This window comes from Lentzea sp. NPDC037011, assembly GCF_055607425.1.
In genome coordinates this window covers 166,661-221,188 of sequence record NZ_JBVJRT010000013.1, presented here as the reverse complement: position 1 = coordinate 221,188, position 54,528 = coordinate 166,661, and the positions used below count along the sequence as shown (strand labels likewise).

The window sequence follows — 54,528 nt, the reverse complement described above, 5'->3', positions numbered from 1 at the left end:
CTGCGGGCTCGGTGACCTCGCCCGGTCGGTCGACGCGCGGAGCGTCACGGCGATCGACGCGAACGAGCGCATGGTCGAGCGCGCCAGTGCGACGAGCACGCGCGTGCGGTGGGTCCACGGCGACGTCCTCACGCACGACCTGGGGCGGTTCGACGTCGTCACGGCCGAGGCGAGCCTGCACCACCTGCCGTTGCGCGAGGGGCTCGCGCGGCTGGCCGGGCTGACCGCGCCGGGCGGGCGGCTGGTCGTCGTGGGGCTGTACTCGCTCGCCACGAAGGCCGAGCTGGTGGTGGAGGCCGTCGCGCTGCCCGCGAACGCGCTCGTCGGGATCGCGAAGTGGGCCACCGGTCAGCGCACCGGTGCGCACGACTCGGAGATGCCGGTCGTGTGGACCGCTCCGACGTTGGCCGAGATCCGCGCGGCGGCGCGGGAGAGCACGCCCGGTGCGCGCGTGCGCAGGCGGTTGTTCTGGCGGTACACGCTGGTCTGGGACGCTCCCGAAGTTCATTAGCAAGCCGAAGGAACTCGGACTAAGCTCCGATGTATGAAGTTCCGTCGTCTTGGCCGCAGCGGCCTGAGCGTCAGCGAGATCACCTACGGCAACTGGCTCACGCACGGTTCGCAGATCGAGGAGGACCAAGCGCACGCCTGCGTGAAGGCCGCGCTGGAGTCCGGCATCACGACCTTCGACACCGCCGACGTCTACGCGAACACCGCGGCGGAGTCGGTGCTCGGCCGGGCGCTCAAGGGCGAACGGCGCGAGTCCCTGGAGCTGCTCACGAAGGTCTACTGGCCGACCGGCCCCGGCGGTCCCAACGACCGCGGCCTGGGCCGCAAGCACGTCATGGAGTCGGCCAACGCCTCCCTGAAGCGCCTGCAGACCGACTACGTCGACCTCTACCAGGCCCACCGGTACGACCACTCGGTGCCGCTGGAGGAGACGATGCTGGCGTTCGCCGACCTCGTCCGCCAGGGCAAGGTCCTCTACGTCGGTGTCTCCGAGTGGACCGCCGAGCAGATCACCCGCGGTGCCGCGCTGGCCCGTGAGCTCAAGGTGCCGTTCGTGTCGCACCAGCCGCAGTACTCGATGCTGTGGCGCGTCATCGAACCGCAGGTCGTGCCGGTGTGCGAGCGCGAGGGCATCAGCCAGATCGTGTTCTCCCCGATCGCGCAGGGCGTCCTGACCGGCAAGTACCTGCCGGGTGCCGAGGCGCCGGCGGGCTCGCGGCTGGCCGACGAGCGCGGGTCGCAGATGATCGCCCGCTGGGTGCGCGACGACGTGCTGACCGCGGTGCAGCAGCTCAAGCCGATCGCCGACGAGGTGGGCGTCACGATGGCGCAGCTCGCGGTGGCGTGGGTGCTCAAGAACCCGAACGTCGCGTCCGCGATCATCGGCGCCTCGCGGCCGGAGCAGGTCGTCGAGAACGTCAAGGCGGTCGACGTCGAGCTCGACGACGAGGTGCTGAAGAAGATCGACGGCGTGCTCGAGGGCGTCGTCACGGACGACCCGAGGCTCACCGCCGCCGGCTGATCCTCAGCCCGCGGGGTGCAGGCTCATCGGGCCGTACACCTCGGACTCCGCGCGCAGGAGCGTGACCTGCTCGACCCCGGCGTCGAGCAGGTCACGCCACCCGGCGCTGAACCACTCCTCCGCCTCCGCCTGGTCGGCGAACACCACGTCCGGGCCGGCCACGTCCCGGCCCTGTGCATCCTGGTAGCGCCAGCGGAACTCCATGGACGAAGGCTAACCCTTGACCACCAGAACGCTCGTGCTCGGCGGCGCCCGTTCGGGCAAGTCCGCGCACGCGGAAGGCCTGCTCACGGACGCGACCGTGACATATGTCGCAACGGCGCGCCGCTACCCCGACGACCCGGACTGGGACGCGCGCATCGCCAAGCACGTCGCCCGCCGCCCGTCCACCTGGCACACCGTGGAGGCGCCCGCGTCCGGTGACCTGTCGGCGTTGCTCACCGCGACGTCGTACGACGACCCGCCGATCCTGGTCGACGACCTGTCGACGTGGCTGGTGGGCGCGCTCGACGACGCCGGCGCGTGGGAGGGCCACGGCATCGGCGCGGTCGAACGCGCCGTCGACGAGCTCGTCGGCTCCATCGCCACCTGCCGGGCGCGGCTCGTGCTGGTGAGCGCGGAGGTCGGCCTCGGCGTCGTTCCGTCGACGCGCTCTGGCAGGCTCTTCCGCGACCACCTCGGTGCGCTCAACGCGCGCGTCGCCGGGGTGTGCGACGAGGTGCTGCTGCTCGTCGCCGGCATCCCGCTGAGACTGCGATGAGGAGTGACCAGGTGAGCACCGAGTTCCCGCCGGTGGAGGCGCCGGACGAGACCGCTCTGCGCGAGGCGCGGGCCAGGCACGCGGTGCTGACCAAGCCGGTCGGCTCGCTCGGCCGCCTGGAGGACCTCGGCATGTGGGTCGCGGCGTGCCAGGGCGTCGTGCCGCCCAAGCCGTTCGTGCGGCCGCGGGTCGTGGTGTTCGCGGGCGACCACGGCATCACCGCGCAGGGCGTGTCGGCGTACCCGAGCGAGGTGACCGGGCAGATGGTCGCCAACTTCCTGACCGGCGGCGCCGCGGTGAACGTGCTCGCGCAGGTCGCGGGAGCCACCGTGCGCGTGGTCGACATGGCCGTCGACTCCGACACCCCCGCCGCGGTCAGCGCGCACAAGGTGCGGCGCTCGTCCGGGTCGATCGACCGCGAGGACGCGCTCACCCGCGAGCAGTGCGAGGCGGCCATCACGGCCGGTCGCGCCGTCGCCGACGAGGAGGTCGACTCGGGCGCCGACGTGCTCGTCGCGGGCGACATGGGCATCGGCAACACGACGCCGGCGGCGGTGCTGATCGCGTCGCTGACCGGGTCGGAGCCGGTCGCGGTCGTCGGCCGCGGCACCGGCATCGACGACCAGGCGTGGATGCGCAAGACGGCGGCGATCCGCGACGCGCTGCGCCGGGCGCGGCTGGTGATCAGCGACCCGGTGGCGTTGCTGGCCACGGCCGGTGGCGCGGACATCGCGGCGATGGCCGGGTTCCTGGCCCAGGCGGCGGTGCGCAAGACCCCGGTGGTGCTCGACGGCGTCGTCGTCGGTGCGGCCGCGGTGGTGGCCGAGGAGCTGGCGCCGGGTGCGCGCGAGTGGTGGGTCGCCGGGCACGAGTCGGCCGAGCCCGCGCACGCGATCGCGCTGGGGCACCTGAACCTGAAGCCGCTGCTGGAGTTCGGCATGCGACTGGGCGAGGGCTCCGGTGCGGTGGCGGCGCTGCCGTTGCTCAGCGCCGCGGTGAAGGTGCTCGCGGAGATGGCGACGTTCGAGAGCGCCGGTGTCACGGCCCGCGAGGACCAGCACGTGCTGGAGAAGCAGCTCGACGGTGTCGACGATGACGACGACGCAGAGCTGAGCCGCCGGGAACCGAGCCGCGAAGAACCGGCTGAGTGAAGCTCGCCCTCTCCTGGCTGACGGTCCTGCCGATCCGCGTCGACGCCGTCGACGGCGTCGCGGCTCGGCGGGCCATCAGCTGGGCACCGGTCGTCGGCCTGCTGCTCGGCGCGTTCGCGGCTGGTGTGCTGGAGCTGCTCGCGATATCCGATATATCAGCGCTGGTGGCTGGGTTCCTGGTCGTCGGCGTCGTAGCTCTGGTGTCGCGCGGCATGCACGTCGACGGGCTCGCCGACGTCGCCGACGGCCTCGGTTGCTACGGGCCGCCCGAGCGGGCGCTGAAGGTCATGAAGGACGGCGGCGCCGGGCCGTTCGGCGTCGTCACGTTGATCGTGGTGCTCGGAGCTCAGGCAGCGGCGCTGCCCCAGGCCCACTGGGGAACGGTGCTGCTGGCGTTCGCGGTGAGCCGGGCCGCGTTCGGGATCTGCTGCCTGCGCGGCGTGCCCGCGGCTCGGCCGGAGGGGCTCGGCGCGCTCGTCGCGGGCACGCAGCACCCGGCGGTCGTCGCCGGCACGTGGGTGGTGCTCGCCGTCGCGGCGGTTCCGCTCGGGGTGCGCGCCGTCGTCGCCGTCGTCGTCGCGGCCCTGCTGGTGTGGTTGCTCGTGCGGCACACCGTGCGGCGGTTCGGCGGCATCACCGGTGATGTGCTCGGTGCTGCCGCCGAACTCGCACTGCTCGTCGTGCTGGTCGTCTCCGGGTAGGGGACCTGACCAGGACGGGGACCTAGCCGAGCACCGTCATCCAGCCGTGGGTGTCGGCGACGTGGCCGTGCTGCAGGCCGGTCAGGCGCTCGCGCAGCTTCATGGTCACCGAGCCGGTGCCGCCGTCGGCGATGGAGAACTCGCCACCGGCGTGCTTGACGTGGCCGACGGGGGTGATGACGGCGGCCGTGCCGCACGCGAAGACCTCGGTGAGCTCACCGGAGGCGTTCGCCTTCTCCCACTCGTCGGTCGAGATGCGCCGTTCCTCGACGGTCAGGCCGAGGTCGGACGCCAGCCGCAGCAGCGAGCTCCGGGTGATGCCGGGCAGCAGCGTGCCGGTCAGCTCGGGGGTGACGACCTTGTCGCCGTAGACGAAGAACAGGTTCATGCCGCCCATCTCCTCGACCCAGCGGCGTTCCACCGCGTCGAGCCAGACGACCTGGTCGCACCCCTTCTCCGCGGCCTGCGCCTGCGCCACGAGGGACGCGGCGTAGTTGCCGGCGAACTTGGCCGCGCCGGTGCCACCGGGGGCCGCGCGGACGTACTCGGTCGAGAGCCACACGCTCACCGGGCGGACGCCGCTCGCGAAGTAGGAGCCGGCGGGGGAGGCGATCAGCACGTAGAGGTACTCGGACGAGGGTCGCACGCCGAGTCCCTTCTCCGTCGAGATCATGAAGGGCCGCAGGTAGAGCGACTCCTCGGGCGCCGAGGGCACCCAGTGGCCGTCGACGGCGAGGATCTGCCGCACCGACTCGAGGAACAGCTCGTCGGGGAGCTCGGGCATGGCCATGCGGCGGGCCGACGCGCGGAAGCGCTCGGCGTTCGCCTCAGGGCGGAAGGACGCGATCGAACCGTCGGGCTGCCGGTAGGCCTTGAGCCCTTCGAAGATCGCCTGGCCGTAGTGCAGCACCATTGCCGCGGGGTCCAGTGCGAGGGTGGAGTACGGGCCGACCTCTGCGTCGTGCCAGCCCTGCTCGCGGTTCCAGCGGATCGTCACCATGTGGTCGGTGAAGTGCTGCCCGAAGCCCGGCTTGGCAAGCACCTCCGCTACGCGTTCCGGGGTCGCCGGCTGCGGGTGGGAGGTCCGGGTGAAAGGCAACGCGCTCGTCATGTGAGCACGGTAATACGCAGGTCGGGATACGGAAAATCGTCTTCCCAAAACTCGGACGTCCTACTAAGTCACACCGGTTAGAGTCCCCGACCATGACCGAGCAGGAACGATCTTCGAAGGGTGCTGACGTCCGCACCGTGCTGCAGGCCGCGCTGCTCGTGCTGGGCACCGGGCTGACGCTGCTCGACGGCTACGTGCTCGGCGGGGCCGGCGGTGTCGTGGGCGCCGTGTTCCTGGCCGTCTTCTTCCTCGCCGGGTACTACGGCATCAGCAAGGACAAGCCCTCTACGAACGGCCGGGTGTACGGGCTGGTGGCGTGTGTCGCCGTGACGCTGCTCGTCTTCCTCTCAGCGACGCTGTAGCGCCGATCAGCCCCGTGCCGGCGCCCACTCCCGCGAACGAGATGAGCAGCGCGGGCACCGGCGTGCTCATGGCGAGCAGCACGGAGAGCCCGAGCCCGAGGCAGGCGGTGCGCATGGGCCACGTGCGGTCGTTCTGCAGCAACACGCGCGCCGACGCGTTCGTGAACGCGTAGTAGAAGAGCGTCGCGCACGCCGCCACGCCCAGCGCGATCGACAACGGCATGACGACCACCGCGAGCGCGCACGCGGCCACGACCACGACCGACAGCACCGCGGGCTTGAGGCGGCCCGGCAGGTCGCCGTCCTCCACCAGCCCGGTCAGCGTCCGGTGCGCCGACGCGAGCACGAAGTGCAACGCGGTCACCCCGGCCACCGCGGCGGCGATCTGCACGAGCGGCACCAGCGCCGCCGCGTCCGCCGCGACGAGCGCGTCCCGCAGCGGCGCGGGCGACAGGGCGAGGCGCGCGCTGCCGAGCTGGCGCAGCACACCGGCGCCCACGGCCAGGTACACCGCGAACGGCAGTCCGACCAGGACGGGGATGGCGATCCGCAGCACACCCGGCGGGTGCGGCCGCTCACCGCGGTGCGGGGCGGTGACGCGCTCGAAGCCGGTGAACGCCACGAACATCAGGCCGGCGGCACCGACGAGCTCGTTGGCGCTGCCCGTCTCCCCCGCCGACGGCACCGGCGGGATGGCGAAGCTCGCCACGGCCACGAGCACCAGCACGCCGAGCACGACCACCGCGGCCGCCGTGCTGACGCCGACGTCCCAGCGGAACCCGGCCGCGCCCAGCAGCGCCGTGGCCGCCACGAGGACGAGCGCACCGGCCAGCGGCTGGTCCGGCACCACGTACGCGCCGAACATCACCGCCAACGCCGCCGCCATCGCGCACCGGCCGAGCAGGTGCGCGCTCGCTGTCATCCGTGCGGGCCACACACCGAGCTGAGCACGTACGTATCCGTAACCGCCGCCGACGTCGGGGTAGGCACGGGACTGGTCCGCTGTCGAGAAGGCCGAGCACAGGGCGGCTGCCGCGGAGATGGCCAGCGCCGGGAGCAGCCACCAGCCCGCAAGACCTGCGGCGGGAGCGAATCCGGCGAAGACCCCCGCACCGAGCACCGCGGGCAGACCGAGCGCGATCGTCGCTGCGATCTCGCGAGGCGTGTGGGTCACGGGGTACACATTCGCAGATGGGGCATCAGGCCGTAACCACCCGGTCGAATGACGCACGGATCGGGCGAACACGCCCGGTTCGGACACTCTTAGCAACTGTCAACGTCACGGATTGCCGCCGAACGAGGCGGGGCTCGGCATTGGCGGCGCACTCCGACCTTTAGCATAGGTCACGATTCCGAGCACACATACCACGCACAACCCCATGGAGCAGCACGTGACAGCCCCGAAGCTGGCCCTCACCGAAGGTGACCTGAGCACCACCGCCGCGGACGCAGTCGTCGTGGGCACCCTGCAGGGTGCGGACGGTCTGGAGCTCGCGCCCGGTGCCGAAGCGGTCGACGCCGCGTTCGACGGCGCGCTGCTCGAGGTGCTCGGCACCCTGCGCGCGACGGGCAAGGCCGACGAGCTCGTCAAGGTGCCGACGTTCGGCAAGATCTCCGCCCCGCTCGTCCTGGCCGTCGGCCTGGGCAAGACCGCGGGCGAGGAGCAGGTGCGCCGCGCGTCCGGTGTCGCCGCCCGCGCGCTCGCCGGCAAGAAGCGCGCCGTGAACACCCTGGGCGCGCTGCACGTCGGTGCCGCCGCCGAGGGCACCCTGCTCGGCGCGTACTCGTTCACCGAGTACAAGTCGGACAAGGGCGAGGCCGCGGTCGTGAAGGTCGACCTGCACGCCGCCGGTTCCAAGGAGAACAAGGCCGCGCTGAAGGCCGCCGTCGCGATCGCCGAGTCGGTCGCCATCGCACGCGACTTCATCAACACCCCGCCGAACGACCTCTACCCCGGTTCGTTCGCCGACCGCGCCGCGAAGCTCGCGACCGCCGCCGGTCTCGACGTCGAGGTGCTGGACGAGAAGGCGCTGAAGAAGCAGGGCTTCGGCGGCATCCTGGGCGTCGGCGGCGGCTCGACCCGCCAGCCGCGCCTCGTGCGCATCTCCTACAAGGGTGCCAAGGCCACCAAGAAGGTCGCCCTGGTCGGCAAGGGCATCACGTTCGACACCGGCGGCATCTCGATCAAGCCGGCCGCGGGCATGGACGAGATGACCTCGGACATGTCCGGTGCCGCCGCGATCGTCGCCTCGATGGTGCTCGCCGCGAAGCTCAAGTACCCGCTGGAGATCATCGCCTCGATCCCGATGGCGGAGAACATGCCCTCCGGCGACGCCTACCGCCCCGGTGACGTGCTCACCATGTACGGCGGCAAGACCGTCGAGGTGCTCAACACCGACGCCGAGGGCCGGCTGATCCTGTCCGACGCGATCGTGCGCGCCTGCGAGGACGGCCCCGACTACCTGATCGAGACCGCGACGCTGACCGGCGCGCAGGTCGTGGCGCTGGGCAAGCGCACGTCCGGTGTCATGGGCTCGGAGGAGTTCCGCGACCGCGTCGCCCGCATCGGCACCGCCGTCGGCGAGTCGGCGTGGGCCATGCCGCTGCCGGAGGAGCTGCGCGCCGACCTCGACTCGCGCCTCGCGGACCTCGCGAACGTCACCGGTCACCGGTGGGGCGGCATGCTCGCCGCGGGCCTGTTCCTGCGCGAGTTCGTGGCCGAGGGCGTGCAGTGGGCGCACATCGACATCGCCGGCCCGGCGTTCCACACCGGCGGCCCCTACGGCTACACCTCCAAGGGCGGCACGGGCGTCCCGGTCCGCACGATCGCGGCGGTGCTCGCCGACATCGCGGCCAACGGCTGAGGTGACCGGGTCCCGCGACCGTCCGGCGTGGACGGTCGCGGGACCGCGTGTGGGGACACGCCTCTCGCCGGGTTTGGGCACACCGCCCGAGGAGAGGAGTATTTCCGCATGGGGACGCATCGCTACGAGGTCGAGGTCGTCTGGACGGGCAACACCGGCAGCGGCACCGCCGGCTACAAGGCCTACGAACGCGCGCACGAGGTGCGGGCACCGGGCAAGGAGATGATCCCCGGGTCGTCGGACCCGGCGTTCCGCGGCGACCCGGCGCGCTACAACCCCGAGGAGCTGCTCCTCGCGTCGCTGTCGCAGTGCCACATGCTGTGGTTCCTGCACCTCGCGTCGCTCAACGGGGTGGTCGTGACGGACTACCGCGACCAGGCAGGCGGCACCATGGCCGAGCACCCGGACGGGTCGGGCCGCTTCACCGAGGTCCTGCTGAAGCCGGTCGTGACCGTGGCCGACCCGGAGATGCGGGCCACCGCGCAGGCGTTGCACGAGAAGGCGCACTCGATGTGCTTCATCGCGGCGAGCGTGAACTTCCCGGTGCGGCATGAGCCGACGGTGCGGTGAAACCGGGCTTCCACCCCATCGGGGACGTCGCGCGCAGGGCCGTGCCGCACGGGCTCGCCCCGATGTCCGATGAGGACCGGGAACGGCTGCTCGGCGAGTTCTGGGCCGAGGTCACCGACGGGCTCACCGGCCACCCCGCGTTCGCCGAGCACCTGCACCGGCTGGTCGAGGTCGAGGCGGCAGGCCGCTGCACGGCGCGGGCGACGGCGAGCGAGGCGTGCTAGCCGTTGCCCAGCTTCTTCTGGCGCGCGGTGTAGTCGCGCATGCGCTTGGGGTAGCCGACGATGCCCGCGTCGTAGATCGGCATGCCGTGCTTGCGGGCGAACGAGCGGGCGGCGTCGGTGCTCGCGACGCGGCGGCGGGTCCACTCGCCGTCGTGCGCGACCAGGACCACAGTGGTTTCGGTCACCGTGGTCTTCGGCTCGACGTAGGCCTCCACCCCCTGGCGGCTCCTCGTCCACTCCTCGAGGTGGCTCGTGTCCTGGTTGGACGCGGTGCGCAGCACTCCAGGACGTGGTTTCCTGCGGAAACGGTCGAACAGCCCCATCGGGCACCTCCTGCGACTCCCTCCACCATGGTGCCAGGAAGGGGTGTCATGAGTAGGTGAATGATCAGAAAGCCAGCCGGGTGGCCCATGCCGGATCACCACGCTCCGGCAACTAGTGACAAGATGGCCGCGTACCTCGCGCGCACCCGCGCGTAGTAAGTAATCCCGAGGAGATCCGAAGTGACTTCGCCGGAACTGGAGTCGGCCACCAACGCCGATCTCGTCATCCTCGGCGGTGGTTCGGGTGGCTACGCCTGCGCGTTCCGCGCGGCCGAGCTCGGCCTGTCCGTCGTCCTGGTCGAGAAGGACAAGCTGGGTGGCACGTGCCTGCACCGCGGCTGCATCCCGACCAAGGCGCTGCTGCACGCGGCCGAGGTCGCGGACAACGCCCGCGAAGGCGACCAGTTCGGTGTGAAGAGCTCGCTCGAGGGCATCGACATCGCCGGCGTGAACTCGTACAAGGACGGTGTGGTCTCGCGGCTCTACAAGGGCCTGCAGGGACTCGCGAAGGCCAACAAGGTCACCTTCGTCGAGGGCGCCGGCACGTTCGTCGGCCCGAACACCGTCGTCGTGGACGGTCAGCGCTACACCGGCAAGAACGTGGTGCTCGCGACCGGTTCGTACGCGCGCAGCCTGCCCGGTCTGGAGATCGGCGGCCGCGTGATCACCAGCGACCAGGCGCTCACCCTGGACTTCATCCCGGAGAAGGTCGTCGTCCTGGGCGGCGGCGTCATCGGCGTGGAGTTCGCGAGCGTGTGGCGGTCGTTCGGCGCCGAGGTCACCATCGTCGAGGCGCTGCCCCGGCTGGTGCCCGCCGAGGACGAGTACGCCTCCAAGCAGCTGGAGCGCGCGTTCCGCAAGCGCGGGATCAAGTTCAAGACCGGCGTGAAGTTCACCGGCGCCACCCAGTCCGACTCGGGCGTGTCCGTCACGCTGGAGAACGGCGACGTCCTCGACGCCGACCTGCTGCTCGTCGCGGTCGGCCGCGGCCCGAACAGCGCGGGTCACGGCTACGAGGAGGCTGGCATCACGATCGACCGCGGGTTCGTCGTCACCGACGAGCGGCTGCGCACGAACCTGCCGGGCGTCTACGCCGTCGGTGACATCGTGCCGGGCCTGCAGCTCGCGCACCGCGGTTTCCAGCAGGGCATCTTCGTGGCCGAGGAGATCGCGGGCCAGAACCCGAAGGTGATCGACGAGGCGGGGATCCCGCGCGTCACCTACTGCAAGCCCGAGGTCGCCTCCGTCGGTCTCACCGAGGCCGCCGCGAAGGAGAAGTACGGCTCCGCCGAGACGTTCGTGTACGACCTCGCGGGCAACGGCAAGAGCCAGATCCTCAAGACCGCCGGCGGCGTGAAGCTCGTCAAGGCGCCCGACGGCCCGGTCGTCGGCATCACCATGGTCGGCGAGCGCGTCGGCGAACTCATCGGTGAGGCCCAGCTGATCTACAGCTGGGAGGCTTACCCGGACGACGTGGCCCCGCTGGTCCACGCCCACCCGACCCAGACTGAAGCCCTCGGCGAGGCGTTCCTCGCCCTGGCCGGCAAGCCGCTGCACGTGCACGGCTGACCGCTTCCCATCCAAGTCAGCCACACGAGAGCACGAGGAGTCAGCGAACAATGGCCTTCTCCGTCCAGATGCCCGCACTCGGTGAGAGTGTCACCGAGGGCACGGTCACCCGGTGGTTGAAGCAGGAAGGCGACCGGGTGGAGGTGGACGAGCCGTTGCTCGAGGTGTCCACCGACAAGGTCGACACCGAGATCCCCTCCCCCGCGGCGGGCGTCCTGCAGAAGATCGTCGCCCAGGAGGACGACACCGTCGAGGTCGGCGGCGAGCTCGCGGTCATCGGCGACGGTGACGGCGGTTCGTCCGACTCGGCCCCGGCTCCCGAGCAGGAGTCCGCTCCCGAGCAGGAGGAGCCGCAGCAGACGCAGCCTTCCGGGCAGCAGCCCTCCGAGGAGGCCCAGGAGGCGCCCGCGGCCCCGGCGCAGTCCGGTGGTTCGGCCGAGGGCACCGACGTCACGATGCCCGCGCTCGGCGAGTCCGTGACCGAGGGCACCGTCACCCGCTGGCTGAAGCAGGTCGGCGACAGCGTCGACGTCGACGAGCCGCTGCTCGAGGTCTCGACCGACAAGGTCGACACCGAGATCCCCTCTCCGGTCGCCGGCACGCTGCTGGAGATCACCGCCGGTGAGGACGAGACCGTCGAGGTCGGCGGCAAGCTCGCCGTCATCGGCTCCGGCAGCCCGGCCCAGTCGGCGCCCGCACCGGAGTCGAAGCCGGAGCCCGAGCAGGAAGCCCCCGCGCCGAAGCAGGAGGCACCCGCTCCCGCCCAGCAGCAGGAGGCGCCGAAGCAGGAAGAGGCACCGAAGCAGCAGGCACCGGCCCCGCAGGCCGCCCCGCAGCAGTCGGCTCCGGCCACCTCCGGCGACGACGCCAACGGCACGCCGTACGTCACGCCGCTGGTGCGCAAGCTCGCGTCGGAGAACGGCATCGACCTGGGCTCGCTGAAGGGCACCGGTGTCGGTGGCCGCATCCGCAAGCAGGACGTGCTGGCCGCGGTCGAGGCCAAGAAGGCCCCGGCTCCCGCGCCCGCCGCCGCTGCTCCGGCCGCCGCCGCTCCCGCCGGCCGCACCGCCACCCCGGCCGCGGCCGACGACTCGGGCAAGCGCGGCACCGTGCAGAAGCTCCCGCGCCTGCGTCAGATCGTCGCGCAGCGCACCCGCGAGTCGCTGCAGATGTCGGCCCAGCTCACCCAGGTGTTCGAGGTCGACGTCACCAAGATCGCCCGCCTGCGCAACCAGGCGAAGAAGGCGTTCGAGGCGCGGGAGGGCGCGAAGCTCACGTTCCTGCCGTTCTTCGCCAAGGCCGCCATCGAGGCGCTCAAGGCCCACCCGGTGCTCAACGCGTCGATCGACGAGGAGCGCAAGGAGGTCACCTACCACGGTGCCGAGCACCTCGGTCTGGCGATCGACACGGAGCGCGGCCTGCTCAACGCCGTGATCCACAACGCCGGTGACCTGAACCTGTCGGGCATCGCCCACAAGATCGGTGACCTGGCCGCGCGGGCGCGGTCGAACAAGCTCACGCCGGACGAGCTGACCGGTGGCACGTTCTCGCTGACCAACCTGGGCAGCAACGGCGCGCTCTTCGACACCCCGATCATCCAGCAGCCGCAGGTCGGCATCCTGGGCGTCGGCGTCGTGAAGAAGCGCCCGGTCGTCCTGACCGACGAGGACGGCAACGACACCATCGCGATCCGCTCGATGATGTACCTCGCGCTCACCTACGACCACCGCCTGGTCGACGGTGCGGACGCGGGCCGCTTCCTCACGACGGTGAAGAACCGCCTGGAGGAAGGCTCGTTCGAGGCCGACCTCGGTCTCTGACATATCGCACATCGCTCGTAGCTGAAGGCCATCCCGGTTTGTCCGGGGTGGCCTTCAGCACATTTGCCGCCACTGTGCAGCGGCTGGTCGTCTGCGGAACGATTCAGGCATGCGAGTTGTCATCGCGGGATCGTCGGGCCTGATCGGAACGAGCCTGGTGGCGTCGATGCGCGCCGCCGGTCACGAGGTGCTGCGGCTGGTGCGCCGCAGGGCCGCCGCGCCGGACGAGCGCGGCTGGGACCCGTACGCCGGCCGCGTCGACGACGGCACGTTCGACGGCGTCGACGCCGTCGTCAACCTCTGCGGTGCGGGCATCGGCGACAAGCGGTGGGACGACGCGCGCAAGCAGGTGCTGCACGACAGCCGGATCGTGCCGGCGGAGGTGCTGTCGGCGGCGGTCGTCGAGCACGGGGTGCCGGTGCTGGTGAGCTCGTCGGGTGCGCACTTCTACGGCGACACCGGGTCGCGGCTCGCCGACGAGGACGCCCCGGCCGGGCACACGTTCATGTCGCGGCTGACCCAGCAGTGGGAGGCGGCGACGGCGGTGGCGCAGGAGGCCGGCGTGCGGGTCGTGCTGATGCGCACGGCGGTCGTCATCTCCCCCACCGGCGGGGTGTTCGGGCGGTTGAAGCCGGTGTTCCAGCTCTTCCTCGGCGGCAAGCTCGGGTCGGGTGAGCAGTACTTCCCGTGGGTGTCGCTGGACGACGTCGTCTCCGCCTACCGGTTCGTGGTCGAGCACGACGACGTCCGCGGGCCGGTCAACGTGGCCGGGCCGGCGCCGGTGACGAACGCCGAGTTCACCAGGGCGGTGGCGGCGGCGCTGGGCCGGCCTGCGCCGTGGTCGGTGCCCGCGTTCGCGCTGAAGGCGCTGCTCGGTGGCGAGATGGCGGAGGAGCTGCTGCTCACCGGGCCGGGGCTGACGCCGAAGGTGCTGGAGAGCCGCGGGTTCACGTTCCTGCACCCGGCGCTGCCGGCGGCGTTGAACGCGGCGGTCGCATGACGCGCGCGCTGGGCGCCGTGCTGGTGATCTCCTGGGTGTTGCTCGGACTGCCCGAGGTCACCGGGCTCGACGTGTGGGTGCACGACGCCCTGCCGCGGCCGGAGTGGCTGCGGGCGGTGGCGTTCGCGGTGAGCCTGGTGCTGGGGCCGACGATCGGGTGGGCGTTCGCGGCGGTGCTCGCCGTGCTGGCGTGGCGGCGGCGCGACACCCGGCTGTGGAAGGCGCTCGCGCTGCACGCGCTCTGCTCGGCGACGGTGCTGACGCGGTGGCTGTTCGACCGCGTCCGGCCGCTGGAGTACCACCTGCCCAGCTACCCGAGCGGGCACACGGTGGCGGTGGCGTCGGTGGCGTTCACGCTGGTGGTGCTGTTCCGCCGGGGTGTGCTGTGGGCGGTGCTCGCGGTGCTGGTGGCGGGCTTCGCGCGGATCGTGCTGGAGATGCACTGGGTGACCGACGTCATCGGCGCGGTGCTGGGTGTGACGGGGGTCGGCATCCTGGTCGGCCTCGCGCTGGGGTTGGTAACGTCGGTACGTGAACTCGTGCCGCACCTCGCCAGACCCCGTCGTCGTCCGTGAGCTGGGCCTCATCGACTACATGGCGGCGTGGGACCTGCAGAAGGAGATCGCGGAGGCGCGTGCCGGCGGTACCGGCCCTGACACGCTCCTGCTGCTCGAACACCCGCCGGTCTACACGTGCGGTCGGCGCACGCTCGACGAGGAACGGCCCGTCGGCGGCGACACCCCGGTCGTCGACGTCGACCGCGGCGGCAAGATCACCTGGCACGGCCCCGGCCAGCTCGTGGGCTACCCGATCGTCCGGCTGGCCGAGCCGATGGACGTCGTCGACTACGTGCGGCGCGTCGAGCAGGGCCTGATCGAGGTGTGCGACCGGCTGGGCGTGCACACCGGCCGGGTCGAGGGCCGCAGCGGCGTGTGGCTGCCCGCCGACGACCGCGGCCCGGAGCGCAAGGTCGCCGCGATCGGCATCCGCGTGCAGCGCGGCGTGACCATGCACGGCTTCGAGATCAACTGCAACGCGAGCCTCGACGCGTTCGGCGACATCATCCCGTGCGGCATCAAGGACGCGGGAGTCGCGTCGCTGTCGCACGAGCTCGGCCGCGACGTCACCGTCGCCGAGGTCCTGCCGCTCGCCCGTGACGCTGTGCTGGCCGCGCTCGACGGCACGCTCCCCCTGACGGACCGCACTTTGGCCCGCTCTGGACCCGTCGCTCCGGGTATCACCTTCGCTAGCATTCCGTAGCCCCGCGCGGGCCGCGGGTTTGCGGAGGAGGGTGCGTCGTGAAGCTTTCCCGACGCCAGTTGTTCACGGCTGCCGGTGTCACGGCATTCGCATCATCGGGACTGTGGGCGAGCACGGGCGCGGCGGCGGTGGCCGCGCCCGTGCGGGCCTGGAGCGGCGAGGTGCGCGTCGGTGACTGGGAGCAGTACTACCTGGGCCTCGACGGCGGAGCTCATCAAAGAGCGCTTGATGTATTGGACATCGCACATCGCGACGGCGTCCGAGCTGACGAGCAGGACCTGATGGTGCCGGTCGAAGCTGTGCGCCGAGCTGCTCTGGAGCTCGGTGACCACGCGGCCGCCGACGTGCTGCGCGACCGGTTCGAGCTCGACTCGCCGTCGATGCTCGGGCGCGGGCTCACGCTCGTGCTCGGTCAGGGCGGCCTGGAGCAGCGCTACCTCGACGACCCCGGCCTGCAGCTGCGATATATCGGATACCGGTGGCGGTTCGCGAGCTACGTGCTGCCGATGCCGGCAGCAGTGCGCGCAGCTCTGAGCTGATGTCCCGTACGCGATATACGGGATATCAGGTGAGCTGTGGAGCTACGTCGGCGGCGATCTCGGTGATGTGGTCGAGGTCGGCCAGGTCCAGCACCTGCAGGTAGACGCGCTGGATCCCGGTCTGCTCACGCCAGCGGCCGATGCGGTCGACGACCTCCGCCGGGCTGCCGGCGAGGCCGTCGGCCTTGAGCTCGTCGAGCTCGCGGTCGATGGCGGCGGCCCGGCGGGCGACCTCGGCGTCGGTGCGGCCGACGCACGCGACGAGCGCGACCGAACGGATGATCTCCGCCGGGTCGCGGTCGATCTCGGCGCAGGCGGCGTCGACGCGGGCGAACTGCTCGACCGCCTTGTCCATGCCGGTGAACGGCAGGTTGAACTCGGTGGCGTACGACGCGGCCAGCGCCGGGGTGCGGCGGGCGCCCGTGCCGCCGACCAGCACCGGGATCTGCTCCTGAGCGGGCTTGGGCAGCGCGGGCGAGTCGGTCAGCGAGTAGTGCCTGCCCTCGAACGAGAACGTGCCGCCGAGCGGTGTCTCCCAGAGGCCGGTGATGATGGCGAGCTGCTCCTCGTACCGCTCGAAGCGCTCCCCCAGCGCCGGGAACGGGATGCCGTAGGCGGTGTGCTCTGCCTCGTACCAGCCGGCGCCGATGCCGAACTCCACGCGGCCGCCGGACATCTGGTCGACCTGGGCGACGCTGATGGCGAGCGGGCCGGGGTAGCGGAACGTCGCGGCGGTCATCAGCGTGCCCAGGCGGATCGTCGACGTGTCCCTGGCCAGGCCCGCGAACGTGATCCACGGGTCCGTGGGACCGGGCAGGCCGTCGGCCGAGCCCATCTTCAGGTAGTGGTCGGAGCGGAAGAAGGCGCCGTAGCCGGCGTCCTCCGCGGTCCGCGCCACCCGGAGCAGGTCGTCGTAGCTCGCCCCCTGCTGGGGCTCGGTGAAGATGCGAAGTTCCACATCCCGAACCTAGTCGGCGGAGAAGCGCGGCGCAGGAACGGCGGCACCGTCCGGGGTGAACACCCCGCGCGCCACCAGGTGCGGGTGCGACGCCGCCTCCTCCAGCGACAGCACCGGTGTCACGCAGGCGTCGGTGCCGGCGAACACGTCGGCCCACTCGTCGCGGGTCCGGCTCAGGAACACCTCCGCGAACGCCTTGCGCAGCAACGGCCACCCGTCCCGGTCGAGCTGCGCGGGCAGGTCCTCGCCCGACAGCCCGAGCCCGGCCAGCAGCAGCGCGTAGAACTGCGGCTCCAGCGACCCCACCGCCACCGAACCGCCGTCCGCGCACTCGTAGAGCGAGTAGAACGGGCAGCCGCCGTCCAGCAGGTTCGCGTCGGGGGCGTCGGTCCACACCGACTGCGCCTTCATCGACCAGATCATCTGCGCGAGCGAGGCCACCCCGTCGACGATCGCCGCGTCGACGACCTGGCCGCGGCCGGTGCGCTGGCGTTCCCACAGCGCCGCCAGCACGCCCAGCACCAGGTACAGCGAGCCGCCGCCGAAGTCACCGACGAGGTTCAGCGGTGGTTTGCCGATGGCGTGCAGCACCCCGGTCACCGACAGGTAGTTGATGTCGTGCCCTGCGCGCTGGGCCAGCGGGCCGTCCTGGCCCCAGCCGGTCATCCGCGCGTAGACCAGCCCGGGGTTGACCGCGAGGCAGTCGGACGGGCCGAGCCCGAGCCGTTCCAGCACACCGGGCCGGAAGCCCTCGACCACCACGTCGGCCGAGGCGATCAGCGACAGCACCTCGGACCTGCCCGAGGCCGACTTCAGGTCCGCGGTCACCGAACGCCTGCCGCGCAACAGGAAGTCGCGGGAGGCGTCCGGCACCACGGACAGGCCGCCGGACGGGCGCTCGACGCGCACGACCTCCGCGCCGAGGTCCGCGAGCAGCATCGCGCCGTGCGGACCGGGCCCGATGCCGCCGAACTCGACGACCCGCAGGCCCTGCAACGGGTTCATCAGGCCGCTTCGGCGACGGGCGCGTCGAAGGACAGCCGCGGGCCGAAGATGGCGCCCTGCGACTCGGCCAGGCCGCGCATCGCCTTGGCGTGGTTGCCGAAGTCCGGGTGCGCGAGCGCCGCGCGCAGGGCGTCCGCGCTCTCCCAGAGGGCGATGTTGATGTAGGAGGTCGGCTCGTCGAGCTGGCGCGACAGCGTGTACTTGACCAGACCGGGCTGGGCGCGCAGGAACTCGGCCGTGGAGTCGAAGGCCTTCTCGAACTCCTCGGGCTCGCCGGTGAGCTTGAAGCGGTTGACGAAGGTGATCATCGCGAGGCACTCCCCAATCGGACCGGACACCTGCGAAGACCATGCACACCGCGTCTTGAGACGTGCTCAAGGAACGCCCGCCAGGCTCGTCGGCATGCGCATCATCGATCTGTCTTCCCCCATTGACGCATCCGCGTACGAAGCGGACCCGGTGACGCACGAGGTGCTCACGGCCGCCCAGGGTGCCGAACACATGGCCGAGCAGCTGAAGGCGCGGCTCGGCATCGAGTTCGACGTCTCCGTGCTGCGGGACTCGGAGTTCCTGACGCTGGACCGGATCAGCCTCACCTCCCACACCGGCACCCACGTCGACGCTCCCAGCCACTACGGCTCGAAGACCACCTACGGCACCGGCGTCCCGCGCCACATCGACGAGATGCCGCTGGAGTGGTTCCACAACCCCGGCGTGAAGCTCGACGTGCGCGGCCACGGCACCGGCGTCATCGGCCCCGAGGTGCTGGAGAAGGAGTTCGCCCGCATCGGCTACACGCCCAAGCCGATGGACGTCGTCATCCTCGACACCGGTGCTGCCGAGCACGCGGGCACCCAGACCTACTTCACCGACTACACCGGGCTCGACGGCCCTGCCACGAACCTGTTGCTGGACCTCGGGGTCAAGGTGATCGCCACCGACGCGTTCAGCCTCGACGCGCCGTTCCCCGACATCGTGAAGCGCTACCTGGCGACCGGGGACGAGGGCGTGCTGTGGCCCGCGCACTTCGCCGGCCGCGACCGCGAGTACTGCCAGATCGAACGCCTCGCGAACCTGGACGCGTTGCCGGACTTCGGTTTCACCGTCGTCGCGTTCCCGGTGAAGATCAAGGGTGCCGGCGCGGGCTGGACGAGGGCCGTCGCCCTTCTCGACGACTAGCTCTCAAGTGAGAGCTGAATCACCATACCTACCGTGAAGGTATGGAAAACAACGAAATATGGCCACCGGAGAACGAAGACCACATCGTCCGCGGGATCGACTGAACGCCGCCAAAGGGCCGCCCTTCCCCCAGGAGTCACTCCGGGAGAGGGCGGCCCTTTTACGTCTTGGGAACCGTTGTCACGCGAGGCGGGCGCGGGCGGTCTCGACGGAGTCCGCGGCGTCCAGCAGCGGCAGTACTGCCGAGGCGCCCGACCGGACGGCCTTCGTGCGCCGCGCGAACGACGTCAGCGTCTGCCCGGGACCGGCCTCCACCAGCAGCACGTCGTGCATCGCCACGAGCTCGTTCAGCGCCGGCCCGAAGTACACGGCGTCGGTCAGTTGCCGCGTCCAGAACCGCGCGGACGACGCGTCGGCCTCGGTCATCAGCTTGCCCGTGTACCCGGAGTAGAGCGGCAGCCGCGGCGCGCGCGGGGACACGGTCCACGCGGCCAGCGCCTCGTCGACGGCGGGCTGCATCGCCGGACTGTGGAACGGGGTCGTGGCCGGCACGGTGACGACGACGTACTCATCGGCCTCCAGCCGCGCCCGCACCCGCGCGAGCGGTTCGTCGGGCCCGGCCAGCATCGTCTGCCGCGCCGAGTTCACCGCGGCGATGGCGACGTCGCCCTCCAGGTACGGCAGCAGGTCGGCCTCGGAGGCGGCGACGGCGAGCATCCCGCCGGACGGGATCGACACCGCCGACACGACCCGGTCGCGCACCAGCGACACGGCCTCGGGCAGCGTGAACACCCCGGCCAGGGTCGCCGCGACGACCTCGCCGGCGGAGTGCCCGATCAGCGCGACCGGTCGCACGCCCCACGACAGGACCAGGCGCCCCAGCGCGTAGTCGACCGCGTACAGCAGCGGCTGCGCGCGCGACACGTGGTCGATGTCGTCGCCGGCGAGCCAGTCCGCGCAGGCCACCGACCCGACCTCGCCGAACAGCTCGACCACCTCGTCGACGGCCGCGGTGAACACCGGTTCGGTGCCGTACAGCGACGCCGCCATCCGCGGGTACTGCGACCCCTGCCCGGGAAACATCAGTGCTACGTCCACAGAAAGCCTCCAGAAAAGCGACAGGGGCCGCGAGGAAGACCTCACGACCCCTGTGCGGGTGACATCACCTGTACTCGCGGACCACCATGGCGGAGTTGAAGCCGCCCTTGCCGCGCCCGAGCACCAGAGCGGCCTTCACCTTGCCGTGCCGCGCCTCGTTCATCACGAGGTCGATCTCGTACTCCGGCACCGGGTTCTCGACGTTGACGGTCGGCGGGATCGCGCTCCAGTAGATGGAGAGGATCGCCGAGGCCACGTCCAGGGACCCGCCACCGGCGAAGAGGCGGCCGGTCATGGTCTTCGGCGCCGTCACCGGCACGCCGTACGGCCCGAAGATGGCCTTGATCGCGTCGGCCTCCGCCTTGTCGAGCTCCGGGATGCCCGCCGCGTCGGCGAACACCACGTCGATCTCCGAGGCGTCCATGCCGGCGTCACGCAGCGCCAGCTCGGCGGCGCGCTTCAGCCCCGGCTCCCGCGACGGCATCTTCGAGTCGAACGTCGAGGCGTACCCGACGATCTCGCCGTAGATGCGCGTCCCCGGCCGTCCCGCCGCCGACTCCGGCGTCTCGACGACCATGATCGCACCGCCCTCACCGGCGACGTACCCGGAGGCGTCGCGGTCGAACGGCAGGTAGGCGCGCTTCGGGTTGTTGTTGCGCGACAGGCAACCCGACGCCTGGTGGGCGACCCACGCCCACGGGCACAGCGAGGAGTCCATGCCGCCGGTCAGCGCGAGCTGCACGCCCTTGCGCAGCTGCCGGCGGGCGTGACCGATGGAGTCGATGCCACCGGCCTGCTCGGACACCACGACCGCGCCGGGACCGCGCGTGCCGTGCCGGATGGAGATCTGCCCCGTGTTGACCGCGTAGAACCACGCGAACGACTGGTACGCCGAGACGTACTCCGGGCCCTGGTGCCACAGCTTCTGCAGTTCGCGCTGCCCGAACTCGTACCCGCCCGCCGTCGCCGCGGTGATCACCGCGATGTCGGTGTCGGGGATGTCGTTCGGCTGCACACCCGCACCACGCAACGCCCAGTCCGTGCCGACCAGTGTCAGCCGCGTCATGTGGTCCGTCTGCGGCAGCAGGCGACCCTGCAGGTGCCGCCCTGCCTCGAAGCCTGGCACCTCGCCGGCGATCTTCGCCCAGTAGTTCGCGCTGTCGAACCGGGTGATCGGCTTGATCGCCGCCTCACCGTGCAGGGTCGCCCGCCAGTACGCGGTCGGCCCCAATCCGTTCGGCGACGCGATGCCGATTCCCGTCACCACCGCCCGAGTCACCGGCCTGCCCCTTCCACCTTCTTGAGCACCATGGCGCTCTGGAACCCACCGAAACCACTGCCCACGGTCAGGAGCGTGTCGACCTTCTTCTCACGCGCCACCAGTGGCGTGTAGTCGAGGTCGCACTCCGGGTCCTGCTCGTGGAGGTTCGCCGTCGGCGGGATGAGGTCCTGCTCGAACGCCAGCAGCGAGCCGACGATCTCCAGGGACCCGATCGCACCCAGCGAGTGCCCGATCATCGACTTGAAGCCGGAGACCGGGGTCTTGTAGGCGTGCGCACCGAGAGAGCGCTTGAACGCCGCTGTCTCGTGCAGGTCGTTCTGCTTGGTGCCCGACCCGTGCGCGTTGATGTAGCCGACGTCCGTGGCGTCCGACCGCGCCTGCTTCAGCGCGATGTTGATGGCGTCGGACATCTCGATGCCCTCGGGGTGCAGGCCCGTCATGTGGTAGGCGTTGCACCGCGAGGCGAAGCCGGCGACCTCACCGTAGATGTGGGCGCCGCGGGCACGGGCGTGCTCCAGCTCCTCCAGCACGATGATCGCGCAACCCTCGCCCAGCACCAGGCCGTCGCGGGTCTTGTCGAACGGCCGGCACGCCGTTGTCGGGTCGTCGTTGCGGGTGCTGGACGCGCGGATCACGTCGAAGCACACCACGGTGATCGGGGAGAGCGGGGCCTCGGTGCCGCCGGTGACGACGACGTCCGCGGAGCCCTCCATGATCAGCTCGGCCGCGTAGCCCACCGAGTCGAGACCGGAGGTGCAGCCCGTGGAGACCACGGACACCGGCCCCTCGGCACCGACCGTCCACGCCAGCTCCGTCGCCATCGAGGACGGCGTGAAGTAGTCGTAGAGGTGCGGGACCGCGTAGGACTGGTCGACCTCCCAGTACTTGCCCCGGTCGGAGCCGACGATGAACTCGCGCTCCAGCGAGGTCGTGCAGCCGACTGCGGTGCCGAGCGAGACACCGATGCGGCCGGGGTCGAGCTGGTCGAACTCGATGCCGGAGTCGGACATCGCCTCACGACCCGCGACGACCGCGAACTGCGCGGCCCGGTCGAGCCGGCGGATCTCCTGCGGCGTCAAGCCTTCGCGCACTGGGTCGAAATCTGCTTCCCCCGCCATGCGGGAGCGGTACGGAGACGCGTCGAAGTGCGTGATGTTGCGAGTCGCCGTACGCCCTTCGGACAGCAGTTTCCAATACGCCTTCGTTCCGATGCCACCAGGTGCGACCACGCCCACCCCGGTGATGACGGCGCGACGACTCATCGGACACCTCCAATCGCCTTCTGTGCGGACACGGTCTGCTCCAATCTCGGACAGGGCACGGGAGCGACACCTGTTTCTGCCGAATGAACCGATGGTGAAACGGCCCGATCGAGGCCACCTCGAACGACGGCGTAGGACCCCTGTACGAGGCCGGCCCCCGCATCGGCCGCGAACAGCTGCTTCGCGGCCGCCGCGCCGTCGTCGTGACAACCAAATCCAAGGGGCACACCGGTTTCCGCGACCGAGGAGATGATCTCGCCGATCTGGTCCGGCCACAGCTTGCCCGCTGTGTCGTGCAGCAACACGGTTTCCGCCCCAGCCTCCGCGGCCGACAGCACGACCTCCAACGCGTGTTCGGGGTCGGTCAGCCAGCCGTCGAAGAAGTCCCGCGCCTCCACGACCACTCGTCGTTCGGCGCGCACGAGCTGACGCACGGCGTCCCGGACCACCGAAATGCCGTGCCCTTGGACAACCACCGCCACCGCGGGTGTTTCCGCGGCCAGCAGTGCGTCGAGGTCCTCCGCACCGCCCGACGCGATGAGGGTGGCGATCCGCAACCGGAGCTCGACGGCCGCCCGGCGGTAGAACGACCGGGTGGGTCTTCCTCCGTCGACGAACGCGACGCCGAGCGCGTCGAGGCGCCGCACCGCGACCAGCCCGTCCGAGGTGGACCGGCCGGCGCGGCGCAGCGAGATGTCGTAGAGCTCCATCTAGAACCCCGACAACAGCACTCGGGAGGCCTCGATCTCGTACGCGCAGTGCCCCACGTCGGAAGGGCAACCCCTGCGCTGGTGCTCGACCGCGGCCTTCTCCAGGTACGTGGAGACCACGTAGAGCCCGTTGCGGCTCGCAGCGCGTGCAGCGGCGGTGAGCAAGTCCGCGCCAGCCAACCTCATCACGTCACCCCTGTCATCCGTTCTCGGCGAATTCCTTCGCGTGCCGGAGGGTCGTGAGGCTGTTGGTGCCCAGCGCGTGGCGGATCAGCTCTCGGGCGCGCTCGATCGTCCCGTCTGCTCCCAGCACCTCGGGAACCACCTCGGACCGGATGACGACCGTGTGGTGCGAGGTCGCCTCGATCCCGGCCTCGACACCGTCGCCGATGTCGCGGAACGTCCACCGGCCGACGTGCGCCGCCATGATCGGCGGCGTGTGCGTCTGCTTGTAGACGATGCCGTCGTACGGGGTGCAGACCCGCACCGAGTGCGTGGTGTGGATCGACCCGTCCGGGCTGCGCGTGTCCATCTCCATGGACTGCACACCGGTGACGGCCTCCGTGAGGTCCAGCCGGGCGACGTGCGGCAGGCGCTGCGGCCACAGGTCCGACCGGTACAGGAACTCGTAGACGTCCTTGCGGCTCGCGTGGATCGTGATGCTGTCGGAGAACGACAGCACCAGCTTGTCGTAGTCGTCGCCGTACTCGGCCGCCCGCTTGAGGGCGGCGAGCTCGGCGTCGCTGTTGTTGTTGACGGCGGTCAGGATGAGGTCGACCGCCTCGGGCTGCGCCGCGGTGAAGTGGTGGAGCAGATCGACCCGGGTCGCCGAGTCGGCGATCGGGACGATCCGCCACTCCCCACCCATCGTCTTCACCGGTGCGGCAGAGCGCTCCTGCTGGAACTCGATGCGCAGGTTCGCCGGGTCCAGCTCACGGCGGGACGTCCACGTGCGCACGTCACCGTTGGCGAAAGCGTGCAACCGCAACCGCTCGGTCGAGCCGTCCCGTTCGAACACCTCGGCGTGCACCGTGGGTCCGAAGATGTACGGCCAGGTCGTCACGTCCGCGACCAGGTCGTACACCACCTTGGCGGGAGCCCCGATCATGACCGTGTGCGTGGTGGTGTGCGTCATGTCCGTCTCCGTATCCGAGTCGCCGGCGTCAGGCCGCGATCTGCCCGTTGACCTTGTCCAGCAGCTGACGCGGTGTCTCCAGGTACGCCATCTCGTCGTCGGCGATGGCGACCCCGTGCTTGCGCTTGATCAGCGCGACCGTCTCCAGCAGGGCGAGCGAGTCGAAGCCCAGCTCGAGGAACGGGATGTCGAGAATGTCCTGGCCCTGCTTGAACGAGTCGTCGTCGCCCGCGGCCTCGTTGAGGATCTCCTTGAGGCCCTCGATGCTCAGTGCGCTCACGGCTAGCTTCCTTTCCTCCAGCGGGCGGTTTCCGCGCGCCCACCAGTGAGGTTGCCAGCGCGCGGCTGTGCACCGCTGGAGATGTCCTCGAAGAAGTTGTTGCCGCACAACGAAAAACGGCCCCCGTCACAGGGTGACGGGGGCCGTTGGAACGACACTCAGGCCAGAAGTCGTTGCAACTGGCGGGTTTCCGCGCTGTCCAGCCGCGGGTCGGACGTGAGGATGGCGTGCTGCAGCCCCTGCAGCCGGGACGAGGGCTCGACGCCGAGCTCCTCGATCAGGGTGTTGCGCAGCGCCTTGAACGCGTCCAGCGCCTGCCACTGCCGGCCGGCCCGGAACAGCGAGATCATGTACTGCGCGCACAGGTTCTCGTTCATCGGGTTCTGCACGGTCAGCACGGACAGCTCGCTCAGCAGCGACTTGTGCCTGCCCAGCCGCAGCTCGGCGTCGATGCGCGCCTCGAGCACGCCCAGGCGGGCCTCCTCCAGCCGCACGACCTCGATGCTCAGCGGCATGCCGGGGCGCACGTCGACGACGGCCGGGCCGCGCCACATCTCCAGCGCCTGGCGCAGCAGCCGGGACGCGGAGGCGAAGTCCTCGACCTCGCTCGCCTGCTGGCCGGCGCGGGCCAGGCGTTCGAACTCGTGCACGTCGACGGCCTCCTCCGGCACGTCGAGCAGGTAGCCGCCGTACCGGGTGACCAGCACCTCCTTCGCGGCGTTCGCACCGTCGGCGGAGAGTGCGTCGCCGATGAGCTTGCGCAGCTGCAGGACGTAGGTCTGCAGGGTGGTGCGCGCACTGCGCGGCGGCCGGTCGCCCCAGAGCTCCTCGATGAGGGTAGGGACGGACACGACCTGCCCGGAGTGCAGCGCGAGCAGCGCCAGGACCTGCCGCGGCTTGGCCGCGGTGGGCGTCACCGAGCGACCGTTCACCTTGGCCTCGACGGGCCCCAGGACCTTGATCTGCATCGCGACCCCTCCTTCGGTTCCGAGCACACCGTTAGTCTGCTCGGCCCAACGCGCGGGCGTTAGTGCGGAGGTCCCCGATCTCAGATGAGTTCGACCCATGACGGGTATGAAAACTTCATACCGCTGCGCATTAGCCGGTAACTACCGACCCATTACCGCAGGTCCGCATGATTACCCACATCAGCCGACTCGCAAACATCGGAGATGCAGATGTCCGCCACCGCCACCGTGGAGCACCTGGCTTCCGTCAGTCCTGCCACCGACGACTCCGACGACATGAAGATCTACCAGTTCGACCGTGAGGCCTCGATGGACATCATCATCTGGAGCTGCTGCAGCAGCGGCACCTGCGTCGTCGGCAGCCAGTACACGGCCTACGACGAGGTCCTCGCGGCATGAGACACGAGCTGGCCGAACCGGGCGACGAGAAGATCGGTTTCAAACGACACCTCCAGCCGCAGATCGTGCGCGGTGAGGCGGTGTACCTGATCGGCGAGTCAGGGGTGACCGCTGTTGCGGGGACCCACGTCGAAACGCTCGCCCACCTCCTCGACGGCACCCGCGACCTCGCGGGCCTGCTGCGCGACGTCCCCGCCGAACTGACCGCCGACAAGGTGGCGCGCATGCTCGAGCGCCTCACCGCCGCCGGCCTGATCAGCAGGCGGGGCGGCCAGGACGGTTCGGCCGGCACCGAGGCCGCGCTCGCCTACTGGGACGCGGCGGGCCTCGACCCGTGTGACGCGGTGGCGGCGACGACGACGTCGCTCGTCTCCGTGGTCGCGGTCGGCGACATCGACCACGAGCCGCTCGAACGGGCGTTGCAGCGCAACGGACTCGCGATCACCCCGGGCGGTGGTGACCTGACCGTCGTCGTCTGCGCGGACTACCTGGCACCGGAGCTGCGCGAGATCGACGCGGCCCACCGCGCCGCGGGCATCCCGTGGCTGCTGGTCAAACCGGTCGGCGCGCAGGTGTGCGTGGGCCCGTTCTTCACCCCCGGCGACGGGCCGTGCTGGCGCTGCCTGGCCGTGCGGCTGTCGGCCAACCGCAAGGCGGAGGCCCACATCCGGGCCCGCTGCGGGCAGACCGGTCCCGCGCCGCGCCCGGCCATCGGGCTGCCGTCGCTCGTGCACATGGCGCTGGAGACCGCCGCGGTCGAGGCCACCAAGTGGCTCGCCGGCCTGCGGCCACCCGAGCAGCGGTCCATCTGGAGCTACGACAGCCTGACCATGAAGGTCACCCAGCACGAGGTGCGGGCCCGCCCGCAGTGCCAGGGCTGCGGTGACCCCGGGATCGTCGCCCGCAGGACGTTCGAGCCGGTCGAGCTGTTCAGCCGCGTGAAGCGCTCCTGCGACGGTGGCGGCCACCGGTCGTCGTCGCCGCAGGAGGTGCTCGACACCTACCGGCACCTGGTCGGCCCGGTCACCGGGATCATCAAGGAGATCCGGCGCAACGAGACGGGGCCCGCATTCTTCAACTCCTACCAGTCCGGCACGAACATCGCCGCGGCCGGCGAGGGCCTTGAGGGCCTGCGGTCGGCGTTGCGCGCGGACAGCGGCGGCAAGGGCGTGACGCCGCTCGACGCCGAGGTCGGCGCGCTGTGCGAGGCAGTGGAACGCCGCAGCGGCGCGTACTTCGGCGAGGAGGCCGCGGTCCGCGGCAGCTACCGCTCGCTCGGCACCGCCGCACTGCACCCCGACGCGGTGCAGCTCTACCACCCCCGCCAGTACGCGACCCGGCAGGAGTGGAACGCGGACCACTCGTCGTTCCAGCACGTCACCGCCCCGTTCGACGAGGACGAGGTGATGGACTGGACGCCGCTGTGGTCGCTCACCGGTCAGCGCCACAGGTTCCTGCCCACCGGCCTGCTCTACTTCGGCGCCCCCTGTCCGCCGAGTGTCACGTCCAACTCCAACGGCTGCGCCGCGGGCAGCAGCGTGGAGGACGCGGTGCTGCAAGGCCTGCTGGAACTCGTGGAACGCGACGCCGTGTCGATCTGGTGGTACAACCGCACGCCGGTGCCGGGCATGGACCTGGACGCGTTCGGCGACCCGTGGATCGACGAGCTGCGCGCGGTGCACGCGGGCCTGGGCCGTGAGGTGTGGCTGCTCGACGTCACCTCCGACCTCGGCGTGCCCACCATGGTCGCGGTGTCCCGCCGCACGAGCGGGCCGCGCGAGGACATCATGTTCGGCTGCGGCGCGCACCTGGACCCGCGGCTGGCCGCGCGCCGGGCGCTCACCGAGCTCAACCAGTGCATGCCGATGGTGTGCGACCCGGTCGACATGTGCCGGTTCGACGTCGACATGCGGCGCTGGTTCGAGACCGCGCGCCTGGCCGAGCAGCCCTACCTGGCACCGGACCCGGACGTACCGGCCCGCGCACCGCGGTTCCACACCTACGTCCACCGGCCGGACCTGCTCGACGACATCCGGGCGATCCAGGACGTGCTGGAGGCGAAGGGCATGGAGCTGCTCGTGCTCGACCAGACCCGTCCCGACGTGGGACTCCCGGTGGTGCGGGTGGTCGTGCCGGGACTGCGGCACTTCTGGTCGAGGTTCGCTCAAGGGCGGCTCTACGACGTACCTGTACAACTGGGACGACTGGCCCGGCCCAGGAGTTACGACGAGCTCAACCCGATTCCCTTGTTCATGTGAGCACCTTGCAGAGCGGAGGCGCCGTGGTGACCACGCAGTCGCACGTCCCGTCCGGGCGCCCGCTGTGGTCGCTGCTGGAGGACGCCTTCGTGGACGAGGGGAGCGAGACGCTGACCGTGCACGGCCGGTGGGGCGCCATCGAGCTCGCGGACACCAGTCCGCTGGTGCGCGAGGCGCTGCACCGGATGAGCCTCGGACCGGTCGCGCTGGAGAACATCTCGGCGCTGCACGACAACTTCGTGCGCTGGAAGACCGGTTCGGGGCCGTGCCTGATCTGGCGCAAGCTCAAGAGCACGCTGGACCAGCTGGGCGGCTGCGTCGTGCCGTCGCTCGGGCTGAACGACGGTGCCGGCCCGATCCTGTCGGTCGTGGCGGTGACCGGTGACGCGGTGTTCACGCTCCCGCACCTCGGTGAGCGCGCGGTCGTGGGCGTGCGGCCGGGCACCGAGATCGAACGGCTGAACGGCGACCAGGCCCTGGCGTGCCCCGGTCAGCCCTACCAGGTGATCCTGCACAGCGCGCCGGCCACCGAGATCACGAAGGCCCTGCTCGCCGCCGACAGCACCGTCGTGGAGGTCGCGGAGGCGCTGCAGGTCGACGCGGAGCTGGTCGCCGACGTCGTCGCCTACCTGGCCGGTGCGGGGCTCGTGGTCGCGACAGAGGGCTGAACGGGTCATGTTGCTCCGATCGGCGAGCCGGAACCCGGGACCCGCACAGGTCCCGCCCGTATCATGGCCGCGTCCCGAACCTCGTGTGGGAGCCGCTGTGACGCAACGACTGGAACGCTCATCGGTGTCCCGTCGTCTGGCGTACGTCGTCATCAGCGTGGTCTTCGCCAACTACCTGGGCAACGCGTTCATCTCCGTCCTGCAGACCGGTGTGGAGCCGGCGTGGACCGCGGGTGCGCTCGCCTGCCTGCTCGCCATCGGGTTCCTGCAGCTGCGGGTGTTCTCCCGGCCGAGCGCGAACCTGCGTTCCGGCAAGGCCTACCTGGCGCTCGGGGCGATGGCGGCGCTGGTGTACGCGCCGATGCCGCTGCTGCACTCCGCCTGGGCCGGCATGCCGGGGTTCTTCGCGGGCAGTGCGCTGCTGGTGCTGCCCGGCCGGGTGCGCTGGGTCGTCTTCGGCGTGGTCGCGCTCAGCAACGGCGCGATCCAGGCCGCCTACGTCGACAGCCCGTCCTCGCTGGCCTACTACGTGCTGTCACCGCTGGTCGCGGGCCTCGTCGTGTACGGCCTGTCACGGCTCCCGTCGCTGGTCAAGCAGCTGGAGACGGTCCGGTCCGAGCTCGCGGAGCTCGCCGTGTCGCAGGAGCGGCTGCGGTTCGCGCGGGACCTGCACGACCTGCTCGGGTTCAGCCTGTCGGCGATCACGCTGAAGGTGGAGCTGGCGCGCAGGCTGATCGGTGAGCAGACCGAACGGGCGTTGCGCGAGCTGGCCGAGGTGCTGGGCATCGCCCGCGAGGCGTTGACGGACGTTCGTGCGGTGGCGTCGAGCTACCGCGAGCTGTCGCTGGCCGACGAGATCGAGTCGGCGCGGTCCGTGCTCACCGCGGCGGGCGTCGCGACGACCATCGAGACCGACCTCGCCGAGCTGTCCCCGCGCTCCCGGACCGTGCTCGCCACGGTGCTGCGCGAGGGCGTGACGAACCTGCTGCGGCACAGCGAGGCCACCCGCTGCACCATCACCGTCTCCGGGACGGGGCCGGTGGTGTCGATCGACATCGTCAACGACGGCGCCACCGCCGAGGTGGGCACCGACCGCGGCAGCGGCCTGGCGAACCTCGCCACCCGCGCCACGGCGATCGGCGGGTCGCTGCGCGCCGAGGTGGACGCCGGCACCCACCGGTTGCACGCCGAGGTGCCGGCCGAGCCGCGGCCGGAGGAACCGTCGCGGACCCGCAGGTTCGCCGGAACGCCGATGGCGACCCGGTTCGCGCAGGTGCTGTTCACGGCGGTGGTGGTCGGCTACGGCCTGATGTCGCTCGCGCAGGTGGCGTTCGACCTGCCGCGCATCGGGCTGCCGGGCATGGCGGCCGAGGTGCTCGGCACCGCGGGCGTGGTCGGGCTGGTCGTGGCGGTCGTGGGCCGTCCGCACAAGCGGCTGAACCTCGCGAGCACCGTCGCCGTGCTCGCCGGCCTGGCCGTCTGCGTGTACGTGCCGGTGCTGCTGTACGGGAACGCGCTGATGAGCGTGCCGGGCTTCCTCGCGGGGTCGGCCGCGCTGCTGCTCCCCCGCCCGTACGGCTGGGCGGCGTTCCTCGCGGTCGTCGGCGGCCAGTACTTCGTCTACACCGCGACCGGGTTCACCGGTGCCTGGGTGGCGTACGGCATCATCGCCGCGACGAACCACGGGCTGGTGCTCTACGCGTTGACCCGGCTGCGGTCGATGGTGACCGAGCTGCACGAGGCGCGCGAGGAGCTGGCCACGGCGGCGGTCGCCCAGGAACGGCTGCGGTTCGCACGCGACCTGCACGACCTGCTCGGCTACAGCCTCTCCGCGATCACGCTGAAGAGCGAGCTCACGCACCGGCTGGTCACCCTCGACCCCGGCCGGGCCCGGCAGGAGCTCTCCGAGGTGCTGGAGATCTCCCGGCAGGCGCTCGCGGACGTGCGGTCGGTGGCGCTGAGCTACCGCGAGCTGTCGTTCGACGAGGAGACCCAGTCGGCGCAGGCGCTGCTGACCGCGGCCGACATCGCGGTCACCGTGCGGATCGACGCGTGCGACGAGCTGCCCAAGGACGTGAAGGTGACGCTCGCGACCGTGCTGCGCGAGGGCGTGACGAACCTGCTGCGGCACAGCAAGGCCGAGCACTGCGAGATCGTGCTGTCGAGCTCGCCGGAGCTGGTGCGGATGGACATCGTCAACGACGGCATCCCGGAGACGGCGTGCAGGTCGCGGGACGGCAGCGGCATCGGCAACCTCACCACCCGCGTCCGCGCGCTCGGCGGTGACCTGCACGCGGGCCTGCTGCCCGACCAGAAGTTCCGGTTGCGCGCGGAGATCCCGCTGCCGGTCAGCTGAGGCGGCCTCCGCTCGGTCTCCCGTCGTTCGGCACCTGATCACCTCGGCCGCACACCGGAACAAGTGGACATGCGATCGGCGGGTGACCTGCGTGCAGGTCACCCGCCGAGGACAGCGCGTCTACCGGGAGCTCACCGGGGTCCGGCTGCCGGTCACAGCATCTCCAGGACCGCGCAGCCCCAGCTGTAGCCGGCGCCCACGCCGAACATGACGATCCGCTGACCGGACTTCGCCTTGCCGCTCCGCACCAGGTGGTCGAGGCTCGCGAACTGGTCACCGGCGCCGAGGTGCCCGACCGTGCGGCTCCACTCCCACGTGGTGCGCTCCGGTTCGAGGTCGTAGGGGCGCAGGTAGTTCACGTCGAGCCGGCGGCGGCCGAAGTGCGGCAGGATCACCCAGTCGGCGTCGCCGAGCTTCATGTCGGCGTCGGCGAGCGCCTCCTCCACGACCCTGGCCTGACCGGCGTTGGCCTTGTTGATGCCGTAGGACAGGCCGAACTCGCGGCTGAACGTGTGCTTGGCCTCCTCGAAGTCCACCGGGATGCGGTGCGAGAACGGCGCCAGCCCGAACGGCACGTCGCCGCGGTGCAGCGGTTCGAGGTCGGAGTCGGCGTTGATGGCCAGCGAGAGCACCTGCGCGAACCCGCCCCTGCTGGTCAGCACGATCGCGGAAGCGCCGTCGCCGTACGGGGTGCCCGGGTCGGTGCGCCACCGGTCGATGCCGGGCAGGCAGAAGCGGTCCGACGTGGTCAGCAGGGCATCGCGGCCCGGTCGTGCCGCCAGGTAGGACACCGCGAGGTCCAGCGCGGCCATACCGCCGTTGGACATCTGCCGGATCTCCAGCGCCAGGCAGGAGTTCCTGACCGTCTCGCGCTGGATGTAGGAGCCGACCGGCCACAGGTCCTGGCCCTGGTGGTAGGTGGTGGCGTGCAGGATGAGGTCGATGTCGGCCGGTCCCGACCGGCCCCGTTCCAGCGCGACCTGGGCGGCGGCGACCGCCATCTCGGCCGCCGACTCGGTCGGGGACACGGCCACCGACTCGACGTCCGTGCGCGCGACGAGCTTCGGCTCGCACTCCCCCGACGCGATCGCGTCCGCGACCGACAGCGTCGCGGGCAGGCGCACCCCGCTGCCACTGACGAAGATGTCCTTCACTCGCACCGCGGTCAGACCTCCTTCAGCGCGCGGGCGACCCGCACGACGCGTTCTGCCTGCACCCCGGCCGCCCGCAACGTCACGTCGCAGACCGGCCGGTTGTCCGCACCCAGCACGTGGGACGTGCCGTAGGGGTTGAAGTCGCCACCGGGCGGCACGATGATCCCGCCGAAGTGGCAGACCATGTTGTAGATCGACACCAGCGTGGTCTCCATGCCGCCGTGGGTGCTGCCGCCCGAGGTGAACGCGCTGTAGACCTTGTTCGCGAGCAGGCCGCTGAACCACGCGGGCCCGAGGGTGTCGATGAACTGCTTGAGCTGCGCCGAGACGTTGCCGAAGCGGGTGGGCGTGCCGAGGATGACGGCGTCGGCCCACAGCACGTCGTCGACGGCCGCGATCGGCACGTCGGCGGTGTCGAGCAGGTGCGCCTTCCAGGCGGGCCTCGACTCGACGACCGTGGCGGGCGCCAGCTCCGCCGCGCGCACCAGCCGCACCTCAGCGCCGTGCTTCTCCGCCGTCTCGACCATCTCCGTGGCCAGCCGGTGGATCGTTCCCGTCGAGGAGTAGTACACGACTGTCACGTTGACGCTGCGTTCCATGGCGCATCCCTTCGCAAGGCAGCTGTCCTCACCCTTGCCGGGTGGCCTTGATGTGGCGTGGAGCGCGACATGAACGCCGGGGGATATGGTGTCGCGCGGAGGGGCGCGATGATCAGGGTTCTGCTCGCGGAGGACATGCACATGGTGCGCGGTGCTCTCATCGCGCTGCTCAACCTCGAACCGGACATCGAGGTCGTGGCCGAGGTGAGCTCCGGCGACAAGATCGTGCCGGCGGTGCGGCAGCACGGCCCGGACGTCTGCGTGATCGACATCGACCTGCCGATCCTCGACGGGCTGAGTGCCGCGGCGACGATCCGCGAGTCGATGCCACAGGTCAGGACGTTGATGCTGACCTCGCTCGGCCGGCCGGGGACGTTGCGGCGGGCATTGGCGGCCAGGGTGGACGGTTTCCTGCTGAAGGACGCGCCGCCCGGTGAGCTCGCCGACGCGATCCGCCGCGTCGCCGCGGGGGAACGGGTCGTGGACAGCCAGCTGGCACTGGCCGCGTGGGACCGCGGCGAGTGCCCGCTCACCGACCGCGAGCTGGAGGTGCTGCGGCTCGCGGCCAACGGTGCCGACGCGCCGGACATCGCGACCGCGCTGTCGTTGTCGGTCGGCACGGTGCGCAACTACCTGACGACGACCATGACCAAGCTCAACGCCCGCAACCGGGTGGACGCCATCCGCATCGCCGACGACGCCGGCTGGCTGTGACGGGTCCGCGGACGGCACGGCTCACGCCGCCCGCTGCAGGCTGCCGCGCAGGTCGAACCCGGGCCGCGCGACGATCTCGGGGGTGAGGGTGTTGCCGCCCTCGAGGACCCTGCGGGCCATGATGAAGTCGATCGGCTTGTTGTAGGCCTCGACACCGACCAGCTTGTCGCCGCGGAAGCAGAACACCGAGAACCGGCCCTCCGCGGGGTCGCCGACGGTGACCGCGCGGTCGTGGCCCTCGGTGAGGCCCGCGATCTGCAGCTTCACGTCGTACTGGTCGCTCCAGAACCACGGCAGCGCGGTGTAGGGCTCGGCGCTGCCCAGGATCGCCCCGGCCACGCAGGTGGCCTGGTCGGTGGCGTTCTGCACGGACTCCAGGCGGGTGAGCCCGCCGGTGAGCGTGCTGGCGAACCGGGCGCAGTCACCGACGGCGTGCACGCGCTGGTCGACGGTGCGCAGGTGCGCGTCGACCACGATGCCGTTGTCGGTGGCGAGCCCGGAGCGCTGCGCGACCTCGGTGTTGGGCAGGACGCCGATGCCGGCGACGACCAGGTCGGCCACCAGCACCGTGCCGTCGGTCAGCTCGACGAGGCCCTCCCGGACGGCGGCGACGCCCCGGCCGGTCAGGACCTGCACGCCCTCCGACCGGTGCCGGTTGACGAGCTGCCGCGCGGTCTCCGGTGTGACGGCGCGCTGCATCACCTGCGGCTGCGTCTCGACGACGGTCACCTCGTGGCGCAGCTTGCGCACCACGGCGGCGAGCTCGAGGCCGATGAACCCGCCGCCGATGACGACGACGTCGAGCCCGACCTGCCCGTCGAGCCGCTGCCGGAGCACGTCCGCGTCGGCGACCGAGCGCAGGTTCAGCACGTGCTCGGCGCCGGGGATGGACAACGGCCGCGGTCGCGCCCCCGTGGCGAACACCAGGTGGTCGTAGCCGATGGTGCGCGCACAGCCCAGCACCGCGACCCGTGCGGACCGGTCGACGCCCAGCACCCGCTCGCCGGTGACGAGCTTGATGCCGTGGTCCTCGTAGTAGGAGTCCTGCCGCAGCACCAGCCCGGCGAGGTCGGTCTCCCCCGCCAGGTAGGCCTTCGTGAGAGGGGGCCGCTGGTAGGGCTTCTGGGCTTCGTCACCGATGAGGGTGATGGGGCCGCGGTGCCCCTGCTCGCGCAGGGACACCGCGACCTGGCAGCCCGCCTGCCCGGCCCCGACGACGACTACCGACTCGCCGCGCATGTCAGTAGTTGCCCAGCCCGCCGCAGACGTTGAGCGCCTGCGCGGTGATCGAGGACGCGGTGTCCGTCGTCAGGTACGTCACGAGACCGGCGACCTCTTCCGGCGTGCTGTACCGACCCAGCGGGATCTTGGCGTTGAACTTCTCGAGGACCTCGTCCTCGCTGACACCCCAGTGGTTGGCGTAGCCCTGGCGGACCCGGCCGGCCATCGGCGTCTCGACGTAGCCGGGGCACACCGCGTTGACGGTGATGCCGGACTTGGCGAGCTCGATGCCGACGGCCTTGGTGAAGCCGACGACGCCGTGCTTGGAGGCCGAGTAGGGCGCGGCGAACACGACGCCCTGCTTGCCGCCGGTGGAGGCGATGTTGATGATCCGCCCCCAGCTCTGCTCCACCATCTTGCCGGTGCTCAGCACCTCCTTGGTGAAGCGGAAGACGCCGTTGAGGTTGGTGTCGATGACGTCCAGCCACAGGTCCTCGTCGAGCTCAGCGGTGATGCCACCGCCGCCGCGGCCCGCGTTGTTGACGAGGATCTCGACCGGGCCGAACGTGTCGACGGCCTTCCGCACCGCGCCGCGGATGTCCTCTGTGGACGTCACGTCGGCTGCGGCGCCGTCGGCCTCGCAGCCCTCTTCCCTGAGCTGCTTCACCGTGGTGGTGACGTTCTCGGCGGTGCGGGCCACGACGAACACCGCGTGCCCCTGCTGACCGAGGCTGCGCGCGACCTCGAGGCCGATCCCACTGGTGGCGCCCGTGACCAGGGCGACCCGTCGCTTGCTCATGCTCTTCTCTCCCTCGGGGTTGCTGCTCGGCCTCAGAGTTGCTTCTCGGGCATGTGCACGACGAGCCCGTCCTGCTCCTCGGTCACCGGGAGCTGGCAGCTCAACCGGCTGTTCTCCCTGCGCTCGCAGGCCGTGAAGTAGAGGAGCTCGTCCTCGACCTGGTGCATCGGCGCCAACGGCTTGGTGTTCTCCGGGTCGACGTACACGTGGCACGTGCCGCAGGAGGCGCCGCCGCCGCACTGGGCGACGATCCCCTTGACACCGTTGAGAACCGCGCCGCGCATCACGGTGTCTTCCTGGGCAACGTCGACGACGGTCTCGACGCCGTCGTGCGCTACGTAAGTGATCTTTGGCATGGCAGTTCTCCCACGGATCTGCGGCTCGCCGGACGTGCTCCACCTTGGGCGGTCGCGCTGTGCGCCCGGTGGAGGTCACCTTGAACGCTCCTGCTCCGCTGGCGTTCAAGGACCTGTTGCGACGCTGGGGTGTCGGCGCACACCCACACGCGGAGGTTCCACCGTGCCCCTCAGGGAGTTCTACGACCAGCAGGTGAACTGGTCACCGCCGTTCGAGGACGGCCTTGAACGCGCGACGGTCGTCGTGCCACGCGACTACTCCGACCCGGACGGCCCCAGGCTGACCATCGCGCTCGCCCGGCTGAAGGCCACCGACCCGGCGCGGCGGCGTGGCGTGCTGCTCGCGGTCAACGGCGGTCCCGGCGGCGACGGTGGTGACGGACTGGGGCTGATCAAGCACTTCGGGGCGCGCCTCAGGTCCGCCTACGACCTCATCGGGTTCGACCCGCGCGGGTACGGCGAGTCGACCAAGCTCTACAGCGAGGTCACGATCCCCAAGGCGCCGTTCGACAGCCGGCCGCCGGACTCGCTGTTCGAGCAGCTGGCCGAGGACATGCGGCTGCGCGAGCTCGGCTGCCAGAAGGCGGGCGGGGAGCTGCGGCCGCACATCACGACCCGCAACACCGCCCGCGACATGGACCTGGTCCGGGTCGTGCTGGGCGAGGAGAAGATCTCGTTCGTCGGTTACGCGTACGGCACGTACGTCGGTGCGGTGTACGGGACGATGTTCCCCGAGCACCTCGACCGCACGGTGCTCGACTCGTGCATCAACCCGCAGTGGACCTGGCGCCAGCAGTTCGTCACGCAGGCGGAGGCGGTCTACCGCAACGTCGAGCTGTGGGCGGAGTGGACAGCGGAGCGCGACGGGCACTTCCACCTCGGCACGAACGCCGCGGACGTCATCGCCGAGGTCGAGAAGGTCGTGGCGGCGCTCGACGAGCAGGGCCAGGTGCACCTCAGGACGCTGCTCGACGGCGCGGTCGGCACCAGGGCCACGGACCGGGCGCAGTGGGACTCGCTGGGCTACCTCATCGGCGACCTGAACACCGCGCTCGGCGACGGCAACCTCGACAAGGCGAAGACGCTGATCGTCGGGCAGGGCACGTGGCGGCCGCAGGACTCCGAGGGCGACCTGCGGGTCGGGGTGCTGGAGGCCATCACGCTGGAGACGTACTGGCCGCAGGACCTGGAGGTCTACTACGCCGACGTCCGCAAGCACCGGGCCACGCACCCGTACGGCTACGGGGTCCTGCGGGCGCAGCCGTGGGTCGGTGCGTTCCGGACGTTCGAGAGCCTCGAACCGCCGACGGAGCTCGCGCAGCCCGGTTACCCCAAGGGCCTGGTGGTGCAGGCCGACGGCGACCCGATGGACCGCGTCGAGGGCGGCGTCGAGCTCGCCGCGCTGCTGGACCACCCGCTGGTCGTCATCGAGGACTCCGGTGACCACGAGGTGTACGCGCTGGCGGGCAACGAGGTCCTCGACGCCCTGGTCGACGACTACCTCGTCGACGGCGTGCTCCCGCGGAGCAAGCACACCCGGATCCCGGGGCACGTGCGGCGCCCGGACATCCCGAAGGACTGAGCAACGCGAAAGGGGCCCCGCTCTTCGTGAGCGGGGCCCCTTTCGCGTGCGGTCAGTCCTCCGCGGGCAGGTCCCACGTGACCGGCAGCTCCCAGAGGCCGTAGATCACGGCGCCCTCCTTGCGGGGGATCTCCAGGAACGGCTTCGCCAGGCGCAGCGACGGGATGCGCTGGAACAGCGTCGTCCACACCAGCTGCATCTCCAGCCGCGCGAGGTCGGCGCCGATGCAGTGGTGCAGGCCGTGGCCGAACCCGAGGTGCTTGCGGGTGCCGCGCTCCAGGATCAGCTTCTCCGGCTCCGGGAAGACCTCCGGGTCGCGGTTGCCGTTGAGGCCCAGGCACAGGATGCCGTCGCCGGCCTTGATGGTCTTGCCGGCGATCTCGATGTCCTCCAGCGCGACGCGCGGGATGGCGGTGTCACCGATGGTCGCGATGCGCACCAGCTCCTCGACGGCCGGCTCGATCATGCCCTCGGGGTCGTCGAGCAGCTTCTGCAGCTCCTCCGGGTGCTCCAGCAGCGCCGCGGTGCCCAGCGACAGCATCGAGGCCGTGGTCTCGTGGCCGCCGTTCATCAGCAGGCGGATCATGTTGAACAGGTCGCGGCGCGTGTACTCCTCGCCGGAGGCCGCGTACTCGGCCATCGCCCTGGACAGCAGGTCCTCGCCGGGCTCCTGCTCCTTCAACGTGATCAGCTTGTCGACGTAGGCGTTCACCTCGACGATCGCCGCCTGGCGCTGCTCGGGTGTCGAGTGCCCGCCCAGCAGGCAGGTGCCGTGCTCGATGAAGAAGTCGTGCTCGTCCTGCGGGATGCCGAGCAGCTCGCAGATGACCGTCATCGGCACGGCGAGCGAGAACTCGCGGTGGAAGTCGATGGGCGGCGTCATCGTGAGGATCTTGTCGATGTACTCGTCGACGATCTCCTGGATGCGCCCGCGCAGCCGCTTCACCTGGCGGTTGGTGAACGTCACCGCCGCCTTGCGCCGGGTCTTGGTGTGCTCGGGGTTGTCGTAGCCGATGAACGACGTCTCGGTGCGGAACTCCGGCGGCGCGATGAAGTAGAACGGGAAGTTGTCGTGCTTGCGGGAGGCGCTGATCCGCGGGTCGGTCAGGAGCTGCTTGATCGTGTGGTAGCCGCTGATCGTCCAGATCCGCAGGCCGGACCCGGTCAGCGTGACCTCGACGACGTCCTCCTCCGCCATCTGCGCGTACTGCGCGGGCGGGGTGAACGGGCACTGGCGCTTGTACGGGAACGTGTCCACACCGGGCTCGGTGGCGCTGCTGGTCATCTTTCGGTTCCTCCTGGTTCGGGTTGGCTCACGCCAGGTCAGCGCCGCCATCGAGCGTGATGATCTGACCGGTCACCCACGAGCTCGCCGGCTCGGCGAAGCGGGTGATCCACGGGACGACGTCGTCGACCTCACCGGTGCGCCCCAGCGGGGTCTGCGAGGCCTGGAAGCCGAAGTAGCCCTCGACCTCCTCGGGGCTCAGGCCGTTGGCCGCGTAGACCTCGGTGCGCACGGCGGCGGGCGCGACCGCGTTGACGCGGATGCCCTGCGGGGCGAGCTCGAGCGCCCAGCTGCGCACCAGGCTGTCCACGGCGGCCTTGCTGGCGCCGTACACGCCGCCGCCGGGCACGGCGATGTGGCCCGCGTTGCTCGAGACGAACACGATGCTGCCGCCGGGCGAGGTCAGCTGCGGCAGCAGCTTGGCGGTCAGCACCAGCGGGCCGACCAGGTTGGTCTCCAGCACGTCGCGGGCAGTGCCGAGGTCGAAACCGGCGACCGGGGTGAACCGGAAGATCCCGGCGTTGTGCACGAGCACGTCGACCTTGCCGCCACCGAGCTTCACGGCGTCGACGACCTTCTGCGCGCCCTCCTCGGTGGTCACGTCGGCGACCACGGCGGTGATGGCCGGGTGCAGCGCGACGACCTCGGTGAGCCGGTTCTCGCGGCGGCCGGTGATGATCACGTTCGCGGCGCCGAGGTCGGCGAACGCCAGCGCCGCCGCGCGGCCGATGCCGGTTCCCCCACCCGTCACGACGACCTGCTGTCCGGCAAATGGTGCGTCCGACATGACGCCTCCAGCTTCTTTCTCTCCTGTAAGAGCAGTCGCCGCCAACCCTGCTCGGTGTTCCTTGAGTCCAGGTCCAGCAGTGACGGAAACCCTGTGGGGCATGGACATCACGGGACGATGGCGCGCACGGGTCGGCCGGCCGGGTGGCGAGTCCTTCAGCGAGCTCGGTTTCGCGGACGACGGCACGGCCACGCTCTTGGGCGGTGGCACGGGATCCGGCACCTGGACGGCGACCGGGCCCGGCACGTTCTCCTACCGGATCACCGAGGAGATGGCCGAACCGCCCGGCACCGTCGAGATCGCCCAGGACGCCGTGCTGAGCGGTGACGCGTTCGTCAGCACCGGGATCACGACAGTGCGCCGTGCGGATGGCAGCACCATCCGCACGGCGCACGTCAGGATCACCGCGATCAGGAGAACCTGACCGTCACGTTCCCGGTGTAGGCGCCGGAGAGCAGCGACAGCAACGCCTGCGGCGCCGCCTTGACCCCGCCCTCGACGATCGTGTGCGGGAAGACGAACTTCCCCTCCTGCAACCACTGTCCGAAGTGGACCACCCAGTCCTGGATCTGCTCCGGCAGGTGGTAGCAGGCGAACGGGCGGATCTCCAGGTGCTTCGTGATGGCCGTCATCAGGTCGAGCCGCGGGTGCTCGGCCGAGCCACCGGCCTGGTTGGCCAGCGCACCGCACAGCGCGAACCGGGCGTGCGGGCGGGCGGCCTGGACCGCCGCCTCGAACTGCTCGCCGCCGACGTTGTCGAAGAACACGCTGATGCCGTCCGGTGCCAGCTCGCGCAGCCGGTCGGCCACCGGGCCGTCCTTGTAGTTGAACGCGGCGTCGAAGCCCAGCTCGTTCACCAGCCAGTCGACCTTGGCCTGCGAGCCGGCCGAGCCGATCACCCTGGCACCGCGGGCCTTCGCGATCTGCCCGGCGAGCGACCCGACACCGCCGGCGGCGCCGGTGACGAACACGACGTCGCCCTCACCGGCCTGCGCGATGGTCGCCATGCCGTAGTAGGCGGTGGGGCCCTGCGACAGGAAGTACACCGGTGACGGCACGTGGTGCGGGTTCTGCTTGATGAACTGCTGCGCGGGCCCGGACCAGTACTCCTGCCACGGCCCGAACGACTGCACCAGGTCGCCGACCGCGAGGTCGGGGCTGTTCGACTTCACCACGGTGCCCACGCCACCGGCGCCGGCGGGCTCGCCGACCTTCCACGGCGGCACGCCGGGGATCTGGCAGTCGGCCCGCATGAACTCCTTGAAGGCGGCCGCCACCGACACGTAGCCGACGCGCACCAGCACCTCACCGTCGCCGATCTCGGGGACGGCCACCTCGACGAGGTCGAAGTGCTCGGGGGTCAGGTCGTCCTCGACGTGCTTGGCGAGCCTGACCTCCCACTGCTTCTCGGGGATGCTCATGACTCTCCTTGGTTCTCCAGCCCCCACGTGACGGGGAAGGTGACGAGTGAGTGGTTGATCTCGCCCTGGTGCCACTTCAGGTCCTCGTACGGCACGGCGAGCCGCAGGTCCGGGAAGCGGCGGGTCAGGCCCTCGATGGCGATCGCCATCTCCATGCGCCCCAGCTGCTTGCCGAGGCAGTAGTGCACGCCGTGCCCGAACGCGATGTGCGGGTTGGTGGCGCGGTCGATGTCGAGCACGTCGGGGTTCTCGAAGACCGCGGCGTCCCGGTTCGCCGACGACAGCACGAAGAACACCGCGTCGCCCTTCGCGATCCTCTGCCCGCCGAGCTCCAGGTCCTCCGCCGCGATGCGGTGGAACCCGGTGGTGTCGGTGGCGAAGAGGTTGACGTGCCGCAGCAGCTCCTCGACGGCCGCCGGGATCAGCGACGGGTCGGCGACCAGGCGCCGCCAGGTGTCCGGGTGGTCGTGCAGCAGCGCCAGCACCGAGTTGGAGATCTGGTTGGCTGCCGTGTCGAAGCCGGCGCCGATCAGCGTGAACGCGAACGTCACCAGCTCCTGCTCGCTGAGCTTGTCGTCGTCGTCCCGCGCGGAGATCAGGTCGGACAGCATGTCCTGGCCGGGCTTCTCGCGCTTCTGCGCGATCAGGCCCATGACGTACCCGGCGAGCCGCCCGAACGCCCGCATCGGCGCCTCCGGGTCGTTCTCGTCGAACGTCGCGAACGCCCGCGCGTCGGTCTCGAAGATCTTCAGGTCCTCGGTGGGCACGCCGAGCAGGTCACCGATGACGGTGAGCGGCAACGGGACGCAGAGCTTCTCGACGAGGTCGACCGGCCCGCCGTCGAGCTCGACGGCGTCCAGCAGCTCGTCGCACACCTTCTGCACGCCCGCGCGCATCGCCTCGACCTTGCGGACGGTGAACGCGCCCATCACGAGCTTGCGCAGCCGGGAGTGCTCGGACCCGTCCAGCGAGATGATCATCTCGGGGGTGGTGGTCATGGCGCCGCCGACCTGGGGAGCACCCTCGGCGCACGTCAACGCGCGGCTCAGCCTGGGGTCGGCGAGCCCGGCGCGGACGTCGGAGTAGCCGGTGACCACCCAGGTCGGCGTGCCGGTGTTGGTGCGCACCTTGGCAACGGGGCACGTGGCGCGCAGCTCGTCGTACTTCGGGTCCGGGCCGCGGTAGGAGGAACCGCTGAACGGGAACTCCTCGTCCAGTTCAAGGGGCAGCACGGGACACCTCCGGGAAATTTCGGCCTGGCCTCGCGCCGAACCCTGCTCCGCGCACCTCGAAGGCGGCTCGAAACCCGGATGTCGACCGGGGTTCGAGGTTTCGTCCCTACCTTCGCGCCATGGACACTGCACTCGTGCCGTTCCGGGTCGAGGTTCCCGACTCCGAACTGGCGGACCTCACCCGGCGACTGGCGGCGACCAGGTGGCCGGACGCGGAGACCGTGGACGACTGGTCGCAGGGCATGCCGCTGGCCTACGCCAAGGAACTGGCCGAGTACTGGGCGAACGTCTACGACTGGCGCGCCACCGAGGCCCGGTTGAACGCCGTCCCCCAGTTCAAGACCGAGGTCGACGGTGTCGGGATCCACTTCCTGCACGCCCGCTCCCCGCACCCGGACGCGAAGCCGTTGCTGCTCACACACGGCTGGCCCGGTTCGGTCGCCGAGTTCCTCGACGTCATCGAGCCGCTGACCAACCCGCCGGACCCGGCCGACGCGTTCCACGTCGTCGCGCCCTCGTTGCCCGGCTACGGTTTCAGCGACAAGCCGACCGGCACCGGCTGGACGCTGGAGAAGATCGCCGCCTCCCTCGTCACGCTGATGGGACGTGTCGGCTACGACAGGTTCTACGCGCACGGCAACGACTGGGGCTCGTTCATCACGGGCATCCTCGGCCACATCGCGCCCGACCACGTCGAGGCGATCCACCTCGTCATGCCGTTCGCGTCCGCCCCCGAGGCGGAGGTCCAGCTGACGCAACGGGACTACGAGGGCCTGGGTGCGCTCAAGGAGTTCGCCGCGAAGGAGTCCGCGTACGCGGCGGTGATGAACACCAAGCCGCAGTCGCTGGCCTACGGGCTCACCGACTCCCCCGTCGGCCAGCTCGGCTGGGCCGGCGAGAAGTACTGGTCCTGGAGCGACCACGACGGTGACGCGGAGAAGATCATCCCCCGCGACCGGATCCTCGACATGGTGTCGGTGTGCTGGTTCACCGCCACCGCCGCGTCCTCGGGCCGGCTGTACTGGGAGAGCTACAACAAGTCGCCGCTGACGCAGGTGTCCGTGCCGACCGGGTTCTCGGTGTTCCCCGCCGACGCGCGGATGCCCAGGGCGTGGGCCGAGCACCGGTTCACCGACCTGCGCTACTGGCGGGAGATGCCGTCCGGCGGTCACTTCCCCGCGCTGGAGAACCCGGTCGTCCTGGTCGAGGAGCTGCGGACGTTCTTCCGGCTGGTGCGCGCATGACGGCGACGCTGAACAGGCCCGGTGCCAAGCTCGGGCTCGTTCTGGCGGTGTGCTGCCTGGCGCAGTTCATGAACGTGCTGGACGCGTCGGTCATGAACGTCGCGCTGCCCTCGATCTACGAGGACCTGGGGTTCGAGCGGCACGACCTGCAGTGGGTGAACAGCGCGTACACCATCGCGGTGTGCGGCTTCCTGCTGCTGGGCGGGCGGCTCGCCGACCTGTTCGGGCAGCGCCGGGTGTTCCTGCTCGGTGCCGCGCTGTTCACGGTCGCGAGCGCCGTCGGCGGCATGGCGACCTCGCCCGGCACCCTGATCGCGGCCCGCGGCTTCCAGGGCCTGGGCGCGGCCGTGATGGCACCGGCCTCGCTCACGGTCCTGGGCACCACGTTCACCGACCCCACCGCCCGCGCGAAGGCGTTCGGCTGGTGGAGCGCGGTGTCCGGCACGGGTGGCGCGGTCGGCGTGCTGCTCGGCGGCATCGTCACCGAGTCGCTGGGCTGGCGGTGGGTGCTGCTGATCAACGTGCCGCTCGGCATCGCACTGGTGTCGATGATCCGCGGCGCCGTGCCGGAGACACCCAGCAACGGGGGTCGCAAGAGCCTCGACGTACCGGGTGCGATCACCGTGACGATCGGCCTGATGGCACTGGTCTACGGCATCGCGCAGTCGCACGAGCTGGGCTGGGGCTCCTGGCAGGTCGCCGGGTCGCTCGCGCTCTCCGTGGTCCTGTTCGCGTTGTTCCTGCGCCAGCAGACGGTGTCGGCCCACCCGCTGATGCCGCTCGGCATCTTCCGCAACCGCTCGGTGACCGCGACGAACGTCGTGGCGTTCTTCGCGATCGCGGCCCTGTTCAGCACCTTCTACTTCCTCACCCTGGTGCTGCAGCAGGTGATGGGGCTGAGCGCGCTCGCGACCGGCCTCGGCTACCTGCCGCTGTCGATCGGCATCGCGCTGGGCGGGTTCGGCGTGGCGCGGATCGTCCCGAGGATCGGACCGCGGCCGGTGCTGCTCGCGGGGCTGCTCTCGGCGACCGCCGGCCTGCTGTGGGTGTCCACAGCGGACGAGACGTCGACGTTCCTCGGCACGATCCTCGTGCCGACGACGGTGCTGGGCCTCGGCATGGGCGCGGTGCTGAACGCGACCACGAACGCCGCCACGTCCGGTGTCCCGCGCGAGCAGGCGGGCCTCGCGTCCGGGCTGCTGAACACGATCCGGCAGATGGGCAGCGCGATCGGCCTGGTCGTGCTCGCGACGATGTCGTCGGCCCGTGCGGACTCGTTGCTGGCCGCCGGTGAACCGTTGCGGCACTCGCTCGGGTCCGGGTACGGGCTCGCGTTGCTCGGTGCGGGCGTCTTCACCTTCTGCGGAGCGCTGGCGGCACTCGCCGTACCCCGCAAGAAGTAGCCGCACAACGAGAACGGCCCCCGGAAAGCTTTCCGGGGGCCGTTCTTCGTGTGTCAGAAACCCTTGCCGTGCAGGTCCACGGGCAGCTCGACGAGCCGGTGGTTCATGTCGGCGCGCTGCCACCGCAGCTCCTCCTCCGGCACCGCGAGCCGGGCGGCCGGGAAGCGCCGGGTCAGCTCCTCCAGCGCGGCGGTCAGCTCGATGCGGGCCAGCGGGGCGCCGAGGCAGCGGTGGATGCCGTGCCCGAACGCGACGTGCGCGTTGCCGGTGCGGGTGAGGTCGAGCACGTCCGGGTCGGCGAACAGGGTCTCGTCGCGGTTGGCCGAGCTCGTCGACACGAACACCGCGTCGCCCTTGGGGATCGTGACCCCGAACAACGCGACGTCCTCCGCGGCGATCCGCGGCAGGCCGGTGGTGTCGTTGGTGGACAACGCGATCCAGCGCAGCAGCTCCTCGACCGCGGCCGGCACCTCCTCCGGGTGCCCGCCCAGCCGCACCCACCCGTCGCGGTGGTGGCCGAGCAGGGTCAGCACCGAACTGGCGAGGTGGCACGCCGTGGAGTCGCCGCCCGCGCCGAGCAGCGTGTAGCCGAGGCCGATCAGCTCGTCGACCGCCAGGCCGTCGTCGCCGATCCGGACCTGCGTCAGCGCCGACAGCACGTCGTCGCCGGGGGCGCGCAGCTTGCCGAACACCAGCGCCGCCATGTACTCGCCGAGCTGCTCCCCCGCCGCGGCCGCGACCTCCGGTGCGTCCACGGCGGCGAACTCCCGGATCAGCCGCGCGAACGTGTCGCGTTCGGCGGCGGGCACACCGAGCAGCTCGCTGATCGCGGTGATGGCCAGCGGGAACGTGAACGTCCCCAGCAGGTCGACCGGTCCCTGCCTGGCCTCGTCGTCGGCGCGGTCCAGCAACTCTCCCACCAGCTGCTGGATTCTCGGTCGCATGGACTCGACCCGGTCCACCGAGAACGCCTGCGACACCAGGTCGCGCAGCCGGGTGTGCACGGGCGGGTCGAGGGAGATGATCATGCCTGGCGGTGCCTGGAAGAGACCGGGGAACACCGGCGCGCCCGGTTCGTAGGACGCCGCGCGGGAGAACCGCACGTCGTCGAGAACGGCGCGGACCGCGTCCTGCGTGGTGGCGACCCAGCAGTGGCCGCCACCGGCGGCGGGCAGGCGCACGACCGGGCTCGTCGCGCGGAACCGCGCGAACTCCGGCGCCGGACCGCGGTAGCTGGATCCGGGAACGGGAAAGGTGACCACCGTGCGCTCCTCACGCTCATGGGATGTTTCCGCACGTTAGGAGTGGTGGCCTGAACCCCGGTCCAGCGCGGTTCGAGTGACCGAGTGGACGCTGAGCGTGATCGGCCATCCAGGCGAACCATCCCCATTCTGGAGATCAACCATGACCATCCTCGTCACCGGAGCGCGCGGCAACGTGGGCCGCCGCGTGCTCCAGCGGCTCTACGCGGCGGGTCACAGCCTCCGCGCGTCCGGCCGAAACCCCGCGGAGCTCGACGTCCCCGAGGGCGTGGAGACCGTCGCCCTCGACCTCACCGACCAGGCGACGTTCGTCGCGGCCCTCGCCGGTGTCTCCAAGGTGCTGCTCTACGCGGAGCCGGACGGCATCACGCAGTTCCTCGACGAGGCCGAGAAGGCGGGCGTCGAGCGCGTCGTGCTGCTGTCGTCGAACACCGTCGGCCTCCCGGGCGCCGACGAGGACCCGCTGGCACACCACCACAAGGTCGTGGAGGAGGCCGTCGTCGCGTCGGGCCTGACCTACACGATCCTGCGGCCGGGTGCCTTCATGAGCAACGCGTTCGGCTGGAGCTACGCGCTGCAGGCCGGCGACACGATCGACCAGGTCTTCCCCGAGGCGCAGGTCGCCCCGGTGCACGAGGACGACATCGCCGACGTGGCCGTGGTCGCGTTGACGGAGAAGAAGCTGGAGGACGAGGTCGTCGACCTCACCGGGCCGGAGTCGCTCACGTTCCGGCGGGAGCTGGAGATCGTCGGCGAGGTGCTCGGCCGCGAGCTCGTGGTCAACGGCCTGACCCGCGAGGAGGGTGAGGCGCAGATGAGCGCCTTCGTGCCGCCGCCCGTGCTGACCTCGCTGCTGAACCAGTGGGAGGCCGCGGTCGGTGTCCCTGCGGAGACCGGCGCGACCGCCGAGCGGATCACCGGAAAGCCGGCCCGCACGTTCCGCCAGTGGGTGGAGGAGCACGCCTCGTTCCTGGTGTGACCCCGTGCCGGAGCCGGGGCGGCGGACCTGCCCCGGCTCCGGCCGCGCGTCAGACCCGCGTCATCGTGAACGTGATGGCCGACGTGCCCAGGTTCGTGCCGTCGGCGAGGAAGAACGTCGACGGGCCGGAGCTGGTGAAGCCGTTCGGTCCGCTTTGGACGGCGTCCTGGTCGAAGTCGACGTAGGCGAAGTAGGCGCCGTTCTCGTCGTAGACCTTCTCCCCGCGGAACTTGTAGTGGAACGTGGTGGCGCCGGTCCACCACCACGAGCCCTTGGTGGTGGTGTTCTGCTCGTTGGTGAGGAAGACGCTGCCGTTGGCCTTGAACACCAGCTTGGTCGGGTGGTCCCCGTCCGTGCGGGTCACGTGACCGGTCCAGCTGCCGACCGGTGTGCAGCCCGTCGCGTTCGCGGCCGTGGTCAGGCCCGTTAACGCGAGCAGGACCACGGCTGTGACCGCTGCTGCGCGCACGAGGGCGGTCGACCGTTTCGGAGTGAACGTCTGCATCTGTGTGGCTCCCAACCCGGGTTGCTTGCGACGGACGCGCGCAACCGTGGACGACTTCCCTCGGCGCAAACTCCAGAACGGCTCGAACGCGGTGTTTTCCGTTGCGGCCCAAGCCCATCTCGACCCGGGCAACGCAAAGTTCTCATTACTCAAGGGCTGACAGGGAGGACGCCGTGACAGATCGGGAGACAGAGCTCTGCGACCTGTTCGGGGAGGTGCTCGGAGTGCCGGGGATCGAGCCGCAGGACCACTTCTTCGACCTGGGGGGCCATTCACTGCTCGCGTCGAAGCTGGTCAAGCAGCTCCACGAGCGGTACGGCGTCCGCGTCCCGTTGCGCAGCTTCTACGAGGACCCGACGGCGCGCGCCGTCGCCAAGCAGCTGGACCAGGCAGCCTAGGAGTTCGACATGCGGTGGAATGACCTGTACATCGCCGGTGTGGGCACATACCTGCCCGAGCAGGTCGAGACGGTGGACGACGCCATCGCGGCCGGCCGGTACACGGAAGAGAAGAAGGCCATGAACGGCTACCGGGAGCTGCGCGTCGCCGCTCCGGGCGAGACCGGTCCCGTCATGGCGGCGAAAGCCGGTCTGGAAGCCGTGGAGCGCTCCGGCCTGAGCCCGCTGGACTTCGGCCTGACCGTGCACGCCTCCCTGTCGCACCAGGGGCTCGACCTCTGGACGCCGGCGAGCTACGTGCAGGCCAACACCGTCGGCGGCACCGGGCCCGCGTTCGAGGTCAAGCAGGGCTGCAACGGTTTCATGGCCGCGGTGGACCTCGCGGCGTCCTACCTGTCGTCGCACCGGGACACCTCGGCCGCGCTCGTGACGGCGGGCGACGCGTTCCACCTGCCGTACTTCGACCGGTGGGCGTCGGAGGAGCAGAACGTCAACGGCGACGGCGCGGGGGCGCTGGTGCTGTCCAACCGCTCCGGTTTCGCGCGGGTCCGTTCGATCCACTCCCACGCCGACTCCACCCTGGAGCAGATGTCGCGCGGGTTCCAGCCGTGGACCACCGGACCGTTCCTCGACGGCCGGACCCTGCAGCTCAACAGCGGTGTCGAGGACTTCCTGCGCAACGCCGACGTCGACCTCGACGACATGATCGCGCGGATCGGCGGCGGGGTGCGGCACTCGCTCAAGATGGCGTTGTACGAAGCGGAGATCGAGCTCGCGGACGCGCGGTTCTTCCTGCACCAGCAGCTCGCGGAGACCATCGTCACGCACGGGATCTGCGGTCTCCTGGGGGTCGACCGCGCTTCCACGACCTACGACTGGGCCAAGCAGTACAGCATGGTCGGCACCGCGGACATCGCGATCGGCCTCGACCACGTGCTGGCCGAGCGCGACCCGAAGCCGGGTGACCTGGTCGTCCTGCAGTCCTCCGGCGCCGGCTACGTCTGGACCGCCGCGGTGCTGGAGATCCTGGAAGTCCCGTCCTGGCTCTAGCGGACGCGTCGAAAGGGGCGGGCTCTCCCTGCGAGCCCGCCCCTTTCCGCATGTCCTGAGCCGCTCAGACGTAGAGCGCCTTCGAGCTCCAGTCCGGTTCCGGCAGCGCCTTGCGGTCGGTCTTGCCGTTGCTCGTGATCGGCAGCTCGTCCACCACGACGAACCCGGCCGGCACCATGTGCTCCGGTGCGCTCGCACGCATGTGGGCACGCAGCGAGCGCTTGTCGATCCCCTCGCCGGAGGGCACCACCCACGCCACCAGCCTGCGGTCACCGCTGGGGTGGGTGCGCACGCCCACCGCCGCGGCGCGCACCTGCGGGTGCTCGGTGAGCGCGTTCTCGACCTCGCCCGGTTCGATGCGGAACCCGCGCAGCTTGAACTGGTCGTCCATCCGGCCGAGGAACTCGACGACGCCGTCCGGGCGCCGCCGGGCCTGGTCGCCGGTGCGGTAGTAGCGCACGCCGTTCCAGCTGCCGCGCACGAACCGCTCCTCGGTGAGGTCCGGGCGCTGCCAGTAGCCGCGGCCCACCTGGGCGCCGCCCGCCCACAGCTCGCCCGCGGTGCCGTCGGGCACCGGTGTCCCGTCGTCGCCGACGATGACGACGTCGGTGTTCTGCAGCTGCCTGCCGATCGGGAGGGTGCCGCCGAGGTCCTCGTCCGCGCCGACGCGGTGGCAGGTGACGAACGTGGTGGTCTCGGTCGGGCCGTAGCAGTTGATGATCTGCACGGTCGGCAGCGCCTCCCGCAGCCGCCGGATGTGCGGCACGGACAGGACGTCACCGCCGGACATGACCGTGTGCAGGCCCTTGAACGCGTCGACGTCCACGTCGATCTGCCGGTGGAAGAGCGCCGCGGTGAGGAACAGGACGGTGATCTCGTTGGTGCGCAGCAGGTCGCCGAGCTCCTCCGCCTGCACCACACCGGGTGGGGCGAGCACGAGCCGGGCGCCGTTGAGCAGGGCGGCCCAGATCTCGAACGTGGCGGCGTCGAACGCCACCGTGGCGAGCTGGAGGAACCGGTCCTGTGCGGTGATCTCCAGGTAGTTCGGCGCGGTGACGAGGTTCGCGATGTTGCGGTGCTCCACCATCGCCGCCTTGGGCCGGCCCGTCGAGCCGGAGGTGAACATCAGGTACGCCACGTCCTCCGGTGCCACGACCGGGAGTGCGTCCACAGTGGACCTCGATCCGCGCGGCGGTACCTTCAGCGTGGTGAACCCGGCGGAGAACCGGCCCACCACGACGGACACCTGCGCGTCGGCGAGCATCATCGACACCCGCGCCTCGGGGTCCTCGGGGTCGATCGGCACGTACGCGGCACCGGCCTTGAGCACGCCGAGCAGTGCCACGACGAGCTGCGCCGACCGTTCCAGGCACACCGCCACCCGGTCGCCGGACCGCACACCGGCCTCGACGAGCTCGCCGGCGAGCGCGTCGGACCACCTGTCCAGCTCCGCGTACGTCACGACGTCGTGTCCCGCGGACAGCGCGACCGCGTCGGGCGTCCTGGCCGCCCGGCAGCGGAACGCGTCGGTCACCGATGCAGACATGCCCCAGCTCCTCTCGCTTTGTGCCATCCTCCGCAACCCGCCTCGAAGCCGCCTCGGGTCACAACTGGCGCTACAGGGGTGCTTGAGCTGCGCGAACAACACTCAGCGCGTCCGCTGCCCCACCTCATCGGAGGCGTCCCCCATGAACGTCCGCAAGAAGGCCATGGCCGCCGTGGCCGCCTGTGCGCTGGCAGTACCCGTCGTCGCCGCCGCCGGTGCCACCGCGAAGCCCAGCTACGAGAACGCGCTCGTCGGCCGCTGGGACCTCACCGTCACCATCCACATCGAACAGCCGCCGCTGCTGACGCCGCTGTTCTGCGACTTCACCGCCGACTACCAGCTGCACTGCGAGACCAAGCCCGGCTACCCCGACCACCTCGAGGGCCGGGGCGTCTGGACGGCGGCGAAGGACGGCCAGTTCAGCTTCTGGATCACCCACCACGCGCACCGCGACGAGAACGGCAACCCGGTCGGCTCGATCAACGCGAGCCACCTGGGCAAGATCAGCGCGAACAAGAAGAAGTTCAGCACCAAGGCACACACCTACATCAACATGAACGACGGCACCCCGTGGCAGGGCCCCGTCGACGTCGAGGGCGCCGCGTTCCGCATCTGACCCCCCGTCACACCCCGTCACCCCACAGGCCCCCACCACCCGTGTGGGGGCCTGTTCTCGTGCACGCGGGGGCCCCGCGTTCCCCCAGGAGGCACGCGGGGCCCCCGCGTGCTCACAGCAGAGGGCCCCGGACGGGTGGTCCGGGGCCCATTGCAACAGCGGGTGGAACTACGCCTTGGCGGGTTCCTCAGCGCCTTCGGCGGCACCGTCCTCGGCGGGAGCGCCCCACTCCTCCTGCTTCAGCCAGCGCGGCAGGAAGGAGGCGAGCAGCAGCGCGAGGGCCGCGAAGCCGAAGCCGACGTACAGCGTGGTGCGGAACGCGTCCGTGAAGGACTGACCGGCTGCCTGGTGCGAGAACCTGTCGGCGATCGCCTTGGCCTGCGGGTCCGCCTGGACCGCACCACACGCCGCCGCGTCCGGCGTACCGGAGAACGTCGAGGTGGCACAGGTCTGGAAGGCCGCGGTCAGTTCGGTGGCGCGGGCGTCCGCGACACCGGCCGCCACGATCTCCTGGCGGAACTGCGGCGCCAGCGCCTCGGTGTTCGTCGCGCCGTGGGAGGCCAGCGGCGAGAAGAACGCCAGCGTCACGACCGAGATGCCGACCGCGAAACCGAGCTGCTGCTTGGTGTTGATCAGGCCGGAGGCCGCACCCGCGTCCTCGTGCGGCACCTCCTGCAGTGCGAACAGCGCGATCGGGGTGGCCGTCATGCCGAAGCCGAGGCCGATGAGCAGCAACCCGGGAACCAGGCCCCAGCTCGTGACGTCGGGGCTGACCGAGAACAGCAGCACCGCGACACCGACGGCGATGACGACGGCACCGACCTGCAGGACGGCGCGGCCGAACTTCGGCACCAGCGCGATGACCGAGGCCGACGCGGTGATGAACGCACCGATGCAGAACGCCAGCAGCGTGACACCGGTCCGCAGCGGCGAGAAGCCGAGACCCTCCTGCAGGTACAGGTAGAGCGCCAGCATGAACATGCCGGTGAAGCTGAACATGCCCAGCATCAGCGCGAGGGCCGCGGAGAAGCTGCGGGACTTGAACAGGTTCAGCGGCACGAGCGGCATGCCGTCCTTGCGCTGCTTGGCCTTCTCGTAGGCGACGAAGCCGATGAAGCCGACGACGGAGGCGGCCATCAGCACGAAGCCCCAGGCCGGCCAGTGCAGCTCGCGGCCGAAGGTCAGCGGGAACAGCAGGGCCGTGAGGCTGACGGTCGCGAGGACGACGCCGACGAGGTCGAGGCGGATGCGGCTCGGGGCCTTCGACTCGTTGATGTACTTCCAGCCCAGCACGTAGCCGAGGATGCCGATCGGGACGTTGACCAGGAAGATCGTCCGCCAGTCCCAGCCGAAGACGTTCCAGGCGACCAGGAGGCCACCGACGAGCGGCGCGATCGTGGCCGCGAGACCACCGATGGTGCCCTGGATGGCGAAGACCGCGCCCTTCTCCTTGTCGGGGAAGGTGACGTGGATGATCGACATGACCTGCGGCACCATCAGGCCGGCCGCGAGGCCCTGCGCGAGGCGGGAGGCCACGAGCATCTCCGGGTTGATCGAGATGCCGCACAGGAACGACGTGAGGACGAAGCCGAGGACGCCGAGCTGGAACATCCGGCGGCGGCCGTAGATGTCACCGAGGCGACCGCCGGTGATCAGTGTGAGGGCGAACGCGAAGACGTAGCCCGCGGTGATCCACTGCAGCTGCACGAAGCTCGCGCCCATGCCGTGCTGGATCGCGGGGAGTGCGACGTTGACGATGCTGCCGTCCAGCATGTCCATGAACGTCGCGACGGTCATGATGATGAACGCTATCCAGCGGCGCGGGTCGGCCGCCGGCGCGTCGACGACCGCAGCCGCCTGCGCAGCGGCAGCCGCCGGTGGCGACTCCAGGTCGGGGTTGGTGTTGGTGGAGGTCACGATTTCTCCTCAGATGACTGATGTTCCGCTGCGCACGGCAGGGGGTGGGTCAGGACTCGTCGTGGCTGGAGAGCCGGTCTTGTTGAACGAGGTCCCACCTCCTGCCTCCAAACGACGACTGCCGGTCGAGCTACCAGGGTGATCCCCTCCGCTTGAGTCCCGGTCAGGTCGCGGCGGAGCGGAACGACGGCACGCCTGCGGCCCCGGCGCCGCGCAGTGGCGCCGGGGCCGGTTCTCCCGGCGTCAGCCGAAGAGCGACGCCGGGTAGGTGCGCACGGACGCGGTCTCGTACCGCAGCGCGACGTGGCTGGAGCAGCTCACGACGTCGCGCCAGAACCGTTGCAGCGCACCACCTTCCGCGAGGCCACCGGTGCCGGCGGCCCGCACCAGGCCACCGGTCGCGTCGACCAGGACCTCGGCCACGTAGGCGACGTTGCGCTCGTTGCGCGCCATCGCGGCCGGGGTGAACTCGCGGTCGTCGAGCACCCTGGCGTTCTGCTCCACGAGCAGCTTCGCCGACTCGACCTGACCGGACGCGCGGACCAGGTCGACCGCGGACGTGACGGACTGCTTCTTCCCCGACAGCACCGAGACGCACGCGTCGAGCGCTCCCATCGCCGCTCCGACGGCCGGTGCGACGAACGTGAGGCCGCCGACCGCCTGGAACGGGACGTTGTGGCTCGGCACCGGCGACCAGCTGGTGCCGGTGAGCAGGTCGGCGCGGTTCAGCGACAGGTGGGACGGCACGAAGACGTCGTCCACCACGACGGAATGGCTGCTGGTCGCCTTCATCCCGACGCTGTCCCACGTCCTGAGGACCGTGAGGTCGCCGCGCGGCACCGCGAAGAAGCGGCCCTCGTCACCGACCATGCCGCACAGCAGCGCCCAGTCGGCGAAGTCCACGCCGCTGACGTAGGTCCACCGGCCGCTGAGCCGGTGGCCGCCGTCCACGACCGTGCCCTTGCCCATGGGCGGCTGGCCGGTGACGACGAACGTGTCCGGGCCGGACGCCCAGATCTCGTCGTGGCCCTCTTCGGGCAGCAGCCCGGCGAACCGGGACGAGTACGCCGACAGCGACGCGCACCACGCGGCGGCCGAGCAGCCCTGCCCCACGG

Annotated in this window: 58 protein-coding genes (2 of these 58 only partly in view); 29 read left to right on the top strand and 29 right to left on the bottom strand. The window is 70.7% G+C overall.

What is annotated here, in order from left to right:
- Together ACZ7CH_RS34265 and ACZ7CH_RS34260 are read left to right on the top strand one after the other, a co-directional pair.
- Window positions 1-511, top strand: partial view of a class I SAM-dependent methyltransferase gene (locus tag ACZ7CH_RS34265; protein ID WP_458433769.1) — the 3' portion only. The gene continues 110 nt to the left of window position 1, outside the view; 511 of the gene's 621 nt are visible here — the last part of the coding sequence; its start codon lies beyond the left edge, outside the window; it ends in the stop codon at window positions 509-511.
- Between the two features lie 33 nt (window positions 512-544).
- Window positions 545-1,531, top strand: coding sequence for an aldo/keto reductase family protein (locus tag ACZ7CH_RS34260; RefSeq protein ID WP_360397415.1), 987 nt, complete (start codon window positions 545-547; stop codon window positions 1,529-1,531).
- A gap of 3 nt (window positions 1,532-1,534) precedes the next feature.
- Here ACZ7CH_RS34260 and ACZ7CH_RS34255 read toward each other — a convergent pair whose 3' ends face one another.
- Complete coding sequence (locus ACZ7CH_RS34255) at window positions 1,535-1,735, bottom strand: hypothetical protein (RefSeq protein ID WP_360397413.1); 201 nt, start codon at window positions 1,733-1,735, stop codon at window positions 1,535-1,537.
- Between the two features lie 16 nt (window positions 1,736-1,751).
- On the opposite strand from ACZ7CH_RS34255, the gene cobU reads away from it, so the two are divergent.
- From cobU to cobS, 3 genes are read left to right on the top strand one after another with little or no spacing between them, the layout of a single operon-like run.
- Complete coding sequence (gene cobU, locus ACZ7CH_RS34250) at window positions 1,752-2,291, top strand: bifunctional adenosylcobinamide kinase/adenosylcobinamide-phosphate guanylyltransferase (protein ID WP_360397411.1); 540 nt, start codon at window positions 1,752-1,754, stop codon at window positions 2,289-2,291.
- Entirely contained in the window at window positions 2,288-3,442 is a 1,155-nt protein-coding gene (gene cobT, locus ACZ7CH_RS34245; RefSeq protein ID WP_360397409.1) for a nicotinate-nucleotide--dimethylbenzimidazole phosphoribosyltransferase, read from the top strand. The genes cobU and cobT overlap by 4 nt, the downstream gene beginning before the upstream one ends.
- Window positions 3,439-4,143 (top strand): adenosylcobinamide-GDP ribazoletransferase, encoded by a 705-nt coding sequence (gene cobS, locus ACZ7CH_RS34240; protein ID WP_470375806.1) that lies wholly within the window; start codon window positions 3,439-3,441, stop codon window positions 4,141-4,143. Before cobT ends, cobS begins: the two co-directional genes overlap by 4 nt.
- Before the next feature lie 22 nt (window positions 4,144-4,165).
- Here the strand turns inward: cobS and ACZ7CH_RS34235 are convergent, their stop codons facing one another.
- Window positions 4,166-5,254 (bottom strand): branched-chain amino acid aminotransferase, encoded by a 1,089-nt coding sequence (locus tag ACZ7CH_RS34235; RefSeq protein ID WP_360397405.1) that lies wholly within the window; start codon window positions 5,252-5,254, stop codon window positions 4,166-4,168.
- Window positions 5,255-5,346: 92 nt separating this feature from the next.
- On the opposite strand from ACZ7CH_RS34235, the gene ACZ7CH_RS34230 reads away from it, so the two are divergent.
- Window positions 5,347-5,616 (top strand): hypothetical protein, encoded by a 270-nt coding sequence (locus tag ACZ7CH_RS34230; protein WP_360397403.1) that lies wholly within the window; start codon window positions 5,347-5,349, stop codon window positions 5,614-5,616.
- On the opposite strand, the gene ACZ7CH_RS34225 is transcribed toward ACZ7CH_RS34230, so the two are convergent.
- Window positions 5,540-6,790 carry an APC family permease gene (locus tag ACZ7CH_RS34225; protein WP_470375805.1) on the bottom strand — a complete coding sequence of 417 codons (1,251 nt, stop codon included), beginning with the start codon at window positions 6,788-6,790 and terminating at the stop codon, window positions 5,540-5,542. The two genes, ACZ7CH_RS34230 and ACZ7CH_RS34225, sit on opposite strands and share 77 nt — an antisense overlap.
- Window positions 6,791-7,007: 217 nt before the next feature.
- On the opposite strand from ACZ7CH_RS34225, the gene ACZ7CH_RS34220 reads away from it, so the two are divergent.
- The 3 genes from ACZ7CH_RS34220 (at window position 7,008) to ACZ7CH_RS34210 (ending at window position 9,274) form a co-directional block, all read left to right on the top strand.
- Window positions 7,008-8,480 (top strand): leucyl aminopeptidase, encoded by a 1,473-nt coding sequence (locus tag ACZ7CH_RS34220; protein WP_360397399.1) that lies wholly within the window; start codon window positions 7,008-7,010, stop codon window positions 8,478-8,480.
- Window positions 8,481-8,588: 108 nt separating this feature from the next.
- Window positions 8,589-9,050, top strand: coding sequence for an OsmC family protein (locus tag ACZ7CH_RS34215; protein ID WP_470375804.1), 462 nt, complete (start codon window positions 8,589-8,591; stop codon window positions 9,048-9,050).
- A complete protein-coding gene (locus ACZ7CH_RS34210; RefSeq protein WP_458433775.1) occupies window positions 9,047-9,274 on the top strand; it encodes a hypothetical protein in 228 nt (75 codons plus the stop codon). The genes ACZ7CH_RS34215 and ACZ7CH_RS34210 overlap by 4 nt, the downstream gene beginning before the upstream one ends.
- Here the strand turns inward: ACZ7CH_RS34210 and ACZ7CH_RS34205 are convergent.
- The gene (locus tag ACZ7CH_RS34205) at window positions 9,271-9,597 is read right to left on the bottom strand and encodes an oxidoreductase (protein ID WP_360397393.1); all 327 of its coding nucleotides are present in this window, start codon (window positions 9,595-9,597) and stop codon (window positions 9,271-9,273) included. The two genes, ACZ7CH_RS34210 and ACZ7CH_RS34205, sit on opposite strands and share 4 nt — an antisense overlap.
- A gap of 180 nt (window positions 9,598-9,777) precedes the next feature.
- On the opposite strand from ACZ7CH_RS34205, the gene lpdA reads away from it, so the two are divergent.
- From lpdA to ACZ7CH_RS34175, 6 genes are all read left to right on the top strand, one after another.
- Complete coding sequence (lpdA, locus tag ACZ7CH_RS34200) at window positions 9,778-11,166, top strand: dihydrolipoyl dehydrogenase (protein ID WP_458433776.1); 1,389 nt, start codon at window positions 9,778-9,780, stop codon at window positions 11,164-11,166.
- 50 nt (window positions 11,167-11,216) lie between these two features.
- Window positions 11,217-12,986: a 2-oxoglutarate dehydrogenase, E2 component, dihydrolipoamide succinyltransferase gene (sucB, locus tag ACZ7CH_RS34195; protein ID WP_458433777.1), complete on the top strand. Its 1,770-nt coding sequence runs from the start codon at window positions 11,217-11,219 to the stop codon at window positions 12,984-12,986.
- 109 nt (window positions 12,987-13,095) lie between these two features.
- Entirely contained in the window at window positions 13,096-13,986 is an 891-nt protein-coding gene (locus ACZ7CH_RS34190; RefSeq protein ID WP_470371826.1) for a TIGR01777 family oxidoreductase, read from the top strand.
- Window positions 13,983-14,561 carry a phosphatase PAP2 family protein gene (locus ACZ7CH_RS34185; RefSeq protein WP_360397385.1) on the top strand — a complete coding sequence of 193 codons (579 nt, stop codon included), beginning with the start codon at window positions 13,983-13,985 and terminating at the stop codon, window positions 14,559-14,561. The genes ACZ7CH_RS34190 and ACZ7CH_RS34185 overlap by 4 nt, the downstream gene beginning before the upstream one ends.
- Window positions 14,518-15,246 (top strand): lipoyl(octanoyl) transferase LipB, encoded by a 729-nt coding sequence (gene lipB / locus ACZ7CH_RS34180; RefSeq protein WP_360397383.1) that lies wholly within the window; start codon window positions 14,518-14,520, stop codon window positions 15,244-15,246. Before ACZ7CH_RS34185 ends, lipB begins: the two co-directional genes overlap by 44 nt.
- Window positions 15,247-15,284: 38 nt before the next feature.
- Complete coding sequence (locus ACZ7CH_RS34175; protein WP_470375803.1) at window positions 15,285-15,785, top strand: hypothetical protein; 501 nt, start codon at window positions 15,285-15,287, stop codon at window positions 15,783-15,785.
- A 25-nt stretch (window positions 15,786-15,810) separates the two neighbouring features.
- On the opposite strand, the gene ACZ7CH_RS34170 is transcribed toward ACZ7CH_RS34175, so the two are convergent.
- From ACZ7CH_RS34170 to ACZ7CH_RS34160, 3 genes are read right to left on the bottom strand one after another with little or no spacing between them, the layout of a single operon-like run.
- Entirely contained in the window at window positions 15,811-16,743 is a 933-nt protein-coding gene (locus ACZ7CH_RS34170; protein WP_458433780.1) for an LLM class F420-dependent oxidoreductase, read from the bottom strand.
- 9 nt (window positions 16,744-16,752) lie between these two features.
- Window positions 16,753-17,751 (bottom strand): CaiB/BaiF CoA transferase family protein, encoded by a 999-nt coding sequence (locus tag ACZ7CH_RS34165; protein ID WP_360397458.1) that lies wholly within the window; start codon window positions 17,749-17,751, stop codon window positions 16,753-16,755.
- Complete coding sequence (locus tag ACZ7CH_RS34160) at window positions 17,748-18,056, bottom strand: antibiotic biosynthesis monooxygenase family protein (protein ID WP_360397456.1); 309 nt, start codon at window positions 18,054-18,056, stop codon at window positions 17,748-17,750. The genes ACZ7CH_RS34165 and ACZ7CH_RS34160 overlap by 4 nt, the downstream gene beginning before the upstream one ends.
- 94 nt (window positions 18,057-18,150) lie before the next feature.
- Between ACZ7CH_RS34160 and ACZ7CH_RS34155 the strand changes: the two genes are divergently transcribed.
- Window positions 18,151-18,927, top strand: a complete 777-nt coding sequence (locus tag ACZ7CH_RS34155) for a cyclase family protein (RefSeq protein ID WP_360397377.1) — start codon at window positions 18,151-18,153, stop codon at window positions 18,925-18,927.
- A 180-nt stretch (window positions 18,928-19,107) separates the two neighbouring features.
- Here the strand turns inward: ACZ7CH_RS34155 and ACZ7CH_RS34150 are convergent, their stop codons facing one another.
- The 8 genes from ACZ7CH_RS34150 to ACZ7CH_RS34115 all read right to left on the bottom strand — a co-directional run bounded on the left by ACZ7CH_RS34150 (window position 19,108) and on the right by ACZ7CH_RS34115 (window position 25,662).
- Complete coding sequence (locus ACZ7CH_RS34150; RefSeq protein WP_360397375.1) at window positions 19,108-20,025, bottom strand: acyltransferase domain-containing protein; 918 nt, start codon at window positions 20,023-20,025, stop codon at window positions 19,108-19,110.
- Window positions 20,026-20,089: 64 nt separating this feature from the next.
- Complete coding sequence (locus ACZ7CH_RS34145; RefSeq protein WP_360397373.1) at window positions 20,090-21,304, bottom strand: ketosynthase chain-length factor; 1,215 nt, start codon at window positions 21,302-21,304, stop codon at window positions 20,090-20,092.
- Window positions 21,301-22,569, bottom strand: coding sequence for a beta-ketoacyl-[acyl-carrier-protein] synthase family protein (locus tag ACZ7CH_RS34140; protein ID WP_360397371.1), 1,269 nt, complete (start codon window positions 22,567-22,569; stop codon window positions 21,301-21,303). The genes ACZ7CH_RS34145 and ACZ7CH_RS34140 overlap by 4 nt, the downstream gene beginning before the upstream one ends.
- Entirely contained in the window at window positions 22,566-23,279 is a 714-nt protein-coding gene (locus ACZ7CH_RS34135; RefSeq protein WP_360397369.1) for a beta/alpha barrel domain-containing protein, read from the bottom strand. Before ACZ7CH_RS34135 ends, ACZ7CH_RS34140 begins: the two co-directional genes overlap by 4 nt.
- Window positions 23,280-23,465, bottom strand: a complete 186-nt coding sequence (locus tag ACZ7CH_RS34130; RefSeq protein WP_360397367.1) for a hypothetical protein — start codon at window positions 23,463-23,465, stop codon at window positions 23,280-23,282.
- Window positions 23,466-23,478: 13 nt separating this feature from the next.
- Window positions 23,479-24,414 (bottom strand): aromatase/cyclase, encoded by a 936-nt coding sequence (locus ACZ7CH_RS34125; RefSeq protein ID WP_470371829.1) that lies wholly within the window; start codon window positions 24,412-24,414, stop codon window positions 23,479-23,481.
- A gap of 28 nt (window positions 24,415-24,442) precedes the next feature.
- Window positions 24,443-24,694 carry an acyl carrier protein gene (locus ACZ7CH_RS34120; RefSeq protein WP_360397363.1) on the bottom strand — a complete coding sequence of 84 codons (252 nt, stop codon included), beginning with the start codon at window positions 24,692-24,694 and terminating at the stop codon, window positions 24,443-24,445.
- Between the two features lie 158 nt (window positions 24,695-24,852).
- A complete protein-coding gene (locus ACZ7CH_RS34115) occupies window positions 24,853-25,662 on the bottom strand; it encodes an AfsR/SARP family transcriptional regulator (protein WP_360397361.1) in 810 nt (269 codons plus the stop codon).
- A 210-nt stretch (window positions 25,663-25,872) separates the two neighbouring features.
- Here ACZ7CH_RS34115 and ACZ7CH_RS34110 point away from each other — a divergent pair, with 210 nt between their 5' ends.
- From ACZ7CH_RS34110 to ACZ7CH_RS34095, 4 genes are all read left to right on the top strand, one after another.
- Complete coding sequence (locus ACZ7CH_RS34110) at window positions 25,873-26,061, top strand: hypothetical protein (RefSeq protein WP_360397359.1); 189 nt, start codon at window positions 25,873-25,875, stop codon at window positions 26,059-26,061.
- Window positions 26,058-28,319: a TOMM precursor leader peptide-binding protein gene (locus tag ACZ7CH_RS34105; protein WP_458433783.1), complete on the top strand. Its 2,262-nt coding sequence runs from the start codon at window positions 26,058-26,060 to the stop codon at window positions 28,317-28,319. The genes ACZ7CH_RS34110 and ACZ7CH_RS34105 overlap by 4 nt, the downstream gene beginning before the upstream one ends.
- A complete protein-coding gene (locus tag ACZ7CH_RS34100; RefSeq protein WP_360397355.1) occupies window positions 28,316-28,987 on the top strand; it encodes a hypothetical protein in 672 nt (223 codons plus the stop codon). The genes ACZ7CH_RS34105 and ACZ7CH_RS34100 overlap by 4 nt, the downstream gene beginning before the upstream one ends.
- Before the next feature lie 97 nt (window positions 28,988-29,084).
- Complete coding sequence (locus tag ACZ7CH_RS34095; RefSeq protein WP_470375802.1) at window positions 29,085-31,343, top strand: sensor histidine kinase; 2,259 nt, start codon at window positions 29,085-29,087, stop codon at window positions 31,341-31,343.
- 152 nt (window positions 31,344-31,495) lie between these two features.
- Here ACZ7CH_RS34095 and ACZ7CH_RS34090 read toward each other — a convergent pair whose 3' ends face one another.
- Both ACZ7CH_RS34090 and ACZ7CH_RS34085 read right to left on the bottom strand, forming a co-directional pair.
- Window positions 31,496-32,503: a ketoacyl-ACP synthase III family protein gene (locus tag ACZ7CH_RS34090; RefSeq protein WP_470375801.1), complete on the bottom strand. Its 1,008-nt coding sequence runs from the start codon at window positions 32,501-32,503 to the stop codon at window positions 31,496-31,498.
- A gap of 5 nt (window positions 32,504-32,508) precedes the next feature.
- On the bottom strand, window positions 32,509-33,096 hold the full coding sequence (locus ACZ7CH_RS34085; RefSeq protein WP_360397349.1) for an NAD(P)H-dependent oxidoreductase: 588 nt from the start codon (window positions 33,094-33,096) through the stop codon (window positions 32,509-32,511).
- Window positions 33,097-33,204: 108 nt separating this feature from the next.
- Between ACZ7CH_RS34085 and ACZ7CH_RS34080 the strand changes: the two genes are divergently transcribed.
- On the top strand, window positions 33,205-33,810 hold the full coding sequence (locus ACZ7CH_RS34080) for a response regulator transcription factor (RefSeq protein ID WP_360397347.1): 606 nt from the start codon (window positions 33,205-33,207) through the stop codon (window positions 33,808-33,810).
- A gap of 21 nt (window positions 33,811-33,831) precedes the next feature.
- Here the strand turns inward: ACZ7CH_RS34080 and ACZ7CH_RS34075 are convergent, their stop codons facing one another.
- Genes ACZ7CH_RS34075 through ACZ7CH_RS34065 form a run of 3 tightly spaced genes read right to left on the bottom strand, consistent with a single transcriptional unit; the run spans window position 33,832 to window position 36,186 of the window.
- On the bottom strand, window positions 33,832-35,049 hold the full coding sequence (locus ACZ7CH_RS34075; protein WP_458433786.1) for an NAD(P)/FAD-dependent oxidoreductase: 1,218 nt from the start codon (window positions 35,047-35,049) through the stop codon (window positions 33,832-33,834).
- 1 nt (window position 35,050) lies between these two features.
- Window positions 35,051-35,830 (bottom strand): SDR family NAD(P)-dependent oxidoreductase, encoded by a 780-nt coding sequence (locus ACZ7CH_RS34070; RefSeq protein WP_458433787.1) that lies wholly within the window; start codon window positions 35,828-35,830, stop codon window positions 35,051-35,053.
- Window positions 35,831-35,862: 32 nt separating this feature from the next.
- Window positions 35,863-36,186: a 2Fe-2S iron-sulfur cluster-binding protein gene (locus ACZ7CH_RS34065; protein WP_360397341.1), complete on the bottom strand. Its 324-nt coding sequence runs from the start codon at window positions 36,184-36,186 to the stop codon at window positions 35,863-35,865.
- A gap of 163 nt (window positions 36,187-36,349) precedes the next feature.
- Between ACZ7CH_RS34065 and ACZ7CH_RS34060 the strand changes: the two genes are divergently transcribed.
- Window positions 36,350-37,768, top strand: coding sequence for an alpha/beta fold hydrolase (locus ACZ7CH_RS34060; RefSeq protein WP_360397339.1), 1,419 nt, complete (start codon window positions 36,350-36,352; stop codon window positions 37,766-37,768).
- 52 nt (window positions 37,769-37,820) lie between these two features.
- Here the strand turns inward: ACZ7CH_RS34060 and ACZ7CH_RS34055 are convergent, their stop codons facing one another.
- Together ACZ7CH_RS34055 and ACZ7CH_RS34050 are read right to left on the bottom strand one after the other, a co-directional pair.
- Window positions 37,821-39,053 (bottom strand): cytochrome P450, encoded by a 1,233-nt coding sequence (locus ACZ7CH_RS34055; RefSeq protein WP_360397337.1) that lies wholly within the window; start codon window positions 39,051-39,053, stop codon window positions 37,821-37,823.
- A gap of 28 nt (window positions 39,054-39,081) precedes the next feature.
- Window positions 39,082-39,840: an SDR family NAD(P)-dependent oxidoreductase gene (locus tag ACZ7CH_RS34050; protein WP_360397335.1), complete on the bottom strand. Its 759-nt coding sequence runs from the start codon at window positions 39,838-39,840 to the stop codon at window positions 39,082-39,084.
- 79 nt (window positions 39,841-39,919) lie between these two features.
- Between ACZ7CH_RS34050 and ACZ7CH_RS34045 the strand changes: the two genes are divergently transcribed.
- Window positions 39,920-40,264: a hypothetical protein gene (locus tag ACZ7CH_RS34045; protein WP_470375800.1), complete on the top strand. Its 345-nt coding sequence runs from the start codon at window positions 39,920-39,922 to the stop codon at window positions 40,262-40,264.
- Here the strand turns inward: ACZ7CH_RS34045 and ACZ7CH_RS34040 are convergent.
- Window positions 40,251-41,261, bottom strand: a complete 1,011-nt coding sequence (locus tag ACZ7CH_RS34040) for an NADP-dependent oxidoreductase (RefSeq protein ID WP_360397331.1) — start codon at window positions 41,259-41,261, stop codon at window positions 40,251-40,253. The genes ACZ7CH_RS34045 and ACZ7CH_RS34040 overlap by 14 nt on opposite strands.
- Window positions 41,258-42,493 carry a cytochrome P450 gene (locus tag ACZ7CH_RS34035; protein ID WP_360397329.1) on the bottom strand — a complete coding sequence of 412 codons (1,236 nt, stop codon included), beginning with the start codon at window positions 42,491-42,493 and terminating at the stop codon, window positions 41,258-41,260. The genes ACZ7CH_RS34040 and ACZ7CH_RS34035 overlap by 4 nt, the downstream gene beginning before the upstream one ends.
- Window positions 42,494-42,612: 119 nt before the next feature.
- Here ACZ7CH_RS34035 and ACZ7CH_RS34030 point away from each other — a divergent pair, with 119 nt between their 5' ends.
- Together ACZ7CH_RS34030 and ACZ7CH_RS34025 are read left to right on the top strand one after the other, a co-directional pair.
- Window positions 42,613-43,737, top strand: a complete 1,125-nt coding sequence (locus tag ACZ7CH_RS34030; RefSeq protein ID WP_470371834.1) for an epoxide hydrolase family protein — start codon at window positions 42,613-42,615, stop codon at window positions 43,735-43,737.
- Entirely contained in the window at window positions 43,734-45,140 is a 1,407-nt protein-coding gene (locus ACZ7CH_RS34025; protein WP_360397325.1) for an MFS transporter, read from the top strand. Before ACZ7CH_RS34030 ends, ACZ7CH_RS34025 begins: the two co-directional genes overlap by 4 nt.
- A gap of 53 nt (window positions 45,141-45,193) precedes the next feature.
- On the opposite strand, the gene ACZ7CH_RS34020 is transcribed toward ACZ7CH_RS34025, so the two are convergent.
- Window positions 45,194-46,402 (bottom strand): cytochrome P450, encoded by a 1,209-nt coding sequence (locus ACZ7CH_RS34020; RefSeq protein WP_470371835.1) that lies wholly within the window; start codon window positions 46,400-46,402, stop codon window positions 45,194-45,196.
- Between the two features lie 142 nt (window positions 46,403-46,544).
- Between ACZ7CH_RS34020 and ACZ7CH_RS34015 the strand changes: the two genes are divergently transcribed.
- The gene (locus tag ACZ7CH_RS34015) at window positions 46,545-47,381 is read left to right on the top strand and encodes an NAD(P)H-binding protein (protein WP_470375799.1); all 837 of its coding nucleotides are present in this window, start codon (window positions 46,545-46,547) and stop codon (window positions 47,379-47,381) included.
- A gap of 49 nt (window positions 47,382-47,430) precedes the next feature.
- On the opposite strand, the gene ACZ7CH_RS34010 is transcribed toward ACZ7CH_RS34015, so the two are convergent.
- Window positions 47,431-47,886, bottom strand: a complete 456-nt coding sequence (locus ACZ7CH_RS34010) for a hypothetical protein (RefSeq protein WP_470375798.1) — start codon at window positions 47,884-47,886, stop codon at window positions 47,431-47,433.
- A gap of 173 nt (window positions 47,887-48,059) precedes the next feature.
- Here ACZ7CH_RS34010 and ACZ7CH_RS34005 point away from each other — a divergent pair, with 173 nt between their 5' ends.
- Both ACZ7CH_RS34005 and ACZ7CH_RS34000 read left to right on the top strand, forming a co-directional pair.
- A complete protein-coding gene (locus ACZ7CH_RS34005) occupies window positions 48,060-48,284 on the top strand; it encodes an acyl carrier protein (protein ID WP_360397317.1) in 225 nt (74 codons plus the stop codon).
- A 9-nt stretch (window positions 48,285-48,293) separates the two neighbouring features.
- The gene (locus ACZ7CH_RS34000; protein WP_360397315.1) at window positions 48,294-49,334 is read left to right on the top strand and encodes a ketoacyl-ACP synthase III family protein; all 1,041 of its coding nucleotides are present in this window, start codon (window positions 48,294-48,296) and stop codon (window positions 49,332-49,334) included.
- Between the two features lie 64 nt (window positions 49,335-49,398).
- On the opposite strand, the gene ACZ7CH_RS33995 is transcribed toward ACZ7CH_RS34000, so the two are convergent.
- Window positions 49,399-50,880: an amino acid adenylation domain-containing protein gene (locus tag ACZ7CH_RS33995; protein ID WP_360397313.1), complete on the bottom strand. Its 1,482-nt coding sequence runs from the start codon at window positions 50,878-50,880 to the stop codon at window positions 49,399-49,401.
- 142 nt (window positions 50,881-51,022) lie between these two features.
- Between ACZ7CH_RS33995 and ACZ7CH_RS33990 the strand changes: the two genes are divergently transcribed.
- Window positions 51,023-51,496 (top strand): hypothetical protein, encoded by a 474-nt coding sequence (locus ACZ7CH_RS33990; protein WP_360397311.1) that lies wholly within the window; start codon window positions 51,023-51,025, stop codon window positions 51,494-51,496.
- Window positions 51,497-51,664: 168 nt separating this feature from the next.
- On the opposite strand, the gene ACZ7CH_RS33985 is transcribed toward ACZ7CH_RS33990, so the two are convergent.
- Both ACZ7CH_RS33985 and ACZ7CH_RS33980 read right to left on the bottom strand, forming a co-directional pair.
- Window positions 51,665-53,413, bottom strand: a complete 1,749-nt coding sequence (locus ACZ7CH_RS33985) for an MFS transporter (protein ID WP_360397309.1) — start codon at window positions 53,411-53,413, stop codon at window positions 51,665-51,667.
- A gap of 243 nt (window positions 53,414-53,656) precedes the next feature.
- Window positions 53,657-54,528: the 3' portion of an acyl-CoA dehydrogenase family protein gene (locus ACZ7CH_RS33980; RefSeq protein ID WP_458433799.1), read on the bottom strand. The gene runs 208 nt beyond the window's last position; only the last 872 of its 1,080 coding nucleotides appear in the window; the start codon falls outside the window, past its right edge; the stop codon is at window positions 53,657-53,659.

What these genes read in the sequence shown, in the direction of transcription:
- ACZ7CH_RS34260 (WP_360397415.1), top strand. Translation starts at nt 545, where the DNA reads ATGAAGTTCCGTCGTCTTGGCCGCAGCGGCCTGAGCGTCAGCGAGATC.
- ACZ7CH_RS34255 (WP_360397413.1), bottom strand. Translation starts at nt 1,735, where the DNA reads ATGGAGTTCCGCTGGCGCTACCAGGATGCACAGGGCCGGGACGTGGCC.
- cobT (WP_360397409.1), top strand. Translation starts at nt 2,288, where the DNA reads ATGAGGAGTGACCAGGTGAGCACCGAGTTCCCGCCGGTGGAGGCGCCG.
- ACZ7CH_RS34235 (WP_360397405.1), bottom strand. Translation starts at nt 5,254, where the DNA reads ATGACGAGCGCGTTGCCTTTCACCCGGACCTCCCACCCGCAGCCGGCG.
- ACZ7CH_RS34230 (WP_360397403.1), top strand. Translation starts at nt 5,347, where the DNA reads ATGACCGAGCAGGAACGATCTTCGAAGGGTGCTGACGTCCGCACCGTG.
- ACZ7CH_RS34215 (WP_470375804.1), top strand. Translation starts at nt 8,589, where the DNA reads ATGGGGACGCATCGCTACGAGGTCGAGGTCGTCTGGACGGGCAACACC.
- ACZ7CH_RS34205 (WP_360397393.1), bottom strand. Translation starts at nt 9,597, where the DNA reads ATGGGGCTGTTCGACCGTTTCCGCAGGAAACCACGTCCTGGAGTGCTG.
- sucB (WP_458433777.1), top strand. Translation starts at nt 11,217, where the DNA reads ATGGCCTTCTCCGTCCAGATGCCCGCACTCGGTGAGAGTGTCACCGAG.
- ACZ7CH_RS34190 (WP_470371826.1), top strand. Translation starts at nt 13,096, where the DNA reads ATGCGAGTTGTCATCGCGGGATCGTCGGGCCTGATCGGAACGAGCCTG.
- ACZ7CH_RS34185 (WP_360397385.1), top strand. Translation starts at nt 13,983, where the DNA reads ATGACGCGCGCGCTGGGCGCCGTGCTGGTGATCTCCTGGGTGTTGCTC.
- ACZ7CH_RS34160 (WP_360397456.1), bottom strand. Translation starts at nt 18,056, where the DNA reads ATGATCACCTTCGTCAACCGCTTCAAGCTCACCGGCGAGCCCGAGGAG.
- ACZ7CH_RS34155 (WP_360397377.1), top strand. Translation starts at nt 18,151, where the DNA reads ATGCGCATCATCGATCTGTCTTCCCCCATTGACGCATCCGCGTACGAA.
- ACZ7CH_RS34140 (WP_360397371.1), bottom strand. Translation starts at nt 22,569, where the DNA reads ATGAGTCGTCGCGCCGTCATCACCGGGGTGGGCGTGGTCGCACCTGGT.
- ACZ7CH_RS34135 (WP_360397369.1), bottom strand. Translation starts at nt 23,279, where the DNA reads ATGGAGCTCTACGACATCTCGCTGCGCCGCGCCGGCCGGTCCACCTCG.
- ACZ7CH_RS34130 (WP_360397367.1), bottom strand. Translation starts at nt 23,465, where the DNA reads ATGAGGTTGGCTGGCGCGGACTTGCTCACCGCCGCTGCACGCGCTGCG.
- ACZ7CH_RS34125 (WP_470371829.1), bottom strand. Translation starts at nt 24,414, where the DNA reads ATGACGCACACCACCACGCACACGGTCATGATCGGGGCTCCCGCCAAG.
- ACZ7CH_RS34115 (WP_360397361.1), bottom strand. Translation starts at nt 25,662, where the DNA reads ATGCAGATCAAGGTCCTGGGGCCCGTCGAGGCCAAGGTGAACGGTCGC.
- ACZ7CH_RS34110 (WP_360397359.1), top strand. Translation starts at nt 25,873, where the DNA reads ATGTCCGCCACCGCCACCGTGGAGCACCTGGCTTCCGTCAGTCCTGCC.
- ACZ7CH_RS34105 (WP_458433783.1), top strand. Translation starts at nt 26,058, where the DNA reads ATGAGACACGAGCTGGCCGAACCGGGCGACGAGAAGATCGGTTTCAAA.
- ACZ7CH_RS34085 (WP_360397349.1), bottom strand. Translation starts at nt 33,096, where the DNA reads ATGGAACGCAGCGTCAACGTGACAGTCGTGTACTACTCCTCGACGGGA.
- ACZ7CH_RS34080 (WP_360397347.1), top strand. Translation starts at nt 33,205, where the DNA reads ATGATCAGGGTTCTGCTCGCGGAGGACATGCACATGGTGCGCGGTGCT.
- ACZ7CH_RS34075 (WP_458433786.1), bottom strand. Translation starts at nt 35,049, where the DNA reads ATGCGCGGCGAGTCGGTAGTCGTCGTCGGGGCCGGGCAGGCGGGCTGC.
- ACZ7CH_RS34070 (WP_458433787.1), bottom strand. Translation starts at nt 35,830, where the DNA reads ATGAGCAAGCGACGGGTCGCCCTGGTCACGGGCGCCACCAGTGGGATC.
- ACZ7CH_RS34065 (WP_360397341.1), bottom strand. Translation starts at nt 36,186, where the DNA reads ATGCCAAAGATCACTTACGTAGCGCACGACGGCGTCGAGACCGTCGTC.
- ACZ7CH_RS34055 (WP_360397337.1), bottom strand. Translation starts at nt 39,053, where the DNA reads ATGACCAGCAGCGCCACCGAGCCCGGTGTGGACACGTTCCCGTACAAG.
- ACZ7CH_RS34050 (WP_360397335.1), bottom strand. Translation starts at nt 39,840, where the DNA reads ATGTCGGACGCACCATTTGCCGGACAGCAGGTCGTCGTGACGGGTGGG.
- ACZ7CH_RS34040 (WP_360397331.1), bottom strand. Translation starts at nt 41,261, where the DNA reads ATGAGCATCCCCGAGAAGCAGTGGGAGGTCAGGCTCGCCAAGCACGTC.
- ACZ7CH_RS34030 (WP_470371834.1), top strand. Translation starts at nt 42,613, where the DNA reads ATGGACACTGCACTCGTGCCGTTCCGGGTCGAGGTTCCCGACTCCGAA.
- ACZ7CH_RS34025 (WP_360397325.1), top strand. Translation starts at nt 43,734, where the DNA reads ATGACGGCGACGCTGAACAGGCCCGGTGCCAAGCTCGGGCTCGTTCTG.
- ACZ7CH_RS34015 (WP_470375799.1), top strand. Translation starts at nt 46,545, where the DNA reads ATGACCATCCTCGTCACCGGAGCGCGCGGCAACGTGGGCCGCCGCGTG.
- ACZ7CH_RS34010 (WP_470375798.1), bottom strand. Translation starts at nt 47,886, where the DNA reads ATGCAGACGTTCACTCCGAAACGGTCGACCGCCCTCGTGCGCGCAGCA.
- ACZ7CH_RS34000 (WP_360397315.1), top strand. Translation starts at nt 48,294, where the DNA reads ATGCGGTGGAATGACCTGTACATCGCCGGTGTGGGCACATACCTGCCC.
- ACZ7CH_RS33995 (WP_360397313.1), bottom strand. Translation starts at nt 50,880, where the DNA reads ATGTCTGCATCGGTGACCGACGCGTTCCGCTGCCGGGCGGCCAGGACG.
- ACZ7CH_RS33990 (WP_360397311.1), top strand. Translation starts at nt 51,023, where the DNA reads ATGAACGTCCGCAAGAAGGCCATGGCCGCCGTGGCCGCCTGTGCGCTG.